The sequence below is a fragment of the Paraburkholderia lacunae genome (assembly GCF_003353175.1).
GTDB classification, from domain to species: Bacteria; Pseudomonadota; Gammaproteobacteria; order Burkholderiales; family Burkholderiaceae; genus Paraburkholderia; species Paraburkholderia lacunae.
On record NZ_QHKS01000003.1, the window covers coordinates 1 to 57,134 of the forward strand.

Consider the following 57,134-nt stretch of genomic DNA (forward strand, 5'->3'; position numbering starts at 1 on the left):
GATCTTCATGCCGAAAATCCGAGAGTAAACGCGAAATCCGCATTGTTAACAACCCCCTTCTGGCTGCTTTGCTATTCCACCATCGTTTCTGGAAGCGTCGATTTGTGTATAACGAGATGGGTTATAGGTGCTCGCCACCGATGCGGCGAGCGTCACGCGCGCCTGCTGCATGTCGGCCTCGGCGGCCTTTTCCTGCGAAACGGCCTGGCCCAGGCGCTGGCGATTCTTGCCCCACAGGTCAAGATCCCACGACGCGCTAGCCAGCACGTTGTTTTCGCTATACCAGGCGCCGCCGAACGGAGGCGGGTAGAGCGCATTGCCGGAGAACAGCTCGCGGGTCCACGAATAGCTGCCGTTCACCTTCGGGTACAGCGCCGAGCGCGAGCTCTCGATATACGAGGAGGCCTTCGCAAGGCGCGCCTGCGCCTGAGCGATCGACGGGTTGCCGTCGAGCGCTTCCGCAATCAGCTTGGGCAGTTGCGGGTCGCCGAACTGGTTGGCCCAGTCGAGCGACGGCCATTGGCCATTCTCGCCGGGCAGGCTCTGGGTGGACTCGTACTGAGCCGGCGACGCGATCTGCTTGTCGTTTTTGATACCGAAGTAGTTCGCGCACCCCGTAAGGGCGAGCGCCGTCACCGCGGCGGCGACGGCGGCCCGGCTCGACAGCGCGGGCGCGGACAGGGAAAGGGATTTCATCGCTCGACTCTTTGAGTGGAATGTAATGATGGACACTGCAAGCAATTTATTACGACTTGCTGTCGAAATTGCTTGCTGCATCACGGGTTAATCCCGTCTGTTCGCCGGAATTGATGAGCACACGGCGCAGCATGCTCTTCAGGAAACCCACTTCTTCGGCGGTGAAACCGCCTAGCAGACTGTCCAGCACGCCGGTGAAAATCGCCGGCATTTTTGCCGCGATCGCATGACCTTCCGGCGTCAACGCAAGCCGGACGACACGCCGGTCCTCGTTGCTGCGCACCCGTGTCAGCAAGCCGCGCTTTTCCAGCCGGTCGATCAGGCGCGTGACGGCGCTTGCGTCGATGCCATATTCGCGCGCCAGTTCGGCCGCCAGCAGACATTTGCCGCTGGCCACCATGAACAGGATGCTGCCTTGCTGGCTGGTGATGCCGAGTTCGGCCATGCTGCGCTGGGTGACCAGATTGGACATGGTCGATTTCACCCGCGAGATCAGATAGCCGACGCTTTCGCCTAGCTGGTACTCGCTGAGGTCCGGCAGGGGGGAAGGGGACGGCTCCATCATGATTCTCGTGCGAATGCAATGGTTGACTAGGCAGGATTATAGGGGGCGGTTGATTGACGCGGCAAGCGTTATTACAGCTTAGGCAAGGAACTTTTGCCGCTCAAGGCATAAACGTGGGGGGGCGTAGGATTCGGCTGGCGTGTGGCGGGGGCTAATCTGATGCACCGCTGCGTGGAAGACGTCAGGCCTATCAGGGAATACCAGAAACGTTCATTGGCGCGTGCTATAATGTTGGGTTCCCAAAAGTGCGCTTTGGGCTTGTCGTGGTTTATATAAGCAACCGGCGCACTCCCAACTGTCTCCAGGTTTCCTATGACCCGCGCCCTACGCAACATCGCCATCATTGCCCACGTCGACCACGGCAAAACTACGCTCGTCGACCAGCTCCTTCGCCAGACCGCCACGTTCCGCGAGAACCAGGCAGTGGTCGAGCGGGTGATGGACTCGAACGACATCGAAAAAGAACGTGGCATCACGATTCTGTCGAAGAACTGCGCGGTCGAGTACGAAGGCACGCACATCAACATCGTCGACACCCCGGGCCACGCGGACTTCGGCGGTGAAGTGGAGCGCGTTCTGTCGATGGTCGACTCGGTGCTGCTGCTGGTGGACGCAGTCGAAGGCCCGATGCCGCAAACGCGCTTCGTGACCAAGAAGGCGCTCGCGCTCGGCCTCAAGCCGATCGTCGTGATCAATAAGGTCGACCGGCCGGGCGCGCGGATCGACTGGGTGATCAACCAGACCTTCGATCTGTTCGACAAGCTGGGTGCGTCGGACGAGCAGCTCGACTTCCCGATCGTCTACGCGTCGGGCCTGAACGGCTACGCCGGGTTGACGCCGGACGTGCGCGAAGGCGACATGCGTCCGCTGTTCGAGGCCGTGCTGCAACACGTGCCGGTCCGCCCGGCTGATCCGGAAGCGCCGCTGCAGCTGCAGATCACGTCGCTGGATTACTCGTCGTACGTCGGCCGTATCGGCGTGGGCCGCATCACGCGCGGCCGTATCAAGCCGGGCATGGCCGTTGCCGTGCGTTCGGGCCCCGATGGCGCGATCCTGAACCGCAAGATCAACCAGGTGCTGTCGTTCAAGGGTCTGGAGCGCGTGCAGGTCGAATCGGCTGAAGCCGGCGACATCGTGCTGATCAACGGTATCGAAGAAATCGGTATCGGCGTGACTATCTGCTCGCCGGAGCAACCGGAAGCGCTGCCGATGATCACCGTCGACGAACCGACGCTGACCATGAACTTCCTCGTGAATTCGTCGCCGCTGGCCGGCCGCGAAGGCAAGTTCGTCACGAGCCGCCAGATTCGCGACCGCCTGATGAAGGAGCTGAACCACAACGTCGCGCTGCGCGTGAAGGAAACCGGCGACGAAACCACGTTCGAAGTGGCGGGCCGCGGCGAGCTGCACCTGACCATTCTCGTGGAAAACATGCGTCGTGAAGGTTACGAGCTGGCCGTGTCGCGTCCGCGCGTGGTGATGCAGGAAATCGACGGCGTGAGGCACGAGCCGTACGAAAATCTGACCGTCGACATGGAAGACGGCCACCAGGGCGGCGTGATGGAAGAGTTGGGCCGCCGCAAGGGTGAAATGCTCGACATGGCGTCGGATGGCCGTGGCCGTACGCGTCTCGAATATCGTATTTCGGCACGTGGCCTGATCGGCTTCCAGTCGGAATTCCTCACGCTCACGCGCGGCACGGGCCTGATGAGCCATACGTTCGACTCGTACCAGCCGGTCAAGGAAGGCTCGGTCGGCGAGCGTCGCAACGGCGTGCTGATTTCGCAGGACGACGGCGCCGCAGTCGCCTACGCGCTGTGGAAGCTGCAGGATCGCGGCCGCATGTTCGTGTCGCCGGGTGAGCCGCTGTACGAAGGCATGATCATCGGCATTCACAGCCGCGACAACGACCTGGTCGTGAATCCGATCAAGGGCAAGCAGCTGACCAACGTGCGTTCGTCGGGTACGGACGAAGCGGTGCGCCTCGTGCCGCCGATCCAGATGTCGCTCGAATACGCAGTCGAGTTTATCGACGACGACGAGCTAGTCGAAGTCACGCCGCAATCGATCCGTCTGCGCAAGCGCTACCTGAAGGAACACGAGCGCCGCAGCGCAAGCCGTAAGGGCGCAGTGGACTAAATAGGCGGCAGCCTTGAACGGCTCGATGTCAGACAGAAGCCACCTTCGGGTGGCTTTTGCCGTTTCTGCGTCCCAGCATGACTTGCGCGCCCTTGGTCGCGGCTTGCTTTCCGTTTGTGGTTGTTTGTCCCCATTTGTTGCAGAAGTCCGTTGCAGGAACTGAAAACTGGCCAGAAAGCCCATCCTGGCAAGGCTCGAGCGACAATCCGTCTGCTATCTGGACTATCCGTTATGTGATATGCTCCCCGGGTGCAAAGTTTTAGGTCCTTCCAAGCAAGACTTGATTCGCGCAATCCGCTAAACGGTCAGGCCGTGTCGCGGAAGGTTCTGTAACCCGCTATTTCTCGAGAAACTCGAAGAAAGGTGAGCGTAAAAATGATGAAGCAATTCCAGTCGAACTCTTATCTGTTCGGCGGCAATGCTCCGTACGTAGAAGAAATGTACGAAGCGTATCTCGATAATCCGGCGTCAGTGCCCGAGAACTGGCGCAGCTATTTCGATGCGTTGCAGAACGTGCCTGCATCGGATGGCAGCAATGCCAACGACGTGGCCCACGGCCCGATCGTCGAATCGTTCGCTCAACGGGCCAAGGCCAACGCCTTCATCCCACGCACGGCTACCGGCGGCGAAGATCTCGCTACCGCACGCAAGCAAGTCTATGTGCAGTCACTCATCGGCGCATATCGCTTCCTCGGCACGCAATGGGCCAACCTCGATCCTCTGAAGCGCCGCGAACGTCCCGCTATCCCCGAACTTGAACCCGCGTTCTACGACTTCACTGAAGCCGACATGGACCAGGAGTTCAGCGCCACGAATCTGTATTTCGGGTTCGAGCGCGCATCGCTGCGCGAGATCGTCAAGGCGTTGCGTGACACGTACTGCGGCACGATCGGCGCCGAGTACATGTACCTGAGCGATCCGGAACAAAAGCGCTGGTGGAAAGAGAAGCTCGAGTCGATCCGTTCGACGCCGAATTTCTCCAATGAAAAGAAAAAGCACATCCTGAATCGCCTGACGGCCGCTGAAGGCCTCGAGCGCTTCCTGCACACCAAGTACGTCGGCCAGAAACGCTTCTCGCTCGAAGGCGGCGAAAGCTTCATCGCGTCGATGGACGAAGTCGTGCGTCATGGCGGCGCCAACGGCGTGCAGGAAATCGTCATCGGTATGGCTCACCGTGGCCGTCTGAACGTGCTGGTCAATACGCTCGGCAAGATGCCGGCGGACCTGTTCGCCGAATTCGAAGGCAAGCACGTCGACGACCTGCCGGCCGGCGACGTGAAGTACCACAAGGGTTTCTCGTCGGACGTCTCGACCGATGGCGGCCCGGTTCACCTGTCGCTCGCGTTCAACCCGTCGCACCTCGAAATCGTCAACCCGGTGGTCGAAGGCTCGGCCAAGGCCCGGATGGATCGTCGCGGCGACGACAGCGGCCTGCAAGTGCTGCCGGTACAGATCCACGGCGACGCGGCCTTCGCCGGCCAGGGCGTCGTGATGGAAACGCTGAACCTCGCACAAACGCGCGGTTACGGCACGCACGGCACGCTGCACATCGTCATCAACAACCAGATCGGTTTCACGACGTCGGATCCGCGCGACTCGCGCTCCACGTTGTACTGCTCGGACGTAGTCAAGATGATCGAAGCGCCGGTGCTGCACGTGAACGGTGACGATCCCGAAGCGGTCGTGCTGGCTACGCAACTGGCGATCGACTTCCGGATGCAGTTCCACAAGGACGTCGTCGTCGACATCGTCTGCTTCCGCAAGCTGGGCCACAACGAGCAGGACACGCCGGCGGTCACGCAGCCGCTGATGTACAAGACGATTGCGAAGCATCCGGGCACGCGCGCGCTGTACGCTGAAAAGCTGGTGCAACAAGGTGTGATCACCGCGCAAGACGGGGAAGAGTACGTCAAGGCGTACCGCAAGGCGATGGACGAAGGCCATCACACGATCGATCCGGTGCTCTCGAACTACAAGAGCAAGTACGCGGTCGACTGGGTCCCGTTCCTGAATCGCAAGTGGACCGACGCAGCCGACACGGCTGTGCCGCTTGCGGAACTGAAGCGCCTCGCTGAGCGCGTCACCACCATCCCCGAAAACTTCAAGGTTCACCCGCTGGTCGAGCGCGTCATCAACGACCGTCGCGCGATGGGCCGTGGCGAAGCGAAGCTCGACTGGGGCATGGGCGAACACCTCGCATTCGCGTCGCTGGTCGCATCGGGCTATGCCGTGCGCCTGACCGGCCAGGATTCGGGCCGCGGCACGTTCACGCACCGTCACGCGGTGCTACACGATCAGAACCGCGAACGCTGGAACGACGGCACCTACGTGCCGCTGCAGAACATCGCCGAAGGCCAGGCGAAGTTCACGGTGATCGACTCGGTGCTGTCGGAAGAAGCGGTGTTGGGCTTCGAATACGGTTACTCGACTGCTGAACCGAATACGTTCGTCGCGTGGGAAGCGCAGTTCGGCGACTTCGTGAATGGCGCGCAAGTCGTGATCGACCAGTTCATCTCGTCGGGCGAAGTGAAGTGGGGCCGTGTTTCGGGTCTCACGATGCTGCTGCCGCACGGTTACGAAGGTCAGGGTCCGGAGCACTCGTCGGCACGTATCGAGCGTTTCCTGCAACTGTGTGCAGACCACAACATGCAGGTCGTTCAGCCGACCACGCCGGCGCAGATTTTCCACCTGCTGCGCCGTCAGATGATCCGACTGTTCCGCAAGCCGCTGATCGTCGCTACGCCGAAGTCGCTGCTGCGTCACAAGGAAGCCGTATCGGATCTGTCGGAACTGGCGAAGGGCGCGTTCCAGCCGATTCTCGGCGAAGTGGACGAAGCCATCGACGCGAAGAAGGTCAAGCGCGTGATCGCCTGCTCGGGCCGCGTGTACTACGACCTCGTCGCGCATCGCCGTGAAGCGAAGGCGAACGACGTCGCGATCATCCGTATCGAACAGCTCTATCCGTTCGCGCATAAGCAGTTCGAAGCGGAAATGAAGAAGTACGACAACGCGACCGAGGTGGTCTGGGTGCAGGACGAGCCGCAGAATCAGGGCCCGTGGTTCTACATCGAGCACCACCTGAAGGAAGGCATGAAGGACGGGCAGAAGCTGGCATACAGCGGCCGTCCGGCTTCGGCCTCGCCGGCAGTCGGCTACTACGCGAAGCACTACGAGCAGCAGAAGGCGCTGGTCGAAGGCGCTTTCGGCCGTCTCAAGAGCTCGTCGATCGCTAAATAAACACAAGAGCCGAACCGGGAAAGCGCGCTGCGCTTTCCCGTGCCTCATCCAGTGAGCAATTTGATGGTTCATTGGCGGCATTCGAGGTTCGCAGGCGGTCGTCCGGTCGTTGATAACCGCGCCGTCACCCGATACGTATTCAGGATATTCATAATGGCTATTGTTGAAGTCAAGGTTCCCCAGCTCTCCGAGTCGGTCTCGGAAGCCACGATGCTGCAGTGGAAGAAGAAGCCCGGCGAGGCTGTTGCTCAAGACGAAATTCTCATCGAAATCGAGACCGACAAGGTCGTGCTCGAAGTGCCGGCACCGGCTGCTGGCGTGCTCGCGCAAGTGATTGCGAACGACGGCGACACCGTCGTCGCTGATCAGGTGATCGCGAAGATCGACACCGAAGGCACGGCAGGCGCCGCGGCTGTCGAAGCCGAAGTCAAGCCGGCACCTGTTGCCGCACCGGCACCGTCTGCGGCGCCGGCTCCTGCCGCTCAAGCCGCATCCGCAACGGGTGCGAACACTGCTGCTTCGCCGGCTGCCGGCAAGCTGTTGGCCGAAAAGGGTCTGTCCGCCGGCGACGTCGCAGGCTCGGGCCGCGACGGCCGCATCACCAAGGGCGACGTGTTGACCGCCGGCGCTCCTGCTGCGAAACCTGCTGCACCGGCACCGGCTGCCGCACCGAAGGCCGCCAAGCCGTCGCTGCCGGACGTCAAGGCGCCGGCATCGGCCGAGCAGTGGCTGAAGGACCGCCCGGAACAACGCGTGCCGATGTCGCGTCTGCGTGCGCGTATCGCAGAGCGTCTGCTCGAGTCGCAACAAACCAATGCCATCCTCACCACGTTCAACGAAGTGAACATGGCGCCGGTGATGGACCTGCGCAACAAGTACAAGGACAAGTTCGAGAAGGAACACGGCGTGAAGCTCGGCTTCATGTCGTTCTTCGTCAAGGCGGCTGTCCACGCGCTGAAGAAGTTCCCGCTCGTGAACGCGTCGATCGACGGTAACGACATCGTCTATCACGGCTACTTCGACATCGGTATCGCTGTCGGTTCGCCGCGCGGTCTGGTGGTGCCGATCCTGCGCAATGCGGATCAGCTGAGCCTCGCCGAAATCGAGAAGAAGATCGCCGAATTCGGCCAGAAGGCCAAGGACGGCAAGCTGTCGATCGAAGAGATGACCGGCGGCACGTTCTCGATCTCGAACGGTGGTGTGTTCGGCTCGATGCTGTCGACCCCGATCATCAACCCGCCGCAATCCGCCATTCTGGGCGTGCACGCCACCAAGGAACGCGCTGTGGTCGAAAACGGCCAGATCGTGATCCGCCCGATGAACTACCTGGCGTTGTCGTACGACCATCGGATCATCGACGGCCGCGAGGCGGTGCTGTCGCTCGTCGCGATGAAGGACGCGCTGGAAGACCCGGCTCGCCTGCTGCTCGACTTGTAATCGCGGCGTTTGTCGCGATTCAGGTAGTACCGTCTCCAGCATTCCGCAGTACAGGAACGGCGCGCGCCACGAAGCGTGGCCGCGCGCCGTTCCGTCAAGAAAAAGGATTGTCATGTCCAAAGAATTTGACGTCGTCGTGATCGGCGCCGGCCCCGGCGGCTACATCGCCGCAATCCGCGCAGCGCAGCTCGGCAAGACCGTCGCATGTATCGAAAAGTGGAAGAACCCGGCTGGCGCGCTGAAGCTCGGCGGCACGTGCCTGAACGTGGGTTGTATTCCGTCGAAGGCGCTGCTCGCGTCGTCGGAAGAATTTGAAAACGCGCAGCACCACCTTGCCGATCACGGCATCAACGTGTCGGACGTGAAGCTCGACATCTCGAAGATGCTGGCCCGCAAGGACGGCATCGTCGACAAGATGACCAAGGGCATCGAGTTCCTGTTCCGCAAGAACAAGATCACGTGGCTCAAGGGTCACGGCAAGTTCACCGGCAAGACGGATGCCGGCGTGCAGATCGAGGTGAGCGGCGAAGGCGAGACCGAAGTCGTCACGGCGAAGAACGTGATCATCGCAACGGGCTCGAAGGCGCGTCATCTGCCGAACGTGCCGGTCGACAACAAGATCGTGTCCGACAACGAAGGCGCACTGAGCTTCGACACCGTGCCGAAGAAACTCGCCGTGATCGGCGCAGGCGTGATCGGTCTGGAACTGGGCTCGGTGTGGCGCCGTTTGGGCTCGGAAGTGACCGTGCTCGAAGCGCTGCCGGAATTCCTCGGCGCAGCCGATCAGGCGCTGGCGAAGGAAGCCGCCAAGCAGTTCAAGAAACAAGGTCTGGACATCCACGTGGGTGTGACGGTCGGCGAAGTGACGGCGACCGGCAACAGCGTCACGTTGAACTACACGGACAAGGACGGCAATGCGCAGACGTTCGAAGCCGACCGCCTGATCGTGTCGATCGGCCGCGTGCCGAACACCGACAACCTCGGCCTCGAAGCGATCGGCCTGAAGGCCAACGAACGCGGTTTCATCGACGTCGACGCACACTGCGCGACGGCCGTGCCGAACGTGTACGCGATCGGCGACGTGGTGCGCGGCCCGATGCTCGCGCACAAGGCCGAAGATGAAGGCGTGCTGGTTGCCGAAATCATCGACGGTCAGAAGCCGCATATCGACTACAACTGCATTCCGTGGGTGATCTACACCGAACCGGAAATTGCGTGGGTCGGCAAGACCGAGCAGCAACTGAAGGCTGAAGGCCGCGAAGTCAAGACGGGCCAGTTCCCGTTCATGGCGAACGGCCGCGCGCTGGGCATCAACAAGGCGGATGGTTTCGTCAAGATGATCGCCGACGCGAAGACCGACGAACTGCTCGGCGTGCACATCATCTCGGCGAACGCATCGGATCTGATCGCGGAAGCCGTGGTGGCGATGGAATTCAAGGCGGCGTCGGAAGACATCGGCCGTATTTGCCATCCGCACCCGTCGCTGTCCGAAGTCATGCGCGAAGCGGCCTTGGCCGTCGACAAGCGCGCGCTGAACATGTAACCAGCGCACGCCTGACTGATCGCAGCACTCCAGCATCACCACGAAGGCGGGCGGGTTCACTCCCTCCCGCCTTTCTTTTTGCCGCAACACGATGAACGTCACCGAATACTACGAAAAAGAACTGCAGACGCGGGGTTATCAATCGGACCCGGCGCAACGCGCGGCGGTCGACCGTCTGCAGCGGTGCTATGAAGAGTGGGTCGAGTACAAATCGCGCCGCTCGAACGCGTTCAAGAAACTGATCATCCACCCGGATCTGCCGCGCGGCGTGTACATGTGGGGCGGCGTAGGGCGGGGCAAGAGCTTCCTGATGGACAGCTTCTACATGATCGTGCCGGTGCAGCGCAAAACGCGGCTGCATTTCCACGAGTTCATGCGCGAGGTGCATCGCGAACTGGAGGAACTGAAAGGCCGGGCCGATCCGCTCGACGAACTCGCGCGCCGTATCGCAAAGCGCTACCGGCTGATCTGTTTCGACGAATTCCATGTGTCGGATATCGCTGACGCGATGATCCTGTACCGACTGCTCGACAAGCTGTTCGAGAACGGCGTGCAATTCGTGATGACGTCCAATTACGATCCGGACACGCTGTATCCGGACGGCCTGCATCGCGACCGCATGCTGCCGGCCATCGAACTCATCAAGGCGAAGCTCGACGTGATCAACGTCGATGCGGGTATCGACTACCGCCAGCGCACGCTGGCCCAGGTCGAGGTGTATCACTCGCCACTCGGCGCGGCGGCGGACAAGGCCCTGCGCGACGCGTTCTCGCGTCTGGCCGCGGTGCCCGATGAAAGCCCGATTCTGCACATCGAGAAGCGGGAGTTGAAGGCGCTGCGCAAGGCGGACGGCGTCGTATGGTTCGATTTCGCGACCCTGTGCGGCGGTCCGCGCTCGCAGAACGACTACCTCGAGCTGGCGAGCCGTTTTCACGCGGTGATCCTCTCCGCCGTGCCGCAGATGTCGGTGCGTATGGCTTCGGAAGCGCGCCGCTTCACGTGGCTGATCGACGTGTTCTATGACCACAAGGTCAAGCTGCTGATGTCCGCGGCGGTGCCACCCGAACAACTGTACGTCGATGGACCGATGGCCAACGAGTTCACGCGCACGGTGTCGCGCATCGTCGAGATGCAATCGAAGGAATATCTCGACGCGCCGCGGCGGATCGTCGACACGTCGCTGACCTGAGGGTTCGCCTCATCCGCGCGGCGGCGCTGTTGCGATAGAGCGCGGTCCGCTTGCCAAAGAGGCTGCGTCCAAAGGCGTATTTTCAAGATTCGGAGTGGTCTTATATTCCGTCCGAAGAGGACTGGGTATCTTCTTTGTCATGGTTCTGACAAAGGAGAAACCATGAATCCATACCGTGATATCAATGACGAAGAATGGCAACGCGTCGCACCGTTGCTCCCTGAATTGCGTCCGCGCTCCGAACTGCGTGGCCGGCCGTTGGCCAATACTCGCGCGGTGCTCAACGGCGTACTGTGGGTGATGCATAGCGGCGCGACCTGGTCGGCCATGCCGCGCAAATATCCGTCGTATCAAACCTGCCATCGCCGCTTCAAGGCATGGTACGAGTCCGGCGTGCTCAAGCGTGTGGTGGATCAATTGTTCGGCGCGGCAAGCGAAGAACTGTGCAGCCTGATGGAAGCGCGCATGCGTACTCAAGTCGGCCCGGAAGAGAAGAGCGCGCAGGCAGGCTCGACTCCGGGCACAGCCCCCGCGGCGTACGACCCCGTATCGGCCAGACCTGTACCGCCTTCGCCGTTCGCGTATGTGTCGCCCTTCAAGCACGCGGCATGACGACGCTAACGAATCGGATCACATCAAGCAACAAAAAAACGGCCGAACGATAGAGATCGTCGGCCGGTTCTTCAGACTCTCTCCTGACAGCAGTGGCGGCCCGCTGCTGACCCATTCCAGCACGTCAGGCGGACATGCCTGATCTACGCGCGGACTATTGCTGACGTACCCACGTCTGCGAGCGGCCAAGCAGCGACACGCCGATATAGCCGCGCACCACCAGCTTGTTCCCGCCGTCTTCCAGGTGCATCTTGCACTTGTAGACCTTGCCGTTTTCCGGGTCGAGAATCTGCCCGTGATCCCAGCCGTCGCCGTCCTTTTTCATATCGTTGATGATCGTCATGCCGAGAATCAATTGATCCTTGCGCTCGTCGGTACATGCCGCGCAGCGGCGATCCGGCTGGTCGTTCGCGCCCAATCCCTTGATCACTTTGCCGTTGAGCGAGCCGGCGCCGTCCTGGCTGATCTGCACGAGCGCCTTGGGCTGGCCGGTATGATCGTCGATGGTTTGCCAGGTGCCGACCGGGCTGTCGGCCTGCGCCATCGCGGTCATGGCGCTGGCGAGCAGCACGCCGGCGACGGCGGCCTGTTTGGCTGTGCGGACCACAATTGCGCGGGCGCGTTGAGTGAATTGCGTCATGTCTTCCTCCTTGATGAAAATCGGCGCGATCCTGGTCGCGCGGCCTTATTGGCATCTCGCGCTATCGCTGACGATAGGCGGCCGCGATGCCTCGTGTCGTCTCGCAGGTTTCACTTCGGCTGCGTCGGTCGAAACGCGCGGGGCGAACAACGTCAGCGCAGAATACGTGAAAGTGCGCGCGCCGTTTGATAGTGGAACCTCTAATCAGAGCGCGGCGCTTTTCGTCGTCAGTTCAGCTGGTAGGAAAACGTCGCGTTGATGCGCGGACTGCGTGACGCGCTTTCCACCGGCGCGTCGCCGACCGCCTTCGCGACCGACAAATCCAGGCTGTAATACTTCGCGTCCGAAATCCGGAAGCCGAATGCAAGCGACGACAATTTCGACGGCGAAGGCGTACCCGCATGCAGATACACGCGCGCCATGTCGAACGAAATGTACGGTGTGAAAGTGCGCAGGTAAGTGAAACCAGGCGTGAACGCACGGTTGATTTCGAACATCGCCCCCCAGCCCGAATCCCCCGACGCCTCACCCGGTTGATAGCCCTGTGCGAAACGTTGCGCGCCGAACGAGATCTGCTCCGATGTCGGCAGCGACACAGCGCTGTACTGACCGGTCAGCGAAACCGCGGTGCCGAGCTTCAGCGGCCACTCGTTGGTTTGCGAGAAGCTCGCGCCGGTGCGCACAAAAGTGATCGACGCAGGATTGACGACGGGCGAACCGGGAACGTTCGAGTCGCCGGATTTCGACGCGCCCAGGATATCGAAGGCCTTCGCAATATTCAAACTGGCGCGTCGCGTCTGGCCGGTCTGCACGCTGGCGTAGTGGGCCTGCACTTGCATCACCCGCACCTGCGAGCGCAAACCGATCTGCGCGCCGGTCGCATGGTTGTTGTAGCGATCCTCGTCGTGCGATGCGTAGACGGTGGCCGTGCCAATCAAGCTTTGCGTGTTGCTCAACAGAATTGGATAGGCGAGCGAACCGCTGAGCTTGTCGTTGATTACCGTGCGCTCGATGTAGGACGGCAGCCCGGGGTTGTCGACCGGATTGCCGCGATAGTGCGACGCGTCGATCTTCGCGATCAGCCCGTTGCTGCCAATCGGCACCGCACCGTGCGCGGCGAGATAGGTGACGTTGTCCCGCCCTTTCGGCAGCAGTGCGGACACGCTCAGCTGTTCGCCGAGCGCGGTCAGGCCGTTCTCGGTGGCGCTCAGGAGGCCTTGCACGCCGGGATGATTGAAGTCGATGCCGGTGCTGACGTTCAGCGGCTTGTGCTCCACGTTCAGCTCGAGCGTGGTGGCGCCGTCGGTGTTTTGCGGCGGTGCCACGTTGGCTGCGACCTTCACGCCGGGCAGCAGGCCCAGCACATTGATGTAGCGCTCGAAGGTGACGCGCCGCAACGGCCGGTCGGCCGTAATGTGGTCGGCGATCGCGCGGATCTTGTCTTCGACGGCCCCCGCCTTGCCCGTCACCTTGACCGCGGATACATAACCCTCGACTACCGTCACGCGCACCACGCCGGCTTCGAAAGTCTGCGCGGGGATGAACGCGAACGACAGTGCGTAGCCGCGGTCCTGATACAGCCTGGTGACGCCGTTGGCGACCTGAATCAGATCGCCGATCGTGATGTCTTTGCCGACGAGCGGCGTGAAGCGTTGCGCCACCTCATCGAATGGAATGGACTTGACGCCTTCGACCTGTACGCGCGAAGGCGTCAGATGGCGGGCCAGCAGTTCCTGAAGTTGCGGGGCTTGCGGCGCCACCTGCAGCGTGACGTTCGGCCCTTTGTCGGGCGTTTTGATCTGCGGCAGCGAATCCATCGGATTGCCGCCGACTGCCGAACCGCCCGGGCGTGCCTGCGCTTGCGCTTGCCCCTGTAATGCGCTGGCCCAGAGGGCCGCGAGCACGAAGGTCCATTTACTACCGTACCCGAGTTTCATCGGATTTTCCTCGTATGCCGTTCTTGTCGTGCGAGCGTGCCGCCTGGCCGGGCTGGTCGCGATCGCTTATGTATGGCTGCACGCATACTGCCATGCTGGTCTGTATTACGTCACGTGCCCAGTTGGCTCGAGCGCCGGCTGCGGAACTAGCGACAAAAACGGCGCGCGGAGCACGTGGTGAGGCGGACTGCGTCTGCGCGCTGCGTCATGTGACCGTTAATGCGAGGACGGCTTATGCGCGCGACATGGGAGAACGACTTATGCGGACTACTTATGGCTTGCCGGCAGTAAGCCACCGAGCAGCGTCGTGACGCCGTTCGTCGTGCCGCTTGTGCCGCTCGAGCCGCCCGAGCCGCTCGTTGAACCTGCGGCGGAGCTGAGCGTGCCGGTCAACTGGCTAACCAGTGCGGTCACGGGCGCGAGCAATTGGCCGCTCGCGCTGCTGCTCGACGTGCTGCCGGTGACGCCGGAAAGCGCACTCGTCAGCGACGACAACGGGCTCGTCGAACTACCCGTGCTGCCCAACGCCGAGGTCAGCGAACTCAGCGGCGTGCCGTTCAGCGTCGACGTCAAACCCGACAGCGGCGTTCCACCCAGCAGCGTCGACACCGAGCCGAGCGGATCGTTGCCGAGCCCGAGACTGGCCGCCGTGCCTTGCATCGGTCCGAGCGGGCTGCTGTTGGCGGGCGGCCCGTTGGCGACGTTCGCCGTCGTGCTGCCGACAAGACTCGTGATCAGGCCGGGAATCGGCATCGTGCCGTTCGGTCCGTTGGGATTGACGAGGCCGCCCGCGTTCGTCACCGTGCTGCCTAGCGAGCCGACCAGGTTGCCGAGGTCCGCACCGGCCGGGTTCTGCGTCGTGGAGCCGAGTTGCGAACCGGCCGAGCTCAATGCTCCGCCCACTTGCGCAAGCACGCCGCCGACCGGCGCGCCGAGGCCAGTCTGCGTGCCCACGGCTTGCGTGACGAGTCCTGCGGTCGTCACGAGCGGCGTGATCGCGGTGCTGATCGGTTGGGTGATCTGTTGCACGGGCGCGGAGCCCAGCACATTGCCCAGCGTCGCGCCGCCGGCGTTCAGCGCTCCCGCGGTGGTCGACAGCGCACTCGCAAGCGGCGTGGTGAGCGGCGACAGCGGCGCGAGATTGCCTGCGCCCAAACCGCCGACAGCGGTGCTCAAACCTTGCACGACACCGCTCGTCGAACTGACCACCGAGCCGAGCCCGGCGACTGTCGTGCCGACCGGGTCGGAGGTCGTGCCGATCTGGCCGACGCCGCTGCTCACCGCGTTGGCCAGCGCGTTCATCGTGCCGCTGCTGTTCGACACGGCGTTGGCGAGACCTTGCGTGACCTGCGGACTGACGCCCGGGATGGTCTGCGCGGCGATCGTGCTGCCAAGGTCGCTGGTGGTCTGCGCGGCGGCGGTGCCGACGCCGCTGGTGCCCGACGTCGTGGTGGTGGTCGGGCCGCCGCTGCTCGAATTCGGGCCGCCCGCGCTACCGTTGCTGGATGCGCTCGGTGGTGCAGTGACGCCATCGCCGCCACACGCGGCGAGCAGGCCAGCGACCGCAACGGCGAGCAACGGCGCGCGCAACGACGACACCGTCGCGCATGCCGCATGGAGAGTAAAAAAACGTTGATTGGACATGTGTGCTCCTCAGTGTCTTCCAGGTGACGCGCACGGTTGTCTCCGCGCGCCGGTGCAACAGGTGACCGAGCGGCGCGGCTCGGCCCAGGTCGGCTCAGACGGAGCCGGCGTGCGGTTGGCGGGCCGCACGCCGGCTTGTGCCTCGCGCAATCGTTTCGATGACTTCGCTCACTTCTTCCCGAGGCCGCCGAGGACACCGCCGACAAGCGACGTTACCGGCGCCAGCAAGTTGTTCGTCGAGCCTTTACCGGCGGAGCCCGATAGCGAGACGCCGGCGCCCGGGTTGTTCGAGGCGCTGGTCGTCGTGGTCGCGGCCGTCGGTGTTGCTGCCGCCGTGGTGGTGACGCCGCCGAGCGTGCCGGTCACGCTAGACAACAAGCCGGTGACCGGAGCAAGAGGGCTGCTGCTGCCGCCGGCTGCGCTGCTCAGACCGCTCGTCACGCTCGAGAGCAGGCCGGTGACAGGTGCCAATGGGCTGCCGCCGGCTGTACCGCTGCTCACGCCGCCGAGCACGCTGGTAATCGGCGCGAGCGGGCTGCTGCCGCCGCCGGACGTAGTGCCGGTGAGACCGCCGAGCACGCCGGTGATCGGTGCGAGCGGGCCGCTGCTGGTACCGCCGGTCAGGCCGCCGAGCGCGGCGGTGAGCGGGGCTAGCGGGGTGCCGCCCAGCGGGGTGCCGCCTGTACCGCCGGTTAGCAGACCGCCGGCCGACGAGACGACGGTGCCCGTATCGGTGACGGTTTGGCCGAGCGCGGCCGTGACGGGGTTGCCGCCGGTTGCGCTCAGCAGGGCGCCGGCCTTGCCGAGTCCGCCGCCGACTGTCGTGAGCAGGTTGCTGACCGGCGCGCCGAGACCGGTGACGTTGCCGACCGTCTGCGCGGTTGCCGCGACCATCGACGTGATCGGCGTGATGGCGGTGCTGAGGGTTCGCGTGACCTGTTGGACCGGACCCGTCGAGAGAGCCGTGGTGAGCGTGCTGCCGCCGTTGGTGACCGCACCACCGAGCGTGCTGACAACGCCGCCAAGTGGTGAGGTGATCGCTGATAGCGGGGCGAGCGGGCCGCTGCCGAGACTCGTCACCAGGTTGCCTGTATCCGTCACTGCGTTGCCGACATGACCGACCACACCGCCCAGGCTCGACACCGTGGTGCCGATCGCGTCGCCACCGGTGCCGAGTTGGCCGAGACCTTGCGAGACGCCGTTGCCGAGCGTCGAGACCGCCCCGCCGACTTCCTGGACGATGCCGCCCGCCGCCTGGGTGGTTTGCGTGCTGACACCAGGCAGGGTTTGTGAGCCGATCACGGTGCCGATGCCCGAGACCGTCGAGCCGACATCACTGACCACGCCGCCGCTGTTGCCCGCGACAGTGCCAAGCGCATTCGCGACCGCGGTGGAACTGCTTGCCGTTCCCGTGTCGCTCGATCCACTACCTGAGTCGGTGCTGCCGGTGGTGGTGCCGGAGCCGCCCGAGCCCATCGAACCGCTGCCGCTGCCGGTGGTGGAAAGAGCGTTGCCGGAGCTGCTACCGCTGCTGCCAGTGCCGGAACTCAGGCTTCCGGAGCCTCCGCAAGCACCAAGAGACAGCATGGTGGCCACGCTTGCCGCAATCAGGGTTGCCCGTATCGTGTTGTTGGTTGTTTGAATTGTCATGCCGCCCTCGCATCGCATCTGTTGTTGGATATTGCTGCGTGCCTACCTCTGCACGAGGCGTGCCATTTCTGCAGAACAATTCAAAATATTTGTCTGAAGAAATGCAAGAGGCCATATGCAATCGGGCTTTGCGGGGATTCGATGGAGTATTTGCTAAATCAGAAACGCATGGCACGGGTGATTGATTCAACATTTGTGCGGCCTGCGTAACGTAACGAGAGGCGCACGCCGTTACGGCGCGTGGGGTAACGCGAATTTTTTTGCGGGGACGAAGAGCGCTTGAAACGTTCTGTTCAAACAAATAATTAGTGTAGCGAATCTAACCTATGGTTAGTCCTATGTGCTGCAACGCACGGACAGCCGTTAACCTGACTGGGGCCACAGAATGCATACCGAATGAAGTTCGGGTCAGCGGACAATTGCTTAAATAAGATTGTTACGCTATAAAACCCGACAGCATCATGGGTTGACGAGGGAGGTGCGTTATCGAACAGACATCCATCAAGCATCCGTTTTACCGACCCGGCTGCGAGACGGGGTGCTACTGCGGCGCAACAAACGGGGCCGGAAAATGAGAGAGCACGGGTCCTGTGACGCTGAAGACACCGCTATCCGATGCGGCGCGTATACAACGAAATAAACGAAGTCCGAGGGTAAAAAATGAAAAACTTGATCAAACGCTTTCTGAGAGATGACAAGGGCGTTACTGCCATCGAGTATGGTCTGATTGCGGGGTTAGTTGTGCTCGTCATTGCTGCGTCGGTGGGAACCATCGGTACCAACCTGAAATCGGTGCTGGACTCGCTGGGAACGAAGATAACCACGCCAGCTACTTAAAGCATTCTGTCAACGCTTCGCGAAGCAGTCGGCGTTCTTGCGTCCGCTTGCTTCGCGGCGTTTTTTAATGCTTTGCCAAACTGGCTAATGCGAATTGCTTGGCAATTCGCATTGTGTTGCTTCGCCTGTCGAGTGCGAAATGAATGTTTTCGTCGGTAATCCGTTATTTATCTCCTGGGCCGCCGTCGTCGCTATATGCGACTGCCGTAGCCGGCGTATTCCTGATTCTGTCGTCGTTGCCGGATTGGCAGCGGCGTTCGGTTGCGCGCTCGTGCAATGCGGCCCATTTGGTATTGCGCTGGGACAGGCGGCAATCGGCGCATCGATCGGCCTCGCCGCGCTGTTGCCATTTTTCGCGCTCGGCGCGATGGGCGCCGCTGACGTCAAAGTATTCGCGGCACTGGGCGCGTGGTGCGGCATGCACGCGCTGCTCGGCCTGTGGATGGCCGCCAGTCTTGCCGCCGGCGTGCACGCGCTCTGGCTGTTGATCACGACACGCACACGGCTTGCGAGCCTCGGCCGTCATGGCAGCCCGACTTTCGAACTGGCCGGCAAGGCTTCCACGCCGTACGCCGCGTGTCTCACGGTCGCGGCAAGCGCGTGGCTTCTTCTGCAAGGATTGGTCGGGGGCGTGCGATGAAGCCGCCGGCGACTGCGTGCATGCGCTCGCCGTCCGTGCGCGCCTATGCGCGCCGGACGCGCACCCAGCGTGGCGTCACGGCCGTCGAATTCGCGCTGGTGTTTCCGCTGTTCTTTACGGTCCTGTACGCGATCGTCACTTTCAGTCTGGTGCTGGTGGCGCAGCAGAACCTGACCTTGGCGGCCGAAGAAGGCGCGCGCGCCGCGCTGAACTGGCAGACCAACACCTCGATCGATAGCGCGCTCGACAACCGCGGCAAGGCGGCCTGCGACGCCGCGACCCTGCTGGCAGCGCCGCTCGTGAGCACCATGCAGTGTGTGCACTCCGCTGCCAGCTGCGGGCCGAACAACGCGATGAAATGCATCAGTGTCGCGCTGACCTACGACTACAAAACCTATCCGCTGGTGCCGAGCTTGCCGCTTCTGAGCTTCACGATTCCGAACACGCTGTCGAGCAGCGCCACCGTCCAACTCAATCCGGAGAACATTCAGTGACGCATGCGCCGGCCCTGCGCCGCTCCGCCCATCGACGCGCGTGCGAACGCTTGCACGGCGCGGCAACGTTCAACCGACGCAGCGAGCCATCATGCCGAATCTGACCAAAATTCTCGCCGGCGCGCTGATCGCGGTCGCGCTGCTGCTCGGCCTGTTCGCATGGACGCTGTCGCGCCGCCCGGCGCCGGTGGCCGTTACGCCGGCGATGCACGCGAGCTTCCCGGTCGTGGTGGCGACTCACGCGCTGCCCGCCGGTAAGGCAATCAGGGTCGACGCGCTGCGCGTGCAGTCGCTGCCGATCAATCCGAACGGCGCCTTCACCGATCCTGCGCAACTCGTCGGCCGCGTGCCGAATGCGGAGATCGCAGCCGAGTCGCCGGTGCTGGAAGGGCAACTGTCGTCGGGACTCGCCGAGCGCGTCGAGCCGGGCGAGCGCGCGCTGGCCGTGCGGGTCGACGAAGGCAACGCGGTCGGCAACCGCTTGCGCCCAGGCAATTTCGTCGACGTGTTCTTCACGCTCAAGCGCGACGGCGGCGGCGTCGGCGGCGGCGCTGAAATCGACCGTACCCAGGCGCGTCTGTTGATGTCGAAGGTGCGCGTGCTCGCGTTCGGCAACGCAACCGTGAGCGGCGACAACTCGGGCGATCCGAACGGCATGGTGCGCACCGCGGTGCTGGCGGTGCCGGTCGCCGACGTGGACCGGCTGACGCTGGCCGAAAGCGCGGGCCGCCTGATCTTCGCGCTGCGCAATCCGAAGGATGCCGAAGTAGCCGATCAGAGCGTCTTGCCGGTTTATCCAGGCGTATTGAAGACGGCCGCCCATAACGGTTCGGCCGAGCCGCTTCAGGACTCGACCCGCGCCGCGGCCGGCGTGGCGCTCGACGCGTTGTCGGGCCGCGGCAATCCGGCAGGCGCGGGCACGCGGCCGCCGCCGTTGCCGTTGCCGCGCATGCCGCCGCCGACGCGCGTGGCAGGCAATACGACCAGTACAAAGAGCGGTATCGAAGTGATACGGGGTGGGCGCGCCGAAACGGTCGCCTGGTAAGCGGTTTCAGGGAACGGGCGGCCGGACGCGTCCATCACTACATGACAAAACGGATTGTTGTATTCGGGCAGGCAGTGTGGCTAGGAATGGCCTTGCTGGGTGTATCGACGGGGACTGACGCGGCCGGTCCGGTACAGCGGGCGCAGCAGGGGCAGCCGCCGCAGGCGCGCGAGGCGGCTCAGATAGCCGAGGCGCCGCCCGCGCAGACCATCGCGCTGACAGTGGGCGCCCAGCAGCCGCTGGCGACCGGCCATACGCTGCAGCGTGTCGCGATCGGCGATCCGTCGGTGGCCGACGTGCTGATCATCAAGGGCGACAAGCGCGGCGGCGTGTTGCTGGTCGGCAAGGCGGCGGGCACCACCAATCTGATGCTGTGGGCGCGCGATCGCGATGTGCCGCTCACCTATACGGTCAACGTGAGCAGCGCGGCTGCCGCGTCGCTGCTCGGCACCGACACGCCGAGCGTCAAGGTGCTCGGCGGCACGGCGGTGGTATCCGGCTCGACGGCGACGATGGAGTCTCACCAGCGCGCCGTGGTCGCCGCGGAAGGTTCGCTCGGCAAGGACGGCTCGGTGATCGATACGTCGACGGTGGTAAGCCGCGCAGTGGTGCAGGTCGACGTGCGGGTGGTCGAGTTCAGCCGCTCGGTGCTCAAGGAGGTCGGCTTCAACTTCTTCCGGCAGAACAACGGTTTCTCGTTCGGCAGCATCGGGCCGAACGGACCGACCTCGGTGAAGGTGCCGCAGACGCAGTTCGACCCGAACTCCAGCACGACAGTGGGCCCGGCGGTGGCTACGCCATTGTCGTCGGCGTTCAACCTGGTATTGAGTTCAGCGACGCACGGTCTCTTCGCCGATCTGAGTTTGATGGAAAGCAACAACCTGGCGCGCGTACTTGCCGAGCCGACGCTGGTGGCGCTGTCCGGACAGAGCGCGAGCTTCCTCGCCGGTGGAGAAATCCCTGTGCCCGTGCCACAAGGACTGGGTACGACCTCGATCGAATACAAGCCTTACGGCGTCGGCCTCACCTTGACGCCGACCGTTCTGAGCCCGCAGCGCATCGCGTTGAAAGTGGCGCCGGAGGCCAGTCAGCTGGACTTCACGAACGCCGTGACGATCAGCGGCGTATCGGTGCCCGCGTTCACCACGCGGCGTGCGGATACCGCCGTCGAACTCGGCGACGGCGAGAGCTTCGTGATCGGCGGCCTGATCGACCGCGAGACCGCCTCGAATGTCTCCAAGGTGCCGGTGCTCGGCGACCTGCCGATCATCGGCACGTTCTTCAAGCAGATGAACTACCAGCAGAACGAGAAAGAGCTGGTGATCATCGTGACGCCGCATCTGGTATCGCCGCTCGCGAAGGGCGCGGCCTTGCCGTCGACGCCGGGCGAGCAGTCGGAGCAGCGCAACGGGCCGGTCTGGCGCTCGCTGCTCGGCGGCGTGGCCTCGCATGATGCCGCGCCGGGATTTTCGAAGTGAAGCCGGCGGGCGTCGGGGTGACGCGGCGGATCAGTGGAGTGAGCCGGCGCGCGTGCGATCCGCATGCGCACACCGGCAAGCAGTACGACGCGGCGGCTTCGCAGCCGATGCCGCAAAAGGATGTCCAACATGAACGCGAGAACGCATTCATTGACTGAACGCGCGGTTTCCGACTACTTCGTGTTCGCGTCGCTAGCCGAAGAACACGTGCGTTGGCTTGCCGATACGTTGGCAGGCGCCGGTGCGGTCGACGCGGCCACGCTCGATCCTTCGATGCTCACGCAGCGCATCGCGACACTGAACCCGTCGCTGGTGTTCGTCGACTTTTCCGGCGGCCGCGCCGCGGCGGCGAGTGCCGCCGCAAGCGCGGTCCGTACCGCTTATCCCGGCATGCAGATCGTCGCGATCGGCTCGCTGGCCGAGCCTGAAAGCGCGCTGGCCGCGTTGCGCGCCGGCGTGCGCGATTTCATCGATTTATCGGCGCCCGCCGAGGATGCCCTGCGCATTACGCGTCAGGTCCTCGACAACCTGGTCGAGCCGGTCAGCCGTCATGGCCATGTCACCGCGCTGTTGGGCGCGCGTATCGGCATGGGCGTGAGCACCCTGGCGGCGAACCTGGCGGTGATGCTGCAGCGGCGCGACGTCGCGCAAGGGCGGCAGGCGGCCTTGCTCGATCTCGGTTTGCCGGCGGGAGACGGCTCGCTGCTCCTGAACACGCGCAGCGAATTCAACTTTGTCGAAGCCGTGCGCAATCTGCGCCGCTTCGATCAGACCTTCGTGCATACCGCGCTGTCGCACCACGCCAGCGGCCTCGCGCTCACCTCGCTGCCGCCCAATCTCGCCGACATGCGCGAGGTGTCGTATGCGTCGTCGATCGGCTTGCTGAACCGGCTGCGCGCGTTCTTCGATCAGCAGATCGTCGATCTTGGCGGCTTCACCAACAGCGAGTTCATCGCCCACGTGGTGCAGGCCGCCGACGAAACCTGGTTGCTGTGCGATCAGGGCGTGGCCTCGATCGTGTCGGCGGTCGGCGTACTCGACGCGCTGCGCGAAGAGGGCGTGGATACCGCCAACGTGCGGCTGATCGTCAACAAGTTCGACGCCGACCTCGGCCTCGCCGCCGCGCAGATCGCGCAGCGTCTGGACATCCCGCTGCTGACGACGCTGCCGGAGCGGCGCGTCGCGCTCGGCCAGGCCGTCAACCAGGGTCATCTGCTGGCCGACGCCGCCGCACGCGATCCGTACGTGCGCGCGCTCGAACCGTTGCTCGAACGGCTCGGCGGCGCCGCCGGCAACGCTGCGCAAGCACGCAGCAAATCCGCGCTCGGCGCGCTCAAGCGCCTCATTTCAACCCCTCACAAGCGGTCATAGACGATGGCAAAAGAGATCGAATTTGCCGACGACGCGCCTTCGTTCGCGCATAGCCAGCAGTTCCAGGACATCAAGAACGCGGCGCACGAACATCTGCTCACGCGTATCGAGGAGCTCGGTTCCGAGTTCGGCCGCTGGTCGCGTAACGCGATCAACCAGTTCGTCGATCTGGAGATGGACAGCTTTGTGCGGCTGCGCCGGATACCAATCAACGAGAGCGAAGTGCGCCTGATCGCCGAGGCGCTGACCAAAGAGCTGGCGGGTTTCGGCCCGCTCGAGGATCTGCTCGCCGATCCGGCCGTCGAAGACATTCTGATCAACGGCTACAACGACGTGTACGTGTCGCGTCACGGCATCCTGACCAGGATCCAGGTGCGCTTCGCCGACAACGCACATCTGCTGCGGATCGTGCGGCGGATTCTCGCGCCGATCGGGCGGCGCCTGGACGAATCGAATCCGATGGTCGATGCGCGGCTGCCGAACGGCGGGCGGGTCAATGTGGTGATCGAGCCGTTGTCGATCGACGGGCCGATCGTGTCGATCCGCAAATTCCGCAAAGATCCGATGCGTCCCGACGATCTGCTCGGCAACGGCACCTACAACCCGGAAATCGGCGCGCTGCTCGAAGCGGCGGTCGCCGCACGCTGCAACGTGCTGGTCTCGGGCGGCACGAGTTCGGGCAAGACTTCGCTGCTGAACGCGCTGGCGTTTCACATTCCCGAGCCGGAGCGGGTCGTGACGATCGAGGACACGGCCGAGCTGTCGCTGAACCACCCGCATGTGGTGCGGCTCGAAAGCCGCCCGGGCGGCTTCGACGGCGCGGGCGTCGTGACGATTCGCGACCTGTTGCGCAATACGCTGCGGATGCGTCCGGACCGCATCATCGTCGGCGAAGTGCGTGGCGGCGAAGTGCTCGAAATGCTGCAGGCGATGAACACCGGCCACGACGGCTCGATGGGTACCGTGCACGCGAGTTCGCCGCGCGAATGTCTGTACCGGCTGGAAATGCTGGCGGGTTTCGCGGGCTTTCAGGGCACCGAGTCGAGCCTGCGCCGCCAGATCGCCAATGCAATCGACTTCATCGTGCAGATCGGGCGGCTCTCGAACGGCCGCCGGCGGATTCTGTCGATCACCGAAGTGACGGGCCTGTCGGACAACATCATCGCCACCCAGGAGCTGTATCGCTACGAGCCGGTCGTCACCGCGGAAGGCGATGAACTCGATAACTGGGTGTCGCTCGGCATTCATCCGCACTCGCCGAAACTGGTGCGCTTCCGTCAGGCGCTCGGCGGCGGCGGGGGCAACGCGTTCGGCAATGCGGGTTTCGGTGGCGGCGATGGCTTCGGAGGCGGCGGCAGCGGTGGCGGCTTCGGCGGGGGCTTCAATGTCTAGCGCGGTACTGGTCTGCGCGGCGCTCGCGCTGTTGTGCGCAGCGGTTGCGTTGCTGCTATGGCAACGCAGCGCGCAACGCAAAGGCCAGGTGAGCGCCGAGCGTTTCATCGACAGCCGCATGGCGTCGGCCGTGCCGGGCGCCGTTGGAGCGGGCGGCATCGCGGGCGGCGCCGGTGCGCCCCGCGCCGCGCCGGTGCGCTCAGCCTCCGCATCAGCCGCTGCATCAGCCGCATCAGCCGCGATTGCGATGCAAGCGCCGCCCGCGGATGCGGGCTGGCTCGCGCAATGGCGCTACCAGACCTTGCGCGTGCGCTTCATGCTGCGGCACACGATGGCTCGTGCGGGCATCGTCGACGCAAAGGGGCCTGCGGTGATCATCGGCGTCATCGTGCTGCTGCTGTGCGGCTGGGCCGCGAGCGTAGGCGGCTTGCTCGCTGCCGGCGCGACGCTGACTGCCTGCGCGATGTTCCTTTATTTTCTGCTGTCGATACGCATCAACAAGCGCCGCGGGCTGATCGTGCGGCAGTTGCCGTTGTTCCTCGACGGCATCGTGCGTCTGATTACGCTTGGCAATAGTGTGCCGGCCGCGTTCCAGGCGGCCTTGCAAACCACCGAGGCGCCGCTGCGCGAATGTCTCGATCACGTCTCGCGGATGCTGCGCACCGGCGTCGAAATCGATCGCGCGCTGTATCAGGTCGCGCTGATCTACGGGGCGCGCGAACTCGAGCTGGTCGGCGCCGTGCTGCGTCTGTCGGTCAAGTACGGCGGCCGCGCCGACGTGATGCTCGACCGTATGGCGTCGTTCATGCGCGACCTCGAGCAGGCGGAGCGCGAACTCGTGGCGATGTCGGCGGAAATACGGCTGTCGTCGTGGGTGCTCGGGATGCTGCCGATCGGCATCGGCGGTTTTCTGATTCTTTCGAATCCTCAGTACTTCTCGACGATGTGGTTCGATCCGACCGGGCGGCAGCTCGTGTATCTGGCGTTCGCTCTGCAGCTGCTCGGCGCCTATCTGCTCTACCGCCTCGCGAACCTGAGGGCATGACGATGCAAGTCCATCAACTCGTCGCACTCGCGCTCGCACTGGCTGCGCTCGCGCTGCTGCTGATCGCCGGGCTGGTGCTGGCGCGCATTGCCGCCGTGCGGCGCAGCGAGCGCACGCTCCGGCATGCGCTCGACGAACGCGCGCAGCAAAGCGCGGCGCTGGCCGCCGCCGCGGCTGCACGTGGCGCTGACGGCGCGCCGGGGGCGGCGAAAGCGGCGAAAGCGGCGGCCGCGCGCAACCTGCCGCCGAAGGGCTTCAAGGGCCTGCTCGAGCGCTTCGCGCTCACCGGGGTCCGCTGGCTCGACACGCCGTTCGGCCGCCAGGTCGTCGCCGAAGAAGACCGCCGCCTGCTGGAGCAGTGCGGCTTCGTGGACACGCGCACGCGCGGCCTGTTTCTGGTGGCGCGGATCCTGGGCGCGCTGGTGCTGCCGGTGCTGGCGGGCGTCCTGACGCGCGAATACCTGGATGGCGAGCGCTACTTGTTGCTGGTGGTCATCGCGATCGTGGCGGGCTTCATGCTGCCGAAGATCGTCCTCAAGCGGCGCGCCGGCAAACGCCGCCTCGGCGTGGTCGACGAATTGCCGTTGCTGGTCGATCTGCTGCGCCTGCTACAAGGTGTCGGCTTGTCGCTCGATCAGAGTTTGCAGGTGTTGGTCGGCGATTTCCGCAGCGTGTTGCCGGTGTTGTCGAGCGAACTGGAAATCGCCCAGCGCCAGTTCGCCGCGGGCCGCACCCGCGAGCAATCGCTCAACCGTCTGGCGTCGAGTTACGACAACGAGGATTTGCGCGCCGTGGTGCGTCTGCTGGTGCAGGTCGACCGGCACGGCGGCGCGGTGCAGGAACCGCTCAAGCAGTTCGGCGACCGCTTGCGCGACACGCGCCGGGCGATGCTGCGCGAACGCATCGGCCGTCTCGCGGTGAAGATGACCGGCGTGATGATCCTGACGCTGCTGCCCGCGCTGATGATCGTCACGGCCGGCCCCGGCGTGCTCGCTGTCTCGCAGTCGTTGCTCTCGGCGCGGCAGCATTAAGGATTCTTGCCATGGCTCACTCTCTGTTGTTCGATTCTCCTGCCCACGCGGCCTATGGCGCCGCGCGCCGCACCGCGGCGCTGGCCGCGCTGGTACTGCTCGGCGCGTGCGCGTCGAAAGACGGCATCGGCTACGGCATCGGCCAGCAGGCCGAGCGCGCGATGCTGGCCCAGAAGGCCAATCGCGATGCCGCGCCGGACACCCCCGGCATGTACTTCGGACTGATCGACAAGATGCAGTCGCAAGGGCTGTATTTCGCGTCGCTCGCGCACATCGACGCCTACGAAAAGCAGTACGGCGCGAGTCCCGATACGAATCTGCTGCGCGCCGATGCACTGCGGATGACCGATCAGCCGGCCGCCGCAATCGCCGCCTACGGACAATTGCTGAAGACGCCGTTGGCCGCGCGCGGTTACCGCGGCATCGGTTTGATCGCCGGCGCGGCGGGCGATTTCGCGGGCGCCGCGCAGGCACTGCAACAGGCCGCGCAACTCGCGCCGACCGACGCGGTGACCCTGTCGGACCTCGGCTATGCGCGGCTGCGCAACGGCGACGTGAACGGCGCGCGCGTGCCGTTGATGAAGGCCGCGGAGCTCGATCAGAACAATCCGAAGATCGTCAGCAACGTTGCGCTCTATCTGCTCGCCAACGGCGACCAGGCGCGGGCGCTGGCGGTGATGAATCAGCAGAAGCTGGCGCCCGATGTGCGCGCCGCGATTCGCAGCGATGCGGCGAAGGTGGCCGCGGCGGAGCGTGCGCAAGCGCGTGGTCCGCAAGCGCAGACACAACAACAGGCCGGGCAGGCCGGTGCGGGTATGAGTGCCGGCACGGGGACAGTCGCGAGCGCGCAGGGCATCGAACCGGCGCCGCGCCTGCTGAAACGCTTTGCGCAGTGACCGGCCGCGTAATCAGGGGAACGGATATGAACAACAGATCGACGAAGCGGGTCTGGATCATTTCGACGCTAGCCGTCGGCGTGATGATGGGCGTGGCCACGGCAGCCTTCGCGCAGACTGACGAGCCCGCTCAGCCCGCCCAGCCGCCGATGCGGGCAAGCGAGGTGGGACACGCGACGCGTGCATGGCTCGAGCTGCAAAGCAGCAACACGCAAGCCGCGCCAGCGCTGCCGATGCTCGGCGCCGAAGCCGGACTGGCTTACCGGCGCTACATGGAATCGTTCAAGAGCAGGATTCCTGAACTGTATGGGTCGGCGCTGAATAACGGTGGCGGTGGCGGCAATGGCGGTGGCATTGGCGGCGGCAACGGCGGGAGCGGCGGCACGTCGGGCGGACTCGGCGGCGGTGGCGGTGGCGGCGGGTACTGACATGCGTAGGCGTCAATCATCCGTCGACCTGTCCGCTCGCTGTCGGCGTCTGCACTCCAGGCAGCGTGGCGGCGTGGCAATGCTTGCCGTGCGTGCCAGGCATCGCCGTCAGCATGGCGCGGTCGCGGTGCTGGCGGCGCTCTGGCTGAGCATCGCGCTTGCGGCGTTAGGCGCGCTGGACGTGGGCAACGTGTATTTCGCGCGGCGGCAGTTGCAGCGCACGGCGGATCTGGCGGCGATGGCGGGCGTCCAGGTCATCAGCAGTTCGGGCGGATGTGCCACGGCGACGACGGCTGTGCAACAGAACGCCGCCGCTAACGGTTTCTCGGCTGACGGCACCACCATGACGCTGAACACGACCTGCGGACGTTGGGATACGAGTTCCAATACTTACTTCGGTACGAGCGGCAACCCGCTCAATGCGGTCCAGGTGCAGGCAACGCAGGTTGTGCCTTATTTCTTCCTCGTGGGCAAACGCAACGTAACGGCGACTGCGACGGCGCTGGCATCCAACATCGATTCGTTCTCCCTCGGTACCGGCATTGCGACGATCAACACGCAGCAGTCGGCGCTGCTCAACGCGATCCTCGGTGGATTGTTGAAAACCAGCGTGTCGCTCAGCGTCGGCGATATGCAAAGTCTTGCGACGGCGCATATCAAGATTCAGGATTTGATGGTGGCGCTGGGCGTTTCGACAGTCCAGGGTTTGCTCGACACAACGGTGAGTTACCAGTCGCTGACCGTTGCCATGGTCAAAGCATTGCAGGCGGGCGGAGACACCATCAATGCGGCAATTTTGCAGACGCTGGCTGTCGCTGTTCCGGGCGGCCAGAACATTACCGTGGGCGACGGCGGAACGTCCGCACCCGGGCTGCTGGCGCTGGGGCTCGCCAACCCGAATTCCGCAATGACTGCGACCATCAACGTGTTCGACGCGTTGATGGTCGCCGCGCAGATCGCTCAGCGCAGTCCGGACGGCACGGCGAGCAAAGCGCCGCTGATCAATGTAGCGGCTGGTTTGCCAGGCGTGGCCGGCGTTTCGCTGCGGATCATCAATCCGCCGGCGCTGGCTATGGGTGAGGGTGGCACGTACATGCTCAACGGCGTATCCACACCGCGCACGCAAGCGCGCACGGCGGTGATCAACGCGGATGTCAGTCTGTCGCCCTTGCCGCTGTTCAGCTCGCTTACCCTGGGGCTACCGTCCGTGCTCTCGGTTTCGGTCTCCGCGCTGAGTACGCCGCTCGTGGTGTCGTTGGCTGTCGCGCCAGGCACGGCGACGCTAAGCTCAGTCGATTGTGAAAGCACCAAAGCGGCTACCGCGGCCACGATTCAGGTTGCGCCGGGTATTGCATCGGTCTGCCTCGGCGCCAACTCGTCCTGTGGCGGAGCGATCAAAGTGGCATCGGTCTCGACGACGATACTCGGCGCTAACGTGCAGGTGGCCAATGTCGTACTGAACGGCATCGGTCCAATGCAACTCGCCCCTGGCACAACCACGCCGCTGGTGTTCGACGGCTCGTCCGGCAGCTTCGACGCGACGAGGAGCGCCAACTCCAACGCGCTCGGCAGCGACGCGTCCGTACTGACCACGCAATTGCTCGCGGCATTGCCTGGCGCATTGGACGTCTCGCTTCTGAATCATTCAGTCGATCTGTCCGCGCTCCTTTCACCCATTCTTTCCGGCGTAGCGAACGCCTTGACGCCCTTGCTTCAAACCGTCTTCGCCCTGCTCGACACCGTACTCGTCCCGACGCTTTCACTGTTGGGCGCGCAGGTCGGCACCGCGACGGTCCACAACATGTCGCTGACATGCGGCGTCTCGCAACTGGTCAACTAGCGTAACCATGACAAGATGAGAACCACCACCAAAATCGACGAACTCGATATCTACGTCTGGGAAGGCAAGGCCGATATCGTCGACCGGGTTGCGCGCTGCATGGCGAGCTTCGACGTCGAAGTGATCCGCGCGGACGATATCGCGATCTCGCCTGAACGGACCGCGCTACGGCCGTCCCTCGCCATCATCAGCGTTTCGGTGATCGACAGCGGCGCGCTGGTCCTGCGCGACTGGCAGGTCGCGCACGGTATCCCGGTGGTCTGGGTCGGCGCCGCGCCGCGCGACCACGATCCGGCGATGTACCCGTCCGAGTATTCGCACGTCCTGCCGCTCGACTTCACCTGCGCCGAGTTGCGCGGGATGGTCATGAAGCTCGTGCTGCAATTGCGCGCGCATAGCGCCAAGACGCACGAGTCGGACGCGATGATCGCCAACTCGGAGTGCATGCAGGCGCTGCTGCACGAAGTCGACACCTTTGCCGACTGCGACACGAGCGTGCTCGTGCACGGCGAAACCGGCGTCGGCAAGGAACGCATCGCGCAACTGCTGCACGACAAACACAGCCGCTACGGACAAGGTCCGTTCGTCGCGGTGAACTGTGGCGCGATTCCTGACGGGCTGTTCGAGTCGCTGTTCTTCGGCCACTCGAAAGGATCGTTCACCGGCGCGGTGGTCGCGCATAAAGGTTACTTCGAGCAGGCCGACGGCGGCACGCTGTTCCTCGACGAAATCGGCGATCTGCCGCTTTACCAGCAGGTCAAGCTGCTGCGCGTACTGGAAGACAGCGCGGTCACGCGAATCGGCTCGGCTACGCCGGTGAAACTCGACTTCCGGCTGGTGGCGGCGACCAACAAGCATCTGCCGCAACTGGTCAAGGACGGCACCTTCCGCGCCGACCTCTACTACCGGCTCGCGGTGATCGAGCTGAAGATCCCGTCGCTGGAAGAACGGGGCGCGGTCGACAAGATCGCGATCTTCAAGGCGTTCATCGCGCAGATCGTCGGCTCGGAGCGGCTCTCTGCGTTGCCCGACCTGCCGTACTGGCTGGCCGACGCTGTCGCCGACACCTATTTCCCCGGCAATGTGCGCGAACTGCGCAACCTCGCCGAGCGCATCGGCGTGACGGTGCGTCAGATCGGTGCCTGGGATGCGGCGCGCTTGCAACGCTTGCTGGCGCTCGCGCGCACCAGCCAGCCTGTGCCCGCCGAGAGCGCCGCCGAAGTGCTCGTGGACCGCAGCAAATGGGACATGGCCGAGCGCAACCGCGTGCTTGCCGCACTCGACGCAAACAGTTGGCGCCGGCAGGACACGGCGCTGTACCTCGGCATCAGCCGCAAGGTGTTGTGGGAGAAGATGCGTAAGTATCAAATTTTTGACGAAGAGCCCGAAACACGCGAAAGTGAGTAATAATGAGACGGTTGTACTAAAACAAAGACTGTTCAAGCAGGAATTACATGGACCGAAAGTCGAAATTACGGCGGATTGCTCTCGCCGTATGGATCACGTTGGGGGCCGTGCAGGGCGCTTATGCGCAGGCTCTGCCGGATAGCGGGGCGAGCGCTGGCGTCGTTGCCCAGCCGGGCACGACAACCGCATTGCCGGCGACTCCGCCGGCGCAGACGGGAGCGCTGACGCCGGACGAAGCGAAGCAATCCGCCGCGGGGAATGTGGCGGAATTGCAGCAGATGATTCGCGGGTCCGATCTGAGCGAATTGCGCACGACGTACAACGGCAGCTACGGTGCGAGCTTGCTGTTCTACGGCAAGGAGATGACTTACTACATCGCGCTGTTCCAGCAGAAGAATTTCTGGCGTGTCATCAAGACGCAGGACGCGACGCGTGCCGAGATGATCTACAAGGATTTTGCCCGTCAGACACTGCAACTGTCCGAGGTCGAGATTCGCCGCACGCAGCTCGAAGCGCAAAAAGCGTTCACGGAGCGGATGATCGCGTTGTCGCAAGAACGGGCAAACCGCTTGCAGGCTGACCTGACCGTCGCGCGTCAGCAGCAGAACATTGTCACGAGCCAGCAGCAGCAAACCCGCGCCGAAGCGACGGCGCTGGCGCAACAGAAGGCCGCGGCACAAGACCAGCTGCGCGCAGCGCAGCGCCAGGTACGCGAACTGCAGCGCCAATTGGAATCGGGCTTGCCGTCGCACTGAAAGAGAGCGATTGGACCGGCAGGGACGGGGGCGGCAACGGTTTTGGAAGTACCGGGTCGGCGCGCCGAGCGCCGCCCGAAGCTGCTCTAATGCCGCTTCTTACCGGCCTGCGGCGAGTGCACGGCCGGCATATGATGTGGATCCGTGATGTCGACAGCAATCGGATCACTAGCAGGAAAACTTTCCTCCAGTGCCTCATCGAGGCGGCTATCAGCGGACCCAGCGAGCGGCTCCGCTCCCTTGACCTTGACATCGGATGCATGCGGCTTCGGCTTGGACATGACGTGCTCCGCTTTGAAAGTGTCGTTAGTCCAGCATAGCCCAATGCCAAACCCACCGGCCATCTGCCGCATGGCCAGCGAAGCATTTCCCCCAACGCCGGTAAGCATTGCCTTCAAAAGAACCGCCCGCGCAGTTCAAGCACGCGATTAGAAAAAGAAAAGCGGAATTAAAACCGGACCGTTCCACCTCGTCTTCCAGTGTGTCGTCAGACAAAAGACAGAAAGACAAAAGGCAACGAGCAACACGGCAATTGGCTCGATGCCGGCCGCATCGAGGCCGACAACAACCGCATGCCGCCCGACGGCGTCTCCACAACGGGGCAGCGCAATAACAAGGCAGCGCGAAAACATGGAACCCAAGACCCCTGCACCGACGCAGCGCTTCAATGCGTCACACGTGGTGGAAGCTGAATTGGCTCATCTGGATTGGGCGACGCGGCAACCGGCGCTGAGCATGCTGGACGCCGGCTACTGGCGGCGCCGCTTGCTGGCGGTCAAGTGCAGATTCGAAATGACGCAGCGGCAAAACATGCGGCTGGAAAGGATTCTGCAGCGGCTCGGCTATCCTTCGGATTAGCCTGCCGCTGCGTCAAAACAGCTTATTCGTTGCCGCCACCGTTGCCGCCGCCATGATTACCGTTGCCATGGTTGCCGCCCTCGCCGCCGCCCGTGCCGAACAGGCGCCGGCGGCGCGTCACGACCACCGGTCCATCCGACGGGCTGCCGCGCTCGGACGATGCCGGCCGGTCCGGCGACGGCTGTGCGCCGTACGACTCGCGTGGTTCACGCGGTTCGCGGGACTCACGATGGTCGCGCGGTTCACGCGAGCCGTGCGGGCCGCGCGTGGTGTGCTCGCCGTGCGCAGGCCGTCCGGCACGCGGCGCCGGACGCGTGCCGGTGTCGAGCTGGATCGTCGAGATCGCGCGCTTGTAGATGCCTTGCAGGCCGACAGGCGTGCGCAGCATCACCAGGTACTGATCGAACGACTCGATGCACCCCGTCAGGCGAATGCCGTTGACAAGGTAGATTTCGACGCGCTTTCGTTCCTTGCGCGCTGCGTTCATGAAGTCGTTTTGCGGATGCGATTCTGCGGATGCCATGGACAATTCAGGTTAGAAAGACGGTTGTTCGCCGCGATTCTACCCTGTGTGGGGGCGGAACGCGTCGGCGGGCGAACTGCGTCCACTATAACGGCTTGCACGCACATAAGCATCTGATAACTATTGGCTGTAACGTTGAGTTACGAATCTGCGCACGGATGGCGCCTTCCGTGATGGTGGTGACGCGCCGCCGGCGCAGATGGCGGGAAAAGATGGCGCCTGCCGCCGAACGCACGGAATAAACCGGCATCGGCTCGCGTTAAGTCAGCATGGCAGCGCTGCGTTTCGCGCGCGGCCGACTGGGGCCTGGCCCCGCCGGCCGTCGGCTGCGCCGGTCGAAACGTCAATAGGAGATGGACCATGAAAGGAATCCGCATTCTTTCCACCGTGTTTGTGCTATTCGCGCTGGCGCTAGGTTCGCTCGCGACGAGCGGCTGCACCTCGGCGACCGACAGCAGCGCGTCGAGCCCCAGCGGTAGCGGCGGCAGCGGCGGCGGTGGCGGCGGCTACTGAGCATTCGCACGCCGGGTGAAATTCGAAGCGGAAGTGATTTCGTGGCTCCCGCAGTTGCGCCGCTATGCGCGCGCACTGACGGGCGACCGCGCCTGGGCCGACGATCTCGTGCAGGATACGGCGGAGCGCGCGCTCGCGCGCTGGGCGGCGTTCCGGCCGAACAGCAACCTGCGCGCGTGGCTGCTGACGATCCTGCGGCACCTGTACATCGATCAGTTGCGCGGACGCCGCGAGATTGCCGTCGACGACGAAAGCGCGCCGTGGCGCAATCTCGAGGCGCCGCACGGCGAAGTCGACGGTCTGGTGCTGCGCGATTTGCAGCGCGCGCTGTATTGCTTGCCGCTCGAGCAACGGGAAGTGCTGCTGCTCGTCTGCGTGGAGGAGTTGACGTACCAGGAGGCGTCGAGCGCGCTCGGCGTGCCGATCGGTACGGTGATGTCGCGGTTGTCGCGCGCGCGTGAACACATGCGCGTGCTGCTGACCGAAGGTCCGGCGCGAACAAATAATCCGCCGCTGAAAGTAGTGAGAAATCCGTGATGAACAATGACGACCCCGATTCCGGACTGCCCGAAGGGCTCGATCTGCGAGCGCTGTCGGCGTTTGTCGACGGCGAGTTGCCAGCCGGGCAGCGCGCCGCGGTAGAGGCGCAACTGGCGCAACACTCGCAGGCCGCCGCGCAGGTGGCCGCGTGGCGCGCGCAGAAATCGGCGTTGCAGGCGATGTGCGGCGCGCCGGAGCATGATGAGCCGGTTTTCATCGTGGTGCGCCCGTCGCCGCCCTGGTGGCGGCGCGCCGGTCTCGCGGCGTGCTGGCTGGCGGCCGGCGCGGGTCTCGCGCTGGCGTTGGGGCCGCTCGCGCCGCGTCTGACGGGCGGGGCATGGGACGGCTTGAGCGGTTTCGGTGGCAATCCGGTGGCCAGCTTTGCCCGGCGCGCCGACATCGCGTATGCGGTTTATACGCCTGAGCGGCGTCATCCGGTCGAAATCGCCGCGAGCGAGGAAGAGCATCTGATCAACTGGCTGTCCAAGCGGCTGAACCGGCCGTTGTCGGTGCCGTCATTGCAGGAATACGGATATTCGCTGGTGGGCGGCCGGCTGTTGCCCGGCGAAGCGGGACCGGCCGCGCAGTTCATGTACGAGAACCGGAGCGGCGCGCGCCTCACGCTGTACATCACCGGCATTTCGCGCGACGAAACCGCGTTCCGCCTGTTCCGCGACGGCAACCGGCGCACCTTCTACTGGGTCAGCGACCGCATGGGCTACGCCCTGTCCGGGCCGATCGCCGAGGGCAAGCTGCGCTCGATTGCCATCGAGGTGTGCGGCGCCCTCGGCGGCAAGCCGGAATCGTGGCAGTAACGCCGCGAGCACGGTCGCGCGCGCCAAACACGGTAAGCGCGGTGTGCAGGGTAAGGGGCAAGTGCCGATCCGCTCGCGCGCGTTGCAACCGTTGCAACACGTAGTAACAAAAAGCCCCCGCCGTCCGCGTGCCGCCGGCGGAATAGCGCCGCGCAGCGCTTCGTTTACACGTTGCAGGACCATGCCGCAGCGGCGGCGCGCAGGCGCGTGCACGGGACGGGTAAGGTCCGGAGCGAGGCAAACCGACGGGGTCTTCACGGTGTCGACCCGCTTCTCGCGAGTCGCAACGCCGGCGCGTCGAGGCAGCAAGATCATGCTTACTTTCCATCAGTTCGGCACGGGGCTATGCTGCGGCGTATGTTGTCTGTGTCTGAGCGCCGGCTGTGCGGCACAGTCCGATGCCGATGCGCCGTTGAGCGACACGCCGACGTGCCGCATCGTCGCGGGGCAGGCGGAAATCGACGGCGTCATGCAGCAGATTACCGGCCGCGCGTGCCTGCAGCCGGACGGCACCTGGCAGATGGTCGAAGGCGATGGCGCCGCGCTGGCGTCGTATCCGGCGCCGGTCTATTACTACGACCCGTGGTATTGGGGACCGCCGGTGGTGTTTGGAGGCGGCGTGTCGTTCGTCTTCGTGGACCGCTTTCATCATCACCATCATATGGATCATGTGCGTATGGGCGGCCACGGTGACTGGCGCGGCGGGCACGGCGACTGGCATGGCGGCCATGGCGACTGGCGCGGCGAAGTGCCGCCGATGCACGGAGCGGGCGGCATGTCGCACAGTGGCGGTGGCGGGATGCGTCGTTAGCGTGCCGCCGCTGATTTGCGGCTGATTCGCCACCCACACGCCGCTGGTAGATAGCGCCGCAAAGGAGACGCTTTGACACGCAGCTTGCCGCCGAAAGTTTCAGCCGCCCAGTTCGACCGCGCGCTCGCCGGTTGGCGCGCGATCGTCGGCGACGCGCAGGTGGTGAGCTCGGCAGCGGGGCTCGCGGAGTATCTCGATCCGTTCGCGCCCGGCGAGCGGGAAGCGTTTTCGGCGTCCGCGGCGCTGCTGCCCGCATCCGTCGACGAGATTCGCGCGGTGCTGCGCATTGCCAATCAATATCGCATTCCGCTGTGGACGGTCTCGACCGGTCGCAACTTCGCTTACGGAGGCGCGGCGCCGCGTCTGCCCGGCTCGGTCGTGCTCGATCTGCAACGGATGAACCGCATCATCGAAGTGAACGAGACGCTCGCCTATGCGCTGGTCGAGCCGGGCGTCAGTTACTTCGACCTGTATGCGCATCTGCGCGACAAAGGCTACAAGCTATGGGTCGATCCGCCCGCGGCGGGTTGGGGCAGCGTGGTGGGCAATACGCTCGAGCGCGGCTTCGGCTACACCGCGTATGGCGATCACGCGGCGTCCCAGTGCGGCATGGAGGTGGTGCTTGCCAACGGCGACGTGCTGCGCACGGGGATGGGCGGGATCGAAATCGGCACGGCGTGGCAGCTGTATCAGCCGGGCTACGGGCCGTCGTTCGACGCGATGTTCATGCAGTCGAACTACGGCATCGTCACCAAGCTGGGCGTGTGGCTGATGCCGGCGCCGCCCGCATATCTGCTCGGCGAAATCCAGTTTCGTCACGAGCAGGATCTCGAAGCGATCGTCGACATTTTGCGGCCGCTGCGCCTCGATGAAACGATCCGCAATCACGCGGTGATCGAAGGCGGCCTGCGCCGTGCCGCGGGTTTGTCGTCGCGTCGGCAGTGGTATGAAGGAACGGGCGCGATGCCCGAAAGCGCGGTGGCGGCGATGCTCGACAAGCTGAACGTCGGCCGCTGGAATCTGCATTTCGCGCTGTACGGCGCCCCTGAACTGATCGACGCGCGCTATGCGATCGTGCAGCGCGCGTTCGCCCGCGTCCGCGAGGCGAGACTCTCGGCCGCACGCTATGCCGGCGACGCGCAACCCACCGCGGGCGGCGATCGCAACCTCGCCGGCATTCCGGCGATGAGCGCCTTCCGCATGCTCGACTGGCGCGGCGGCGCGGGCGCGCATGTGGACTTCGCGCCGATTTGTCCGGCGACCGGGCGCGACGCGCTGCGCCAATACACCATGGTGAAGGCGCGCGCCGCGGAATACGGCTTCGATTACTACGGCGGCTTCACGGCGGGCGAGCGTCATCTGCATCACATCTTTGCGGCGATCTTCGACCGCAACGACGCGGATCAGGTCGAGCAGGCCGGCGCATTGTTGCGCTCGCTGATGAGCGATGCGCGCGCGGCCGGCTACGGCGAATATCGCGCGCATCTTGCGTACATGGATTTCGCCGCGGCGCAGTACAGTTTCAACGACGGTGCATTACTGAGGCTCTCGGAAACGCTCAAGGACGCGCTCGACCCGAACGGCATTCTCGCGCCGGGCAAGCAGGGCATCTGGCCGGCGGCGTGGCGCGACCGGCGCGGCTATACCTGATGAGCGCGGCGGAGTGGTGAAGTGGCGGTGATGTGGCGCTGAAGTGGCGGATTGAAGCAATGGACCGACGCACTTTCATGATGACAGGCGCATGGCTTTCGAGCGCGGCGGGCGGTGCGTGGCCGTGGCTCGCGGATGCGGCTGCTCGCCCCCATGCGCTGGCGGTGGTCGATTCCACCCTCGCGGCCGGCCCTGCGTTCGCGGACTACGTCGCGCGTATGAAGCTGCCCGCATTCGAAACGGGCGATGACATCGGCGCGCTCTGGTACGGGACGCTGGCGCCGCTTCTCAGTCGAACGCGCGCACCGACCCGGCCGTCACTGATCGGTCTTACGCGTGCATCGGACTACTTCGTGCTCGCGCAGCTTGCAACCCGCAGCGCGCACATGATCGAACACAGCCACGAGCAGGGGGAGGCGCGCTTCGCGCATGTCGCCTTCGTGCTGGCGCCGCGCCCCGTTCGCTAGAACTTGTAGGCCTTGTTCTTCGGATCGAACGCGGAGTCGTCGAACGTTTTCGGCGTAATGGTTTCGAAGACGATCTTCTCGAAGAGCCTGCCGTCGTTATCGTAGGACTCCACCGTGCGGAAATACGGGTGCCGCAGATCGAGCCCGAGCGTTTCCTTCTTCGCGTAGAACTGCGGCTGGCCCGTGGGGGACTCGAAGGTGAAGGCGATCACGCGTACGCCGTCGATCGTTTTCGCTTCTATCTGGGTCGAGCGGGGCAGGCCGGTCTCGACGTACTTCCTGCCTTCCGCGAGGTACTGATTGGCGATGAACTCGGTGCCGAGATCGCGCACCTGATGGTTCGATTGCGTACGCGCGAGCACGCCGGTGGTCGAGGTCCACAGCGGCATCACGTTCAGCAGGCCGCCGAGGTGGCCATACATTTCGTCGGTGCGTTTGGATTCGTCGTAGATGATTTCCTGGCCGGCGTGCGCGCCGTCGGGCAGCCACTTCGCGTAGATTCGCAGCGGGTCGTGCGCGATGCGCACCAGCATGTGATCGGGTTTGTCGGGCCACTTGCCTCGAATGCGTTCCGCGCGCGACATCGTGAACTCGTACGACGGATAGCCGTTCGGTCCTTCCTTGATGTAGCGCGGCAACGCGAGCGGATCGAGCGACTTGAAGAGCGCGACCAGTTGCGCGTCGTCGAGCTTGTCGAACGCGCCGCTTTGCTGCGCGGCGCGCAGCCACTTCACCTGTTGATCGAGCGTAAGTTTGCCGACCTGTGCCGATGGCGCGGCCGGGGCCTTGACGGTGCTGACTGTGTCGAGTGTGGGCGGCGTGTCGTCGTCCTGCGCGAGGGCGGGCGTGGCCGTCATTCCTGCCGCCCCTGCCGTCAGCACGCCGATCGACAGAGTACGCGCTGCGATGCGCGATAAGGCATGCAACGCGGCGCGCAATGAAGCAGCACGTAATGCCCGACGTGCACGTAATGCACGCAATGCATTGCCCAGCGAGACACGCGGCACGGCGGCGTCCGACGGTAAACGGGCGACGCGCATGACGACCGGCGAGCGGCGCGAGCGTGCGGACGTGCTGTACTTCATGAACCTCTCCGAAAGAGTGGCGGGCCGGCGCGGCCGCGCGTTGCCGGTCAGGCAGGCTTTTGCTTCGCGAGTTCCTCGTCGCGCAGCGCACGGCGCAGAATTTTGCCGACGTTGGTTTGCGGCAGCTCGTCGCGGAACTCGACGAGTTTCGGCACCTTGTAGCCGGTCAGGTTCTTGCGGCAGTGGGCAATCACCTGTTCCTCGGTCAGCGAAGCATTGCGCTTGACGATGAACACCTTCACCCGTTCGCCTTGCGCCGCGTCGGGCACGCCGATTGCGGCGACTTCGCGCACGTCCGGATGCATGGCGATCACGTCTTCGACTTCGTTCGGATAGACGTTGAAGCCCGACACCAGGATCATGTCCTTCTTGCGGTCGATCAGACGGATGAAGCCGCGCGAATCCATCACGCCGATGTCGCCGGTGGCGAGCCAGCCGTCGGCATCGATCACCTTGGCGGTTTCCTCCGGTCGGTTCCAGTAGCCTTTCATCACCTGCGGACCCTTCACGCACAGTTCGCCCGCTTCGCCGATGTTCGCCCACGTGCCGTCGTCTTTCCTGAAGCGCACTTGCGTGGACGGCGCGGGCAAACCGATCGATCCTTCGAAATCGCGCAGATGGGTGAGGTCGACCGGATTCATCGAGACGATCGGCGAGCATTCGGTCAGCCCATAGCCTTCGATGATCGGCTTGCCGGTGACCGCCTTGAAGCGGTCCGCGACCGACTTCTGCGTGGCCATGCCGCCGGCCATCGCGAGCTTCAGGTTCGAGAAGTCGCGCTTGCAGAATTCTTCGTTTTCGAGGAACGCGTTGTACAGCGTGTTCACCGCGGTGATGCCGGTGAATGTCTCGTGACGGATGATCATCATCACGCGCTTCATGTCGCGCGGATTCGCGATCAGGATGTTGCGCCCGCCAAGTCCCATGAAGATCAGCGCATTCACGGTCAGCGAATAGATGTGATAAAGCGGCAGCGGCGTGAGCACGGTTTCGATGTCGCCGCTCAGTTGGCCTTCGGACCACGCCTTCGCCTGCAGCAGGTTGGCGATGATGTTCCTGTGCGTGAGCATCGCGCCTTTGGCGACGCCGGTGGTGCCGCCGGTGTATTGGAGGAACGCGATGTCGCTGTGCGCAGGGCGCACCGGCGTCAACGGCCGGGTGTAGCCGATCGCGAGCGCTTCGAGCAGCGGCACGGCTTTCGGCAGGTCGTACTTCGGTACCATTTTCTTCACGTGGCGCAGCATGAAATTGAGCAGACGCCCCTTCAGATTCAGGCCGTCGGCGAGCAGATCGCCGAGACCCGTGACGATAACGTTCTGCACCCTGGTGCCGGGCAGCGCGTCTTCGACCGTCTTCGCGAAGTTCTCGAACACGATGATGGTTTGCGCGCCGCTGTCTTTCAACTGATGCGCGAGTTCGCGCACGGTGTAGAGCGGATTCACGTTGACCACCACAGCGCCGGCTTTCAGTGTGCCGAACAGCGACACCGGATACTGAAACGTATTCGGCAGCATGATCGCGACGCGCTCGCCCGGCTTCACGCCGATGCTTTGCAGATAGGCAGCGAACGCCGCCGCCTTGCGGCCCAGTTCGCCGTACGTCAGGTTCGCGCCGACGCTCACATACGCGACCCGCTCGCGAAACTGCGCGATGCATTCGTCGAAGAACTGCACGATCGACTCGTATTGCCCGACGTCGATTTCATGCGGCACGTCTGCCGGATACGACGCGTACCAGATGCCGTCGGTGTTCGGCGCACTGGCCGAAGGTGCGGGTGCGGCAGCGGGAGAGGGCGGGGCTTGCGTGGGCTGGATCATCGGTTGTCTCCTGAAGCAGTGGCTTAGTTAGTTTGTGTGCGTTCCAGGATCGCCACCACGCCCTGGCCGCCCGCCGCGCAGATCGAAATCAGCCCGCGCGCGGTGCCGGCCGGTTTGTCGAGCTGCGCGAGCATCTTTGCGAGGCCGGCGACGATGCGCCCGCCGGTTGCCGCAAACGGATGACCGGTGGCGAGCGAGCTGCCGTTCACGTTCAATTTCGTGCGATCGATTGCGCCGAGCGGCTCCGGCAAACCGAGCTGCGTGCGGCAATATTCGTCATCCTGCCAGGCCGCAAGCGTGCATAACACCTGCGCGGCGAACGCTTCGTGGATTTCGTACAGATCGAACTCCTGCAAGCTGAGCCCGGCGCGTGCCAGCATCCGCGGCACCGCATAGGCGGGCGCCATCAGCAGGCCTTCCTGCTTGTCGACGTAGTCGACCGCGGCGCTTTCGGACCAGCTCAGAAAGGCCAGCACGGGCAAGCCATGCTGGGCCGCCCATGCTTCGCTGGCGAGCAGCACGGCGGACGCGCCGTCGGTCAGCGGCGTCGAGTTGCCGGCCGTCAGCGTGCCGGCGTCGCGATCGAAGACCGGCTTCAGGCTGGCGAGTTTTTCGAGCGTCAGGTCCGGGCGCAGATTGTTGTCGCGCGCGAGGCCGCGGTACGGCGTCATCAGATCGTTGACGAAGCCGCGTGCATACGCGTCGGTGAGCCTGCGGTGGCTCTCGTAGGCGAGCACGTCCTGGGCTTCGCGCGAAATGTTCCAGCGCTTGGCCATCAGCTCGCAATGCTCGCCCATCGAGAGCCCGGTGCGCGGCTCGACATTGCGCGGCAGCAGCGGCTTGAAAAACATCGCGGGGCGCAGCTTGCTCAGCGCGCCGACGCGTTGCGCCGTGCTCTTGCCGCGATTCGCTTCGAGCAGGATCTTGCGCATCCGTTCGTTGACGCCGATCGGCGCGTCGGAGGTCGTATCGACGCCGCCCGCAATCCCCACGTCGATCTGTCCGAGGGCGATCTTGTTGGCGACGAGGATCGCCGCCTCGAGGCCGGTGCCGCAGGCCTGTTGCACGTCGTAGGCGGGGGTTTCCTTCGCGAGCGTGGTGGACAGCACGGCTTCGCGCGTCAGATTGAAGTCGCGCGAATGCTTGATGACCGCGCCGGCGGCGACTTCGCCGAGCCGTTGACCGTGCAGGTTGTAGCGGTCGATCAGGCCTTGCAGCGTGAAGGTCAGCATGTCCTGATTCGACGCGCTTGCGTAGGCGGTGTTCGAGCGGGCAAACGGAATCCGGTTGCCGCCGATGATGGCGACGCGGCGCACGGCGGGCAGCGGGTTGGACATGCTCGGCTCCTTTGGGTCGTTCCCTGGTTATTGAAACTATTGAACGGTGCGCAAGACGAGTGCTTCGAGTCCGTATTCTTCGGGTGCGTATTTACTACAAAACGAATTTCACACGGCTTCAATTCCATGCTGTTACGAAGCAACGGACATGGAGCATGAAGCCGTGTACAGCCAGATCATTGCAGCATCCACTGCATGCGGCCGCGCAAATGCGGTTTTTCTCCGGCGATATCGCGCACTTCCAGCTCGCGCTCGATCAGCGAAGGCGACGCGCTCCAGAACGACACCTCGCCCGGCAGCAGCATCGGCACCTTGAATTCCGCGCTGAGCGTGGCTTCGGCGAGCGGTTTCGGCGGTTGCAGCGCGGCGGCGGCGCGGGCCAGCGTCCACATGCCGTGTGCGATCGCGCGCGGAAAACCGAATGCTTTGGCCGACAGTGCCGTCATATGAATCGGGTTGTAGTCGCCGGACACGCGGGCGTAGTCGCGGCCCAGCTGCGGCGGCAATTGCCAGCGGGACAGACGCTGCAACGCAGCGTGCTCGAGTTCGAGCGCGCCGAACGGATTGCCGAGCGCCGGCACGCCGCGCTTCAGATAGACGCTGTCGCCGTCCCACACCGCCTCGCCGCGCCGGTACAGGCGCGAATGCAGCACGAACGCCTGACCCTTGTCGTGACGCAGCAGCGCGCCGAATTCGACTTCGACGCGCAGCACGTCGTTATGCGCGATCGGCCGTCTCAGCCGCACGTGATTGGCCAGATGCACGAGCCCGAGCGCCGGCCACGGAAATCCCGGGTCGGTCAGCATCAGCAGATGCAGCGGGAAGGCCAGCAGATGCGGAAAAGTGAGCGGCACACCGTGCTCGGGAATGAAGCCGCACACCCGCGCGTAATGCCCGATCGCCGCCGGATCGAGCGGCGCGGCCGGGCGCACGAGGCGCAGCGCCGGCAGGCGCGTGTCGCGGCCACGTTTGACGAGGCCGGACAACGCGCGCGCATACAGCTTTGCCGGCGCCGGCAATTGTTCGATGACGACGGTTTTCGGACGCACCGCGCTCGCTGCATGAGCGCTCCTGAACGGATCACCCGGCTCGCCCATGGTCACGCTCCAAGCAGGCTTTGCCCGCACACGCGCACGACCTGGCCGGTCACGCCCGCCGAGCCGGGATGCGCGAGCCACGCGATGGCCTGGGCGACGTCGACCGGCTGGCCGCCCTGGCCGAGCGAATTCATGCGGCGGCCGGCTTCGCGAATGGTCAGCGGAATCTTCGCGGTCATTTGCGTTTCGATGAAGCCGGGCGCGACCGCGTTGATCGTGATGCCGCGCCCGCGCAATTGCGGCGCCATGCTTTGCACGCGGCCGATCACGCCGGCCTTCGAGGTCGCGTAATTGGTCTGCCCGAGATTGCCCGCGATGCCGCCGATCGACGATACGCCGATGATGCGTCCGCCGTCGCGCAAGGTGCCGGCCGCGAGCAACGCGTCGTCGATACGTTCCTGCGCGGACAGGTTGACGTCGATCACGCCGTGCCATGCGGCGTCGCTCATCTTGACGATGGTTTTGTCCCTGGTGATGCCGGCGTTGTGCACGACGATGTCGACGCCTTGCTCGTCGAGCGCCGCGGCGATCTGCGTGGGCGCTTCGGGCGCGGCGATGTCGAAGGCGAGGGCGGTGCCGTTCAATTGCCGCATGGTGGCGTCGAGTGCGTCGCGCGCGGCTGGGATGTCGATGCCGATCACATGCGCGCCTTCGGCGGCCAGCACGCTCGCAATCGCCGCACCGATGCCGCGCGCCGCGCCGGTGACGAGCGCACGGCGGCCGGCGAGCGGCCGCTGCCAGTCGAACGCCGGCGCTGCTTCGCCGCCGGCGTCGATGCGCACCACCTGTCCCGACACATACGCCGAACGCGGCGACAGAAAGAACCGCAGCGTCGCTTCGCTGCTGTTCTCCGCACCTTGCCCGACATACACGAGATTCGCGGTAATGCCGCGGCGCGCTTCCTTGCCGAGCGAGCGCGCGAGGCCTTCGAGCGCGCGTTGCGCGGTCCACTGGCGGGGGCTCGCGCAGGCTTCCGGCGGCCGGCCGAGCACGACGATGCGGCCGCACTTGCCGAGCGAGCGCAGGGTGTCGTGAAAGAACCCGTGCAGCGGGTCGAGCTGGCTGCTGTCTGCAATGCCGCTCGCGTCGAACAGCAGGGCGTTGAGCCGGCCGTGCGAGCCGGCGTCGGCCGGCTCGAAGCGGCCCGTCATCAGGCCGTGGCGAGTCGCGAGCGGCACCCACAGCCCCGCGCTTTCGTGCGCGACGCTGGTCATGCCGATACTGGCGACGAGGCTCGCGAGCGTCTCCAGCAACTGCGGTTCGCGCCCCGCGCCGATCGCCACGAGGCCGTCGAACTCGGGCTGGTCGGCGCGATAGCGGCGCAGCACTTCGGGCTTCGGCAAGCCGAGCGAGCGCGCGAGTCGCGCGCCGAACGGCGAGTTGACGAAGTTCAGGTAAGAATCGTTCATAGGGTAGCGTGCTCCGCTGGCCTCATCGGATGTGCGTCAGTTTGCATGCGTTGTGTGTCGGCAGGGGGCTTTTTTTGCTGCCGTCTTGAAGTCCTCAGGCCACCAGTTGCAGCGCTTTGTCGAGCGCCTCCTTGCGCCTTTGCAAGCTGGCCAGTATGTCGAAGTCGGCCGGGAAGTCGTCGACCTTCACGACTTGCGCGCCATAGCGCGCGTAGTCCTCGAGGACCTGGCGTTCGTCGGCGTCGAGCAGGCCTTTTTGCTGCGCGGCGGCGCTCCACGCGGCCAGTTGCGGCAGGCTTTGCGGAATCGGCGCCAGCAGGCCTTGCCTCACCGCGTCGCGCAGTTTCAGATCGATCTGCGTGACGCGCGGGGTCAGCCGGAACGCCAGTTCGCCATAACCGAGCGCATCGACATCCGGATGCGGCACGTACGAGTCCGACACGAGACGATCGCGCGCCGCGCCCGGCGTTTGCATCAGCTCGGCAATCTCGGTGCCGAGCCGGTCGGACGGCTCGCGATGCGGCAGGCCGAACGGAAACGCGAGCACCCGCACGAGGCGCGCGGCGAGGCGGTTCGGATAGTTGGCCAGCACGCCGTCGATCGCCTGTTGCGCCTTGTACAGCGAATCTTCGACGCCCCAGCGTACCAGCGGCAGATCTTCTTCGTGACGGCCTTCGTCCTCGAAACGCTTGAGTGTCGCCGAGATCAGGTACAGCTGCGAGAGCACATCGCCGAGACGCCCGGAAATGCGTTCGCGCCGTTTCAGATCGCCGCCCAGCACGAACAGGGAGACGTCGGCGAGCAACGCGAATGCGCTCGAGATGCGGGTCGCCGCGCGGTAGTACGGCAAGAGCGGCGCATGCGCGGTGCGCGGCCTCGCGATGAGCGCGCCGCCGGTCACGCCGTAGACGAAACTGCGCACCACGTTCGACAGTGTGAAGCTCAGGTGGCCGAAGAACGCCGCATCGAAAGCGCGCAGCGCTTTGGCGTGATCGGTTTCGCGCGTCGCGGCCATTTCCTCGAGCACATACGGATGACAGCGGATCGCGCCCTGGCCGAAGATGATCAGGCAGCGCGTCAGAATGTTCGCGCCTTCCACCGTGATGGAGATCGGCACCTGCTGATAGGCGCGCGCGAGGAAGTTCGACGGCCCCATGCAGATGCCTTTGCCGGCGGCGACATCCATGCCGTCGTTGATGACCATCCGGGCGCGCTCGGTGATGTGATACTTCGCGATCGCCGAAATCACCGATGGTTTTTCGCCGAGGTCCACCGCCTGCGCGGACAATCTGCGCGCGGCGTCCATCACATACAGATTGCCGCCCATGCGGCCGAGCGCTTCCTGCACGCCCTCGAAGTCGCCGACGGCGGTGCGGAACTGGCGGCGTATCGCGGCGTAGGCGCCGGTGCCGCGCACGGCGATCTTCGCCATCCCGACATTCGACGACGGCAGCGAAATCGCCCGGCCCGCCGCCAGACATTCCATCAGCATGCGCCAGCCGTTGCCGACTTGCGCGCGGCCGCCGATCACCCAGTCGAGTGGAATGAAGACGTCCTTGCCCGAGTTCGGGCCGTTCTGGAACACGGCATTGAGCGGCCAGTGACGCCGTCCGATGTCGACCCCCGGATGGTTGGTCGGAATCAGTGCGCAGGTGATGCCGGGCTCTTCGTTCGAGCCGAGCAGGTGGTCGGGATCGAGCGCGCGAAAGGCGAGGCCGAGCACGGTCGCGATCGGGCCGAGCGTGATGTAGCGCTTGTCCCAGGTGAGGCGAAGCCCCAGCGTCTCGCGGCCCTCAAACGTGCCTTTGCAGACGATGCCGACGTCCGGAATCGCCGCCGCATCGGAACCGGCGTAAGGACTCGTCAACGCGAAGCAGGGGATCTCTTCGCCACGCGCGAGGCGCGGCAGATAGTGGTTCTTCTGTTCTTCGGTACCGTAGTGCATCAGCAGTTCGGCGGGGCCGAGCGAGTTCGGCACCATCACCGAAACGGCAGCGGCCGAACAGCGCGTCGCGAGCTTCATGATGACCTGCGAATGCGCGTACGCGGAGAACTGCTTGCCGCCGTACAGCTTCGGAATGATCATGCCGAGGAAGCCCTGATCCTTGATGTATTGCCAGGTTTGCGGCGACAGGTCTTGCCACACCATGGTGGTTTCCCAGTCGTTGGCGAGATCGCACAGATGCTCGCATTCGTTGTCGAGGAACGCTTGTTCCTCGGCGCTCAGCCTGGCCGGGCCGTAGCCGAGCAGCGTGTCCCAGTGCGGGCGGCCCGAGAACAGTTCGGCGTCCCACCAGATGGTGCCGGCTTCGATCGCGTCGCGCTCGGTCGGCGACATCTCCGGAAGGATCTTGCGGAAGCTGTCGAGCACCGGCTTCGTGAGCCACGCGCGGCGCAGCGGCTCGAGCGTCAGCACCAGCGCCGGCAGCACGAACAGGATGGTCAGCAGCGTTGCCGCTGCCGGCCCCGCCGAGCCGCTGACGTGCGCGACCGCCACCCACGCGATCATGAAGGTAAGCCACCGTGACGCGCGTGCCTGAACGTAGACGAGTGCAAGCGCGCCGATGACGAGCACAAGGATGAACCACGGCATGATGTTTCCTCCCGTTTCGATGGTGCGTGCGAACGCATCCACGGGGCGCGGACGGCTCGCGTTCTGTTGTTGATGTTCTGCTAGCTGTTTCGCTGCGTTCGCCGCGCTTTTTGCTCGCCTTCGAGTCGTGTTTCCTGTTCGACAGCGCGGCGGCGCTTAGGTGCGGTTTGGGTGCAGCTTAGGTTTGGGTTATGTGCGGCTTCGGCGCGGCTTCGGTGTGGCTTATGTGCGGCTTCGGTGCGGCTTCGGTGTGGCTTAGGTGCAGCTTAGGTGCGGGATCTGGATGTGCTGCTCGGGTATACGGCGTTCATGATGTTTCGTCCTTGGAGGCTTGTCTGGATTCGAGCCCAGCTTCGAGCGCGATGGCGTGGCGTGTACTCGCCGTGCCGCATCGCGCGGCTTGCGGCCGGGCGGCCCATGACGGCGCCGCCCGGCAGGCTGCGCTCAAGCCGTGCCGTGCAGCGCTTGATGAAACGAACTCGCCTCGACGCTGCCGCCAGGGCGCTCACCGTCCGGCGCGGGCGAGGCCGCCGCCGATCCGCTCGAAGCCTGCTGCCCGGTAGCCGCCAGGTTGGCACAGACCGGCTGGCCTTGCTCGCCGCCGTCGGTGGCGTCGCCCAGCACGGCGGCGAACGTGGCCAGCTGGCTGCCGTCGGGCAGCGGCGCTTTGAGCGCGGCCACCATCAGCGAAGCGAGACGTGCGATCAGTTGCAGATCGTTCATCGACTTGCCCTGCGAGAACTCCGATATCAGGCTGTCGGTATCGGTGCCGGCCAGCACGCCCGACAGCGCGCCGATCGCGAAGTGCAGACGCCAGCCGAGTTCTTCACGCGGCAGATGCGGCAGCGCGCGCTGGAACGCATCGAAGAAGCGCATGGCCACCGACTCGTAATGCGCATTCAGAAAGTCGCGAATGAAGGCCGACGGATCGGTATAGGCGCGCCCGAGCAGCCGCAGGAACGCTTTGCCGCCGATGCGCGGATCGCGCGAAAGCCGTAGCGCCGGAATAAACATCGCGCCGAGCACGTGCTCGCAGGTCAGGCGCGGGCCGAGCATGGCGTCGAAGCGGTCGAGCAGCTTGAGCCGTTCATGATTGAGCTGGTCGAGCCGGCGCGACAGCATCGAGTGAATCAGCGATTCCTTGCTGCCAAAGTGATAGTTGACCGCCGCGAGATTCACTTCGGCACGCGAAGTGATCTGGCGCAGCGACATGGCCTCATAGCCGCATTCGATGAACAGCGTTTCCGCCGCGTCGAGGATGCGGGACTTCGTGTCGCCGGCATGCCGGCCTGTTGTGCGAACTGCCATGTTGCGTCTCCCAGTTGCCGGGCATCCGGCCGCAAACAAGCGATTCAAGTGAGTTTTTGAAACAGCCGTTTTTTTCAGGATAAGGAAGGATGGACTTGGCGATCAAGGGTTCATTGTCGATTAACTCCTCTAGAAGAGCTGACGAAAGTGCGGCTGCGAACCCGCGCGACACGTCACGGCGCGCGGAAATAAAAAAGGCCGTTCCGATCGAAATCGGAACGGCCTCGTATGGCGTGTTACCCTGGTTTGGCCCTGCGTTGGTTCTTGTGTTGCGTGGCGGTTCGAGCCGCCTTGGCGTCTATTGTGCCCGATAACGGGCCGGGGAAATAGCTGTTTAGTTCGAACGCTTAAAGCTGTGCCGTCACCTCTTTCGCGGACTGGGTCATGTCGATGCCGCGGCGTTCGCGGCTGAACGGAATCAGCGCGGCGATCACGATCACCACGATGCCGATCACGACGGCCATCACCAGCGCGTAGTTGTTGTCGTGCGCTTCGGCGGCGCTCGCCTGCAGCGGGCCGTTGACGGACGCGATCAGATTGCCGAGCTGATACACGAGGCCGGGGAAGGTCGCGCGAATTTCATCGGGCGAGATTTCGTTCAGGTGCACCGGAATCACCCCCCATGCGCCTTGAACAGAGATCTGCATCAGGAAGGCGCCGGCCGCGAGCAGCACAGGCGTGCTCGAGAATGCCCATAGCGGCAGTACTGGCAGCGCGATCAGCGCGGCGACAAAGATGGCGCGCTTGCGGCCGATCTTCTCCGACAGCGAACCGAAGAACAGACCGCCGACAATCGCGCCGACGTTCAGCGTGATCGTGATCCACGACACCGTATGGGCGTCGAACTGGTGCTGGACGCGCAGGAAGGTCGGGTACAGATCCTGCGAGCCGTGCGAAAAGAAGTTGAACGCGGTCATCAGAACGATCGCGTACAGCGACAGCCCGATATTCTGCTTCAACGTGGCGACAAGACCCAGGTGCGCTTTCTTTTCGAGCGTTTTGAACGCCGGCGACTCGGGCACGTGCGCGCGTATGTAGAGCACGAGCAGTGCCGGCAGCACGCCGACGAAGAACATGCCGCGCCAGCCGATGTATTGATAGAACACGCCGAACACGATCGACGCGAGCAGATAGCCGCTCGGATAACCGGCCTGCAACAGGCCCGACACGATGCCGCGCGACTTCGGCGGCACGGTTTCCATCGTCAGCGCGCCGCCGACGCCCCATTCGCCGCCCATCGCGATGCCGAACAGCGCGCGCAGCACGAGCAGGGTGGTCAGGTTCGGCGAAAAGCCGGACAGCAATTCCAGCAACGAGAAGCACGCGATGTTGACCATCAGCGTCGGACGGCGGCCGAATTTGTCCGCGAGCCAGCCGAAAATCAATGCGCCGAGCGGGCGCATCATCAGGGTCAGCATAATGCCGTAGGCGACTTCCGGGATGTTCGTATTGAACTCCGCCGCGATGTCTTTCAATACGAAGACCATTAGAAAGAAATCGAATGCGTCGAGTGTCCAGCCCAGATAAGCGGCGATCGTGACGTTTCTCTGTTCCCGAGTCCAGTTCATTGATTGTTCTCCAGAGTCTCCGTTAACCCATGCTTGCCATGTTTGCCGTGTTTGACGGCGGGCGCCTGCGCGGCCCCGCACGCCCTGCAGCCTGGGTTTCGAGCGAGTGTACGCCGAGCGTTAAGCGTCTGCATGAATGATCCGGCGTTTATCCGTACTAGTACCTGGCAAGACCCGGTGCGAATTGCGTCTCGAATCTTTGTGCATGTCGAACGTCTGGAAAATGTAATTATTGTATTAATTCCGTTTGCCTGACTGTTTGTTATTTGTAGTATGTATTCCGGATTGGTCCGGATTGGCATGAGTAATCCGGCCGCTCCGGCTTCTCATGGTGGGCGTGCGAGATTGCGGGGCAGTCCACGTCTCACATGTCAGGGATCGAGGAGGACGAGGAGCGGCCTGCGGCGGGCAACCGCCGCGGGCCGCCTCGCTATGCATGGTTTGCCGTCGAGCCGGTTATCCTCCGCGTACGTAGTGGTCGGAAACCACGCGTCGCCGGTGAATCCAGGCGATCGCCAGTTCGATCGCCTGGTCCATTGCCTCCTGTGCCTGTCCGAAATCGCCGTCGACGCCGATCGAGCGCTCTTCTCCGTCCCGATCGACGATCGTCGCGGCGGCGGAAAATCGTCCACCCTGCGCGGCGGTCACAACCGGATGGATGAGGCAGCCGCCATATTCAATAGCGCTTCCGTGTTGCATGGTGATCTCCCTCCGCGATACGCCTTCATTCCGAACCCGGAAGCAGCACGCGCGCCGCGCGTGCTTCGACTGCAAAAAGTCCGCGCTTCCAGGAACCCGACCTGCGCTTTTGATCGTAACGCTTCCCGCGCTCGACGACACGCCTTACCGTGCAGAAGGCGTGTGTCCTGAACGCTCGCGCACACAAGACCCGCGCGTCGCCAGGGTTATGCATATGGGCATAGACTGAGGATGAGTCGCCACTGATTCGCGGCAGCACCGCTGGCTGAAAAAGAAAAGAAACCGCGGGCTCGACGGCGGCACTTCCTGTCTGGACGACAGGCGCAACCGGCACCGGCCGGCCAGTTCGCCATCCGCAGGTCCAGGGGGCCGCCACCGTCGGAGGCACCATTGGACTCATTGGCCCCATCGGGTATGACCGACTGCAGCACGCTGCCCGGCCTGGGTATCCGGCAGGCGGCGTATGCGGCGCGCGCGATCGGCGAGGCGACTGCAGGAACATTGAAGGAACGATAGGCGAGGAGGTGATGCATGAGCGTCTCCACGAGCAGTTTCGACGAACTGATCGGTCGCGAATACCCGCATGGTTTCGTGACCGAGCTGACGGCCGACGCGTTGCCGTGCGGATTGAGCGAGGACGTGATCCGGCTCATTTCCGCGAAGAAAGACGAGCCTGAGTTCATGCTCGAATGGCGGCTCACAGCCTATCGGCACTGGCTCACCATGACCGAGCCGCGTTGGGCGACGATCCACCATCCGCCGATCGACTATCAGCGCATCGTCTATTATTCCGCGCCGATGGCGCAGAAGAATCGTCCGAAGAGTCTCGATGAAGTCGATCCGGAACTGCTGCGTACTTACGAGAAACTGGGCGTGCCGCTGGCAGAGCGCGAACGCCTCGCGGGCGTGGCGGTGGACGCCGTCTTCGACAGCGTCTCGGTGGCCACGACGTTCCGCGACAAGCTCGCGGAGATCGGAGTCGTCTTCTGTTCGTTCTCAGATGCCGTGCAGCACCACCCCGAGCTGGTGCGGAAGTATCTCGGCTCGGTCGTGCCGCACACCGACAATTTCTTCGCCGCGCTGAATTCCGCCGTCTTCAGCGACGGTTCGTTCTGCTACATCCCGCCGGGCGTGCGCTGCCCGATGGAGTTGTCGACCTACTTTCGCATCAACGCGCAGAACACCGGCCAGTTCGAACGCACGCTGATCATCGCGGACAAAGGCGCGTATGTGAGCTATCTGGAAGGCTGCACGGCGCCGATGCGCGACGAAAATCAGCTGCATGCCGCGGTGGTCGAACTGATCGCACTGGAAGGCGCGCAGATCCGCTATTCGACCGTGCAGAACTGGTATCCGGGCGATGCCGCGGGCAAGGGCGGCATCTACAACTTCGTGACCAAGCGCGGCGACTGCCGCGAGGCGAATTCGAAGATTTCGTGGACGCAGGTGGAAACCGGTTCGGCGATCACGTGGAAGTACCCCAGCGTGATTCTGCGAGGCGATAACGCGGTCGGCGAGTTCTATTCGGTCGCGCTGACCAATCACTATCAGCAGGCCGACACCGGCACAAAGATGATTCACCTCGGCCGCAATACGCGCAGCACGATCCTGTCGAAGGGCATTTCGGCGGGCCACGGCAAGAACGCGTATCGCGGGCTCGTGAAGGTCGGCCGCGCGGCTGAGGGCGCGCGCAATTACTCGCAGTGCGATTCGCTGTTGCTCGGCCCGCGCTGCAGCGCCCACACGTTTCCGTATATCGAAGTCAAGAATCCGACCGCGAGAGTCGAGCACGAAGCGTCGACCTCGCGCATCGGCGAAGACCAGTTGTTCTATTGCCGGCAGCGCGGACTGTCTCCTGAAGACGCGGTGTCGATGATCGTCAACGGCTTCTGCAAGGAAGTGTTCAACGAGCTGCCGATGGAATTCGCGGTCGAGGCGCGCAAGCTGCTCGGCGTCAGTCTGGAAGGCAGCGTGGGATAACCACGGTATGGGAGAGGTAGACGAACCATGCTTGAGATCAGCAACCTGCAAGTCGAAGTCGACGGCAAGCAGATTCTGCGCGGCATCGATCTGAGCGTGAAGGCCGGCGAGGTGCACGCGATCATGGGCCCCAACGGCTCGGGCAAGAGCACGCTCGCGCATGTGCTGGCGGGGCGCGAAGACCTGGCCGTCACGGGCGGCGCGGTGTCGTATCTCGGGCGCGATCTGCTGGCGCTCGCGCCTGAAGAACGCGCGCGCGAGGGACTCTTTCTCGCGTTCCAGTATCCCGTCGAGATACCCGGCGTGAGCAATATTTATCTGCTGAAGGCTGCGTTGAACGCGCAGCGCCGGCATCGCGGCGAGCCCGAACTCGACGCGATCGAGTTCCTGCAGCGGGTCAAGGAAAGCATGACGCTGATGCAGATGGACGAGACGCTGTTGTACCGCGCGATCAACGAAGGATTCTCCGGCGGCGAGAAGAAGCGCAACGAGATATTGCAGATGGCGGTGCTGGAACCCCGGCTCGCGATTCTCGACGAAACGGATTCCGGACTCGATATCGACGCGTTGCAGATCGTCGCGCGGGGCGTCAACGGCATGCGCGCACCCGAGCGCGCGATCGTGCTGGTCACGCATTATCAGCGGCTGCTGGATTACATCGTGCCGGATCGCGTGCATGTGCTGGCGAACGGCCGCATCGTGAAGTCGGGGCCGCGGGAGCTGGCCGAGGAACTGGAGCGCAAGGGCTATGGCTGGATCGAGAATGAGGTGGCGCGTCCGGCCGCTCGCGCAAGTGCGGGGCATCGATGAAAGACAAGTCGCTCGATCCTTTCCATGACGCTTTCAGACACGTCGCCAGAACTTTGCCCGGCGCCGAGTTGCGGTGGCTGCGTGTCGCGCGCAGCAGCGCCTTCGACCAGTTCGACGCGCTCGGTTTGCCGACCACGCGTCAGGAGGACTGGAAATACACCGACGTGTCGGCGATCGGCAAGCATGCGTGGCATTTCGCGCCGCAGCATCCCGGCGGTACAGGCCGCATCTACGACAGCGAGATGCGCCGTAGTGTCGATGAACTCGCGCTGGATCCGGCGGGTTACCGGCTGGTATTCGTCGATGGACGCCACGTGCCGCGGCTGTCGAAACTGAACGGCTTGCCGCACGGCGTGTTCGTGGGCTCGCTCGCGCGGGCGTTGCGCGAAATGCCGCAACGGCTCGAACCCGCCATCGCGGCGAACACTTATGCCGACGGCTTTGCGGCGTTGAATACGGCGTTCATGGCGGACGGCTTTGCGGTCGTGCTGCCGCCGGGCGAGGTCATCGATCAGCCGCTGCACATGCTGTTCCTGAGCGACGAAGCGGGTCTCGCCGCGCAACCTTTCAACGTGGTGCTGGCAGGCGCGCGTTCGGGCTGCACGATCGTCGAACATTTCGTCGGACTGAGCGATGAGGACTATTGGACCAATGCGGTCACCCGCATCGTCGCGGACGAAGAGGCGGATGTGCGGCACTACCGGTTGCAGCAGGAAGGTCCGAAGGCGTTTCATGTCGCGTCGGTGGTCGTCGCCCAGCAACGTGGCAGCTCTTTTGCCTCGCATGCGTTCGCGTTCGGCGGCGCGCTGTCGCGCACGGGTATCGGCACGAGCCTGAACGCCGCGAACGCGCAGGCCACGCTGAACGGTCTGTATTTCGTCGGCGGGCGGCAGCACGTCGATCACCACACGCGCATCGACCACGCCGACGTGCATGGCACGAGCCGCGAGTACTACCGCGGCGTGCTCGACGGCGCGGCGCACGGCGTGTTCAACGGGCGCGTGGTCGTGCATCCCGATGCGCAGAAAACCGACGCGCATCAGGCGAATCACAACCTGCTGCTATCGCGCGACGCTGAAATCGATACCAAGCCGCAGCTCGAGATCTATGCCGACGATGTGAAATGCACGCACGGCGCGACGGTCGGGCAGCTGGACGAGAATCAGCTGTTCTATCTGCGCGCGCGAGGTGTCGAAGAGCGCATGGCGCGCTCGCTGCTGACCTACGCATTTGCGCGCGACGTCGTCGAGCGTGTGCGTATCGATTCGCTGCGCGGCCGGCTCGAAGAGGTGCTGCTCGCGCATACCCCGGAAGGGGCGCGCATCAGGGAGTTGCTATGAAGCCGATCGAATCCATGCCGGCGCCCGATCCCCGCAATGTCGCGCACTGGCGGGCCGATTTTCCGATTCTGGGTGAACGCGTGCACGGCCGGCCGCTGGTCTATCTCGACAACGGCGCCACGACGCAAAAGCCCGCCTCGGTGATCTACGCGGAAAACGCTTTTTACCGTCATGGGAACGCCAATGTGCACCGCGGCGTGCATCTGCTGTCGCTGCGCGCGACCGATGCCTATGAAGCGGCACGCGCGAAAATCGCCCGCTTCATCCACGCGCGGCGCCCGGAGGAGATCGTATTCGTGCGCGGGACGACCGAAGCGATCAATCTGGTCGCGCAGAGCTACGCGCGGCCGCGGCTCGCGCCCGGCGACGAAATCCTGATCAGCGCGATGGAGCATCATTCGAACATCGTGCCGTGGCAGCTCGTCTGCGAGCAGACCGGTGCGGTGCTGAAAGTCGTGCCGATCGACGATACGGGCGCGCTCGATGTCGTCGCATACGAAGGCCTGCTGAGCGAGCGGACCAGGCTCGTCGCGATGACGCATCTGGCCAACGCGCTCGGCAGCATCAATCCGGTGGAGCACATCATTGCCTCCGCGCACGCGAAGAGCGTGCCGGTGCTGCTGGACGGCGCGCAGGCGATCTCGCATCTGCCCGTCGACGTGCTCACGCTCGATTGCGATTTTTACGCGTTTTCCGGGCACAAGGTCTACGGGCCGACCGGAATCGGCGTGCTGTATGCCAAGGCTGCTCTGCTGGAGGCGATGCCGCCATGGCAGGGCGGCGGCGACATGATCCGCTCGGTGACGTTCGAGAAGACGGAGTACAACGCGATTCCGTGGAAGTTCGAGGCCGGCACGCCGAACATTGCCGGCGCGATCGCGCTCGGCGCGGCGCTAGATTACGTCGACGCGATCGGCATGGAAGTCATCGCCGCGCACGAGGCCGGCGTGCTCGCCTATGCGAGCGGCGCGCTGCAGGCGATCCCGGGCTTGCGCCTGATCGGCACCGCGGCCGATAAGGCGAGCATCCTGTCGTTCGTGCTCGACGGTGTGCATGCGCACGACGTCGGCACGATTCTCGATCGTCACGGCGTGGCCGTGCGGGCAGGCCACCACTGCGCGATGCCGGTGATGCAGCGTTTCGGCGTACCCGCGACCGTGCGCGCGTCATTGGGCCTCTACAACACGCGTGAAGATATCGACGCGCTGCTTGAAGGGCTCGCGCAAGTCGGGGAGGTATTCGGACGATGAACGATCTGAGCGAGCTCTATCAGGAGGTCATCTTCGATCACTACCGGCAGCCGCGCAATCGCGGCGTGCTGGCCGGCGCCAACCGTACGGCGGAGGGCTACAACCCGTTGTGCGGCGACAAGGTGACGCTGTATCTGAGGATCGAGGACGGCATCGTCAAGGAGGCGAGCTTCGAGGGCTCGGGATGCGCGATCGCCACCGCATCGGCATCGCTGATGACCGAAGCGCTGAAGGGCAAGACGGAAGCCGAGGCGCAGGCGCTGTTCGGGCGCTTTCGCGAGATGGTGACGGCAAGCGCTCCGGTATCTGCGCCGGCACCGGATCTGGGCAAGCTCGCGGCGCTGTCCGGCGTGCGTGAATTTCCCGCGCGGGTGAAGTGCGCGACGCTCGCGTGGCATACGCTGCGTGCCGCGCTGCAAGGCGAGAACAGCACGGTATCCACGGAGTAGCGAATCATGAGCGAATCCGCTTGGTGGAAGCGGGCGCAAGCCCGTGACGAGGCTGCCGGCTCTGAGAGCGGCGACCTGAAAAGCCGGGTCATCGAGGCGTTGCGCACGGTGTACGACCCGGAGATTCCGGTCAATATTTACGACCTGGGCCTGGTCTATGGGCTCGATGTCGATGCGCAGGAGGGACGCGTCGAGATCCGCATGACGCTCACCGCGCCCGGCTGCCCGGTCGCGCAGACTTTCCCGGCGACCGTGGAAGAGGCGGTG

49 protein-coding genes and 1 pseudogene (1 of these 50 running past the window's edge) are annotated in these 57,134 nt (G+C 64.3%); 33 read left to right on the forward strand and 17 right to left on the reverse strand.

Annotated elements, in window-relative coordinates:
* Positions 1–120: 120 nt before the first annotated feature.
* Positions 121–696, reverse strand: a pseudogene (locus DLM46_RS04815) (TolC family protein); the annotation flags it as partial.
* 49 nt (positions 697–745) lie between these two features.
* Positions 746–1,261, reverse strand: coding sequence for a MarR family winged helix-turn-helix transcriptional regulator (locus DLM46_RS04820; protein ID WP_115099647.1), 516 nt, complete (start codon positions 1,259–1,261; stop codon positions 746–748).
* 312 nt (positions 1,262–1,573) lie between these two features.
* On the opposite strand from DLM46_RS04820, the gene typA reads away from it, so the two are divergent.
* The 6 genes from typA (at position 1,574) to DLM46_RS04850 (ending at position 11,418) form a co-directional block, all read left to right on the forward strand.
* The gene (gene typA / locus DLM46_RS04825; protein ID WP_115099648.1) at positions 1,574–3,400 is read left to right on the forward strand and encodes a translational GTPase TypA; all 1,827 of its coding nucleotides are present in this window, start codon (positions 1,574–1,576) and stop codon (positions 3,398–3,400) included.
* Between the two features lie 375 nt (positions 3,401–3,775).
* Positions 3,776–6,637: a 2-oxoglutarate dehydrogenase E1 component gene (locus DLM46_RS04830; RefSeq protein WP_115099649.1), complete on the forward strand. Its 2,862-nt coding sequence runs from the start codon at positions 3,776–3,778 to the stop codon at positions 6,635–6,637.
* A 153-nt stretch (positions 6,638–6,790) separates the two neighbouring features.
* The gene (gene odhB, locus DLM46_RS04835) at positions 6,791–8,074 is read left to right on the forward strand and encodes a 2-oxoglutarate dehydrogenase complex dihydrolipoyllysine-residue succinyltransferase (protein ID WP_115099650.1); all 1,284 of its coding nucleotides are present in this window, start codon (positions 6,791–6,793) and stop codon (positions 8,072–8,074) included.
* 112 nt (positions 8,075–8,186) lie between these two features.
* Entirely contained in the window at positions 8,187–9,617 is a 1,431-nt protein-coding gene (lpdA, locus tag DLM46_RS04840; RefSeq protein WP_115099651.1) for a dihydrolipoyl dehydrogenase, read from the forward strand.
* 91 nt (positions 9,618–9,708) lie between these two features.
* Complete coding sequence (gene zapE / locus DLM46_RS04845) at positions 9,709–10,806, forward strand: cell division protein ZapE (protein WP_115099652.1); 1,098 nt, start codon at positions 9,709–9,711, stop codon at positions 10,804–10,806.
* Between the two features lie 162 nt (positions 10,807–10,968).
* Positions 10,969–11,418 carry a transposase gene (locus DLM46_RS04850; RefSeq protein WP_115099653.1) on the forward strand — a complete coding sequence of 150 codons (450 nt, stop codon included), beginning with the start codon at positions 10,969–10,971 and terminating at the stop codon, positions 11,416–11,418.
* Positions 11,419–11,572: 154 nt separating this feature from the next.
* Here DLM46_RS04850 and DLM46_RS04855 read toward each other — a convergent pair whose 3' ends face one another.
* From DLM46_RS04855 to DLM46_RS04875, 4 genes are all read right to left on the reverse strand, one after another.
* Complete coding sequence (locus tag DLM46_RS04855; protein WP_115099654.1) at positions 11,573–12,058, reverse strand: DUF2147 domain-containing protein; 486 nt, start codon at positions 12,056–12,058, stop codon at positions 11,573–11,575.
* A gap of 227 nt (positions 12,059–12,285) precedes the next feature.
* Positions 12,286–13,995 carry a ShlB/FhaC/HecB family hemolysin secretion/activation protein gene (locus DLM46_RS04865; protein WP_115099656.1) on the reverse strand — a complete coding sequence of 570 codons (1,710 nt, stop codon included), beginning with the start codon at positions 13,993–13,995 and terminating at the stop codon, positions 12,286–12,288.
* Between the two features lie 267 nt (positions 13,996–14,262).
* Positions 14,263–15,639, reverse strand: a complete 1,377-nt coding sequence (locus DLM46_RS04870) for a collagen-like triple helix repeat-containing protein (RefSeq protein WP_115099657.1) — start codon at positions 15,637–15,639, stop codon at positions 14,263–14,265.
* A gap of 168 nt (positions 15,640–15,807) precedes the next feature.
* Positions 15,808–17,289, reverse strand: coding sequence for a collagen-like triple helix repeat-containing protein (locus DLM46_RS04875; RefSeq protein ID WP_115099975.1), 1,482 nt, complete (start codon positions 17,287–17,289; stop codon positions 15,808–15,810).
* Between the two features lie 660 nt (positions 17,290–17,949).
* On the opposite strand from DLM46_RS04875, the gene DLM46_RS04880 reads away from it, so the two are divergent.
* From DLM46_RS04880 to DLM46_RS04945, 14 genes are all read left to right on the forward strand, one after another.
* Positions 17,950–18,126 (forward strand): Flp family type IVb pilin, encoded by a 177-nt coding sequence (locus DLM46_RS04880; protein ID WP_115099658.1) that lies wholly within the window; start codon positions 17,950–17,952, stop codon positions 18,124–18,126.
* A 139-nt stretch (positions 18,127–18,265) separates the two neighbouring features.
* Positions 18,266–18,766 carry an A24 family peptidase gene (locus tag DLM46_RS04885; protein ID WP_115099659.1) on the forward strand — a complete coding sequence of 167 codons (501 nt, stop codon included), beginning with the start codon at positions 18,266–18,268 and terminating at the stop codon, positions 18,764–18,766.
* Positions 18,767–18,786: 20 nt separating this feature from the next.
* The gene (locus DLM46_RS04890) at positions 18,787–19,260 is read left to right on the forward strand and encodes a TadE/TadG family type IV pilus assembly protein (protein WP_244305833.1); all 474 of its coding nucleotides are present in this window, start codon (positions 18,787–18,789) and stop codon (positions 19,258–19,260) included.
* Between the two features lie 91 nt (positions 19,261–19,351).
* Positions 19,352–20,305, forward strand: a complete 954-nt coding sequence (gene cpaB, locus DLM46_RS04895; RefSeq protein WP_115099661.1) for a Flp pilus assembly protein CpaB — start codon at positions 19,352–19,354, stop codon at positions 20,303–20,305.
* 41 nt (positions 20,306–20,346) lie between these two features.
* Positions 20,347–21,783, forward strand: coding sequence for a type II and III secretion system protein family protein (locus DLM46_RS04900; protein WP_115099662.1), 1,437 nt, complete (start codon positions 20,347–20,349; stop codon positions 21,781–21,783).
* 129 nt (positions 21,784–21,912) lie between these two features.
* A complete protein-coding gene (locus DLM46_RS04905; RefSeq protein ID WP_115099663.1) occupies positions 21,913–23,154 on the forward strand; it encodes a fimbrial protein in 1,242 nt (413 codons plus the stop codon).
* A 3-nt stretch (positions 23,155–23,157) separates the two neighbouring features.
* Positions 23,158–24,546: a TadA family conjugal transfer-associated ATPase gene (locus DLM46_RS04910; RefSeq protein ID WP_115099664.1), complete on the forward strand. Its 1,389-nt coding sequence runs from the start codon at positions 23,158–23,160 to the stop codon at positions 24,544–24,546.
* Positions 24,539–25,591 carry a type II secretion system F family protein gene (locus tag DLM46_RS04915; RefSeq protein WP_115099977.1) on the forward strand — a complete coding sequence of 351 codons (1,053 nt, stop codon included), beginning with the start codon at positions 24,539–24,541 and terminating at the stop codon, positions 25,589–25,591. The genes DLM46_RS04910 and DLM46_RS04915 overlap by 8 nt, the downstream gene beginning before the upstream one ends.
* A 2-nt stretch (positions 25,592–25,593) precedes the next feature.
* A complete protein-coding gene (locus DLM46_RS04920; RefSeq protein ID WP_115099976.1) occupies positions 25,594–26,622 on the forward strand; it encodes a type II secretion system F family protein in 1,029 nt (342 codons plus the stop codon).
* 11 nt (positions 26,623–26,633) lie between these two features.
* Positions 26,634–27,518, forward strand: a complete 885-nt coding sequence (locus DLM46_RS04925; protein WP_115099665.1) for a tetratricopeptide repeat protein — start codon at positions 26,634–26,636, stop codon at positions 27,516–27,518.
* A 26-nt stretch (positions 27,519–27,544) separates the two neighbouring features.
* Positions 27,545–27,946, forward strand: coding sequence for a DUF3613 domain-containing protein (locus tag DLM46_RS04930; RefSeq protein ID WP_133300299.1), 402 nt, complete (start codon positions 27,545–27,547; stop codon positions 27,944–27,946).
* A gap of 79 nt (positions 27,947–28,025) precedes the next feature.
* Complete coding sequence (locus tag DLM46_RS04935; RefSeq protein ID WP_244305835.1) at positions 28,026–29,786, forward strand: TadG family pilus assembly protein; 1,761 nt, start codon at positions 28,026–28,028, stop codon at positions 29,784–29,786.
* A 15-nt stretch (positions 29,787–29,801) separates the two neighbouring features.
* The gene (locus tag DLM46_RS04940; RefSeq protein WP_115099666.1) at positions 29,802–31,193 is read left to right on the forward strand and encodes a sigma 54-interacting transcriptional regulator; all 1,392 of its coding nucleotides are present in this window, start codon (positions 29,802–29,804) and stop codon (positions 31,191–31,193) included.
* A 47-nt stretch (positions 31,194–31,240) separates the two neighbouring features.
* Entirely contained in the window at positions 31,241–31,948 is a 708-nt protein-coding gene (locus DLM46_RS04945; RefSeq protein ID WP_115099667.1) for a DUF2968 domain-containing protein, read from the forward strand.
* An 86-nt stretch (positions 31,949–32,034) separates the two neighbouring features.
* Here DLM46_RS04945 and DLM46_RS04950 read toward each other — a convergent pair whose 3' ends face one another.
* The gene (locus DLM46_RS04950) at positions 32,035–32,229 is read right to left on the reverse strand and encodes a hypothetical protein (protein WP_115099980.1); all 195 of its coding nucleotides are present in this window, start codon (positions 32,227–32,229) and stop codon (positions 32,035–32,037) included.
* A 349-nt stretch (positions 32,230–32,578) separates the two neighbouring features.
* Here DLM46_RS04950 and DLM46_RS04960 point away from each other — a divergent pair, with 349 nt between their 5' ends.
* Positions 32,579–32,806 (forward strand): hypothetical protein, encoded by a 228-nt coding sequence (locus tag DLM46_RS04960; RefSeq protein WP_115099669.1) that lies wholly within the window; start codon positions 32,579–32,581, stop codon positions 32,804–32,806.
* A 22-nt stretch (positions 32,807–32,828) separates the two neighbouring features.
* Here DLM46_RS04960 and hfq read toward each other — a convergent pair whose 3' ends face one another.
* The gene (gene hfq, locus DLM46_RS04965) at positions 32,829–33,329 is read right to left on the reverse strand and encodes an RNA chaperone Hfq (protein WP_115099670.1); all 501 of its coding nucleotides are present in this window, start codon (positions 33,327–33,329) and stop codon (positions 32,829–32,831) included.
* 360 nt (positions 33,330–33,689) lie between these two features.
* Here hfq and DLM46_RS39290 point away from each other — a divergent pair, with 360 nt between their 5' ends.
* The 6 genes from DLM46_RS39290 (at position 33,690) to DLM46_RS04990 (ending at position 38,125) form a co-directional block, all read left to right on the forward strand.
* Positions 33,690–33,842: a hypothetical protein gene (locus DLM46_RS39290; protein ID WP_165847910.1), complete on the forward strand. Its 153-nt coding sequence runs from the start codon at positions 33,690–33,692 to the stop codon at positions 33,840–33,842.
* Between the two features lie 15 nt (positions 33,843–33,857).
* A complete protein-coding gene (locus DLM46_RS04970) occupies positions 33,858–34,379 on the forward strand; it encodes a sigma-70 family RNA polymerase sigma factor (protein ID WP_115099671.1) in 522 nt (173 codons plus the stop codon).
* Positions 34,379–35,197 (forward strand): anti-sigma factor, encoded by an 819-nt coding sequence (locus DLM46_RS04975; RefSeq protein ID WP_115099672.1) that lies wholly within the window; start codon positions 34,379–34,381, stop codon positions 35,195–35,197. The genes DLM46_RS04970 and DLM46_RS04975 overlap by 1 nt, the downstream gene beginning before the upstream one ends.
* Positions 35,198–35,510: 313 nt before the next feature.
* Positions 35,511–36,008, forward strand: coding sequence for a hypothetical protein (locus DLM46_RS04980; protein WP_115099673.1), 498 nt, complete (start codon positions 35,511–35,513; stop codon positions 36,006–36,008).
* Between the two features lie 72 nt (positions 36,009–36,080).
* Positions 36,081–37,658, forward strand: a complete 1,578-nt coding sequence (locus tag DLM46_RS04985; RefSeq protein WP_115099674.1) for an FAD-binding oxidoreductase — start codon at positions 36,081–36,083, stop codon at positions 37,656–37,658.
* A gap of 59 nt (positions 37,659–37,717) precedes the next feature.
* Positions 37,718–38,125, forward strand: coding sequence for a hypothetical protein (locus DLM46_RS04990; protein WP_115099675.1), 408 nt, complete (start codon positions 37,718–37,720; stop codon positions 38,123–38,125).
* On the opposite strand, the gene DLM46_RS04995 is transcribed toward DLM46_RS04990, so the two are convergent.
* The 9 genes from DLM46_RS04995 to DLM46_RS05035 form a co-directional block, all read right to left on the reverse strand.
* A complete protein-coding gene (locus tag DLM46_RS04995) occupies positions 38,122–39,210 on the reverse strand; it encodes a DUF1571 domain-containing protein (protein ID WP_425273962.1) in 1,089 nt (362 codons plus the stop codon). The genes DLM46_RS04990 and DLM46_RS04995 overlap by 4 nt on opposite strands.
* Before the next feature lie 47 nt (positions 39,211–39,257).
* Entirely contained in the window at positions 39,258–41,027 is a 1,770-nt protein-coding gene (locus DLM46_RS05000; RefSeq protein ID WP_115099676.1) for an AMP-binding protein, read from the reverse strand.
* Positions 41,028–41,050: 23 nt separating this feature from the next.
* Positions 41,051–42,364 carry an acetyl-CoA C-acetyltransferase gene (locus DLM46_RS05005; RefSeq protein ID WP_115099677.1) on the reverse strand — a complete coding sequence of 438 codons (1,314 nt, stop codon included), beginning with the start codon at positions 42,362–42,364 and terminating at the stop codon, positions 41,051–41,053.
* Between the two features lie 176 nt (positions 42,365–42,540).
* The gene (locus DLM46_RS05010; RefSeq protein WP_115099678.1) at positions 42,541–43,461 is read right to left on the reverse strand and encodes a MaoC/PaaZ C-terminal domain-containing protein; all 921 of its coding nucleotides are present in this window, start codon (positions 43,459–43,461) and stop codon (positions 42,541–42,543) included.
* A gap of 2 nt (positions 43,462–43,463) precedes the next feature.
* Entirely contained in the window at positions 43,464–44,870 is a 1,407-nt protein-coding gene (locus DLM46_RS05015) for a 3-oxoacyl-ACP reductase (RefSeq protein ID WP_115099679.1), read from the reverse strand.
* Positions 44,871–44,964: 94 nt separating this feature from the next.
* Positions 44,965–47,463: an acyl-CoA dehydrogenase gene (locus DLM46_RS05020; RefSeq protein WP_115099982.1), complete on the reverse strand. Its 2,499-nt coding sequence runs from the start codon at positions 47,461–47,463 to the stop codon at positions 44,965–44,967.
* Positions 47,464–47,907: 444 nt separating this feature from the next.
* The gene (locus tag DLM46_RS05025; protein ID WP_115099680.1) at positions 47,908–48,771 is read right to left on the reverse strand and encodes a TetR/AcrR family transcriptional regulator; all 864 of its coding nucleotides are present in this window, start codon (positions 48,769–48,771) and stop codon (positions 47,908–47,910) included.
* A gap of 347 nt (positions 48,772–49,118) precedes the next feature.
* Positions 49,119–50,339, reverse strand: a complete 1,221-nt coding sequence (locus tag DLM46_RS05030) for an MFS transporter (protein WP_115099681.1) — start codon at positions 50,337–50,339, stop codon at positions 49,119–49,121.
* Between the two features lie 456 nt (positions 50,340–50,795).
* Positions 50,796–51,038, reverse strand: a complete 243-nt coding sequence (locus tag DLM46_RS05035; protein WP_115099682.1) for a hypothetical protein — start codon at positions 51,036–51,038, stop codon at positions 50,796–50,798.
* A 531-nt stretch (positions 51,039–51,569) separates the two neighbouring features.
* Between DLM46_RS05035 and sufB the strand changes: the two genes are divergently transcribed.
* The 6 genes in view from sufB to DLM46_RS05065 are tightly spaced (at most 27 nt apart) and all read left to right on the forward strand, a layout consistent with a single transcriptional unit that may run on beyond the window.
* Positions 51,570–53,018 (forward strand): Fe-S cluster assembly protein SufB, encoded by a 1,449-nt coding sequence (sufB, locus tag DLM46_RS05040; protein ID WP_115099683.1) that lies wholly within the window; start codon positions 51,570–51,572, stop codon positions 53,016–53,018.
* A 27-nt stretch (positions 53,019–53,045) separates the two neighbouring features.
* Positions 53,046–53,828, forward strand: coding sequence for a Fe-S cluster assembly ATPase SufC (gene sufC, locus DLM46_RS05045; RefSeq protein ID WP_115099684.1), 783 nt, complete (start codon positions 53,046–53,048; stop codon positions 53,826–53,828).
* A complete protein-coding gene (sufD, locus tag DLM46_RS05050; RefSeq protein ID WP_115099685.1) occupies positions 53,825–55,168 on the forward strand; it encodes a Fe-S cluster assembly protein SufD in 1,344 nt (447 codons plus the stop codon). Before sufC ends, sufD begins: the two co-directional genes overlap by 4 nt.
* Positions 55,165–56,418: a cysteine desulfurase gene (locus DLM46_RS05055; protein WP_115099686.1), complete on the forward strand. Its 1,254-nt coding sequence runs from the start codon at positions 55,165–55,167 to the stop codon at positions 56,416–56,418. Before sufD ends, DLM46_RS05055 begins: the two co-directional genes overlap by 4 nt.
* A complete protein-coding gene (gene sufU / locus DLM46_RS05060; protein WP_115099687.1) occupies positions 56,415–56,867 on the forward strand; it encodes a Fe-S cluster assembly sulfur transfer protein SufU in 453 nt (150 codons plus the stop codon). Before DLM46_RS05055 ends, sufU begins: the two co-directional genes overlap by 4 nt.
* Positions 56,868–56,873: 6 nt before the next feature.
* On the forward strand, positions 56,874–57,134 hold the 5' portion of the coding sequence (locus tag DLM46_RS05065) for an SUF system Fe-S cluster assembly protein (RefSeq protein WP_115099688.1). 108 nt of this gene lie beyond the right edge of the window; only the first 261 of its 369 coding nucleotides appear in the window; its start codon is at positions 56,874–56,876; its stop codon lies beyond the right edge, outside the window.

What these genes read in the sequence shown, in the direction of transcription:
- DLM46_RS04820 (WP_115099647.1), bottom strand. Translation starts at nt 1,261, where the DNA reads ATGATGGAGCCGTCCCCTTCCCCCCTGCCGGACCTCAGCGAGTACCAG.
- typA (WP_115099648.1), top strand. Translation starts at nt 1,574, where the DNA reads ATGACCCGCGCCCTACGCAACATCGCCATCATTGCCCACGTCGACCAC.
- DLM46_RS04830 (WP_115099649.1), top strand. Translation starts at nt 3,776, where the DNA reads ATGATGAAGCAATTCCAGTCGAACTCTTATCTGTTCGGCGGCAATGCT.
- odhB (WP_115099650.1), top strand. Translation starts at nt 6,791, where the DNA reads ATGGCTATTGTTGAAGTCAAGGTTCCCCAGCTCTCCGAGTCGGTCTCG.
- lpdA (WP_115099651.1), top strand. Translation starts at nt 8,187, where the DNA reads ATGTCCAAAGAATTTGACGTCGTCGTGATCGGCGCCGGCCCCGGCGGC.
- zapE (WP_115099652.1), top strand. Translation starts at nt 9,709, where the DNA reads ATGAACGTCACCGAATACTACGAAAAAGAACTGCAGACGCGGGGTTAT.
- DLM46_RS04850 (WP_115099653.1), top strand. Translation starts at nt 10,969, where the DNA reads ATGAATCCATACCGTGATATCAATGACGAAGAATGGCAACGCGTCGCA.
- DLM46_RS04855 (WP_115099654.1), bottom strand. Translation starts at nt 12,058, where the DNA reads ATGACGCAATTCACTCAACGCGCCCGCGCAATTGTGGTCCGCACAGCC.
- DLM46_RS04865 (WP_115099656.1), bottom strand. Translation starts at nt 13,995, where the DNA reads ATGAAACTCGGGTACGGTAGTAAATGGACCTTCGTGCTCGCGGCCCTC.
- DLM46_RS04870 (WP_115099657.1), bottom strand. Translation starts at nt 15,639, where the DNA reads ATGTCCAATCAACGTTTTTTTACTCTCCATGCGGCATGCGCGACGGTG.
- DLM46_RS04875 (WP_115099975.1), bottom strand. Translation starts at nt 17,289, where the DNA reads ATGACAATTCAAACAACCAACAACACGATACGGGCAACCCTGATTGCG.
- DLM46_RS04880 (WP_115099658.1), top strand. Translation starts at nt 17,950, where the DNA reads ATGAAAAACTTGATCAAACGCTTTCTGAGAGATGACAAGGGCGTTACT.
- DLM46_RS04885 (WP_115099659.1), top strand. Translation starts at nt 18,266, where the DNA reads ATGAATGTTTTCGTCGGTAATCCGTTATTTATCTCCTGGGCCGCCGTC.
- DLM46_RS04890 (WP_244305833.1), top strand. Translation starts at nt 18,787, where the DNA reads ATGCGCTCGCCGTCCGTGCGCGCCTATGCGCGCCGGACGCGCACCCAG.
- cpaB (WP_115099661.1), top strand. Translation starts at nt 19,352, where the DNA reads ATGCCGAATCTGACCAAAATTCTCGCCGGCGCGCTGATCGCGGTCGCG.
- DLM46_RS04900 (WP_115099662.1), top strand. Translation starts at nt 20,347, where the DNA reads ATGACAAAACGGATTGTTGTATTCGGGCAGGCAGTGTGGCTAGGAATG.
- DLM46_RS04905 (WP_115099663.1), top strand. Translation starts at nt 21,913, where the DNA reads ATGAACGCGAGAACGCATTCATTGACTGAACGCGCGGTTTCCGACTAC.
- DLM46_RS04910 (WP_115099664.1), top strand. Translation starts at nt 23,158, where the DNA reads ATGGCAAAAGAGATCGAATTTGCCGACGACGCGCCTTCGTTCGCGCAT.
- DLM46_RS04915 (WP_115099977.1), top strand. Translation starts at nt 24,539, where the DNA reads ATGTCTAGCGCGGTACTGGTCTGCGCGGCGCTCGCGCTGTTGTGCGCA.
- DLM46_RS04920 (WP_115099976.1), top strand. Translation starts at nt 25,594, where the DNA reads ATGCAAGTCCATCAACTCGTCGCACTCGCGCTCGCACTGGCTGCGCTC.
- DLM46_RS04925 (WP_115099665.1), top strand. Translation starts at nt 26,634, where the DNA reads ATGGCTCACTCTCTGTTGTTCGATTCTCCTGCCCACGCGGCCTATGGC.
- DLM46_RS04930 (WP_133300299.1), top strand. Translation starts at nt 27,545, where the DNA reads ATGAACAACAGATCGACGAAGCGGGTCTGGATCATTTCGACGCTAGCC.
- DLM46_RS04935 (WP_244305835.1), top strand. Translation starts at nt 28,026, where the DNA reads ATGCTTGCCGTGCGTGCCAGGCATCGCCGTCAGCATGGCGCGGTCGCG.
- DLM46_RS04940 (WP_115099666.1), top strand. Translation starts at nt 29,802, where the DNA reads ATGAGAACCACCACCAAAATCGACGAACTCGATATCTACGTCTGGGAA.
- DLM46_RS04945 (WP_115099667.1), top strand. Translation starts at nt 31,241, where the DNA reads ATGGACCGAAAGTCGAAATTACGGCGGATTGCTCTCGCCGTATGGATC.
- DLM46_RS04950 (WP_115099980.1), bottom strand. Translation starts at nt 32,229, where the DNA reads ATGTCCAAGCCGAAGCCGCATGCATCCGATGTCAAGGTCAAGGGAGCG.
- DLM46_RS04960 (WP_115099669.1), top strand. Translation starts at nt 32,579, where the DNA reads ATGGAACCCAAGACCCCTGCACCGACGCAGCGCTTCAATGCGTCACAC.
- hfq (WP_115099670.1), bottom strand. Translation starts at nt 33,329, where the DNA reads ATGGCATCCGCAGAATCGCATCCGCAAAACGACTTCATGAACGCAGCG.
- DLM46_RS39290 (WP_165847910.1), top strand. Translation starts at nt 33,690, where the DNA reads ATGAAAGGAATCCGCATTCTTTCCACCGTGTTTGTGCTATTCGCGCTG.
- DLM46_RS04975 (WP_115099672.1), top strand. Translation starts at nt 34,379, where the DNA reads ATGAACAATGACGACCCCGATTCCGGACTGCCCGAAGGGCTCGATCTG.
- DLM46_RS04980 (WP_115099673.1), top strand. Translation starts at nt 35,511, where the DNA reads ATGCTTACTTTCCATCAGTTCGGCACGGGGCTATGCTGCGGCGTATGT.
- DLM46_RS04990 (WP_115099675.1), top strand. Translation starts at nt 37,718, where the DNA reads ATGGACCGACGCACTTTCATGATGACAGGCGCATGGCTTTCGAGCGCG.
- DLM46_RS04995 (WP_425273962.1), bottom strand. Translation starts at nt 39,210, where the DNA reads ATGAAGTACAGCACGTCCGCACGCTCGCGCCGCTCGCCGGTCGTCATG.
- DLM46_RS05000 (WP_115099676.1), bottom strand. Translation starts at nt 41,027, where the DNA reads ATGATCCAGCCCACGCAAGCCCCGCCCTCTCCCGCTGCCGCACCCGCA.
- DLM46_RS05005 (WP_115099677.1), bottom strand. Translation starts at nt 42,364, where the DNA reads ATGTCCAACCCGCTGCCCGCCGTGCGCCGCGTCGCCATCATCGGCGGC.
- DLM46_RS05010 (WP_115099678.1), bottom strand. Translation starts at nt 43,461, where the DNA reads ATGGGCGAGCCGGGTGATCCGTTCAGGAGCGCTCATGCAGCGAGCGCG.
- DLM46_RS05015 (WP_115099679.1), bottom strand. Translation starts at nt 44,870, where the DNA reads ATGAACGATTCTTACCTGAACTTCGTCAACTCGCCGTTCGGCGCGCGA.
- DLM46_RS05020 (WP_115099982.1), bottom strand. Translation starts at nt 47,463, where the DNA reads ATGCCGTGGTTCATCCTTGTGCTCGTCATCGGCGCGCTTGCACTCGTC.
- DLM46_RS05025 (WP_115099680.1), bottom strand. Translation starts at nt 48,771, where the DNA reads ATGGCAGTTCGCACAACAGGCCGGCATGCCGGCGACACGAAGTCCCGC.
- DLM46_RS05030 (WP_115099681.1), bottom strand. Translation starts at nt 50,339, where the DNA reads ATGAACTGGACTCGGGAACAGAGAAACGTCACGATCGCCGCTTATCTG.
- DLM46_RS05035 (WP_115099682.1), bottom strand. Translation starts at nt 51,038, where the DNA reads ATGCAACACGGAAGCGCTATTGAATATGGCGGCTGCCTCATCCATCCG.
- sufB (WP_115099683.1), top strand. Translation starts at nt 51,570, where the DNA reads ATGAGCGTCTCCACGAGCAGTTTCGACGAACTGATCGGTCGCGAATAC.
- sufC (WP_115099684.1), top strand. Translation starts at nt 53,046, where the DNA reads ATGCTTGAGATCAGCAACCTGCAAGTCGAAGTCGACGGCAAGCAGATT.
- sufD (WP_115099685.1), top strand. Translation starts at nt 53,825, where the DNA reads ATGAAAGACAAGTCGCTCGATCCTTTCCATGACGCTTTCAGACACGTC.
- DLM46_RS05055 (WP_115099686.1), top strand. Translation starts at nt 55,165, where the DNA reads ATGAAGCCGATCGAATCCATGCCGGCGCCCGATCCCCGCAATGTCGCG.
- sufU (WP_115099687.1), top strand. Translation starts at nt 56,415, where the DNA reads ATGAACGATCTGAGCGAGCTCTATCAGGAGGTCATCTTCGATCACTAC.